General features: G+C 69.8%; 57 protein-coding genes and 1 pseudogene (2 of these 58 running past the window's edge). 30 read left to right on the top strand and 28 right to left on the bottom strand.

Annotation, left to right across the window (positions count from 1 at the left end; all coding sequences use genetic code 11):
* The 6 genes from FED44_RS01380 to FED44_RS01355 all read left to right on the top strand — a co-directional run.
* On the top strand, positions 1 to 243 hold the final stretch of the coding sequence (locus FED44_RS01380; protein ID WP_138459491.1) for an NADH-quinone oxidoreductase subunit J. Its footprint begins 696 nt before the window's first position; the window shows 243 of its 939 coding nt (coding positions 697–939); its start codon lies beyond the left edge, outside the window; the stop codon is at positions 241 to 243.
* Positions 240 to 536 carry an NADH-quinone oxidoreductase subunit NuoK gene (nuoK, locus tag FED44_RS01375; RefSeq protein WP_030506864.1) on the top strand — a complete coding sequence of 99 codons (297 nt, stop codon included), beginning with the start codon at positions 240 to 242 and terminating at the stop codon, positions 534 to 536. Before FED44_RS01380 ends, nuoK begins: the two co-directional genes overlap by 4 nt.
* A gap of 66 nt (positions 537 to 602) precedes the next feature.
* Complete coding sequence (nuoL, locus tag FED44_RS01370) at positions 603 to 2,444, top strand: NADH-quinone oxidoreductase subunit L (protein ID WP_138459887.1); 1,842 nt, start codon at positions 603 to 605, stop codon at positions 2,442 to 2,444.
* Complete coding sequence (locus FED44_RS01365) at positions 2,444 to 3,949, top strand: NADH-quinone oxidoreductase subunit M (RefSeq protein ID WP_111700540.1); 1,506 nt, start codon at positions 2,444 to 2,446, stop codon at positions 3,947 to 3,949. The genes nuoL and FED44_RS01365 overlap by 1 nt, the downstream gene beginning before the upstream one ends.
* Positions 3,946 to 5,496 carry an NADH-quinone oxidoreductase subunit NuoN gene (nuoN, locus tag FED44_RS01360; RefSeq protein WP_111700541.1) on the top strand — a complete coding sequence of 517 codons (1,551 nt, stop codon included), beginning with the start codon at positions 3,946 to 3,948 and terminating at the stop codon, positions 5,494 to 5,496. Before FED44_RS01365 ends, nuoN begins: the two co-directional genes overlap by 4 nt.
* Before the next feature lie 11 nt (positions 5,497 to 5,507).
* Positions 5,508 to 6,503 carry a polyprenyl synthetase family protein gene (locus tag FED44_RS01355; RefSeq protein WP_111700542.1) on the top strand — a complete coding sequence of 332 codons (996 nt, stop codon included), beginning with the start codon at positions 5,508 to 5,510 and terminating at the stop codon, positions 6,501 to 6,503.
* A 99-nt stretch (positions 6,504 to 6,602) separates the two neighbouring features.
* Here FED44_RS01355 and FED44_RS01350 read toward each other — a convergent pair whose 3' ends face one another.
* Positions 6,603 to 7,346: an SDR family oxidoreductase gene (locus tag FED44_RS01350; RefSeq protein WP_138459490.1), complete on the bottom strand. Its 744-nt coding sequence runs from the start codon at positions 7,344 to 7,346 to the stop codon at positions 6,603 to 6,605.
* Between the two features lie 74 nt (positions 7,347 to 7,420).
* On the opposite strand from FED44_RS01350, the gene FED44_RS01345 reads away from it, so the two are divergent.
* Entirely contained in the window at positions 7,421 to 7,894 is a 474-nt protein-coding gene (locus FED44_RS01345) for an RrF2 family transcriptional regulator (protein ID WP_111700544.1), read from the top strand.
* A 19-nt stretch (positions 7,895 to 7,913) separates the two neighbouring features.
* Here the strand turns inward: FED44_RS01345 and FED44_RS01340 are convergent, their stop codons facing one another.
* On the bottom strand, positions 7,914 to 8,741 hold the full coding sequence (locus tag FED44_RS01340; protein WP_138459489.1) for a TIGR03621 family F420-dependent LLM class oxidoreductase: 828 nt from the start codon (positions 8,739 to 8,741) through the stop codon (positions 7,914 to 7,916).
* 75 nt (positions 8,742 to 8,816) lie between these two features.
* Entirely contained in the window at positions 8,817 to 9,722 is a 906-nt protein-coding gene (gene rarD / locus FED44_RS01335; RefSeq protein WP_138459488.1) for an EamA family transporter RarD, read from the bottom strand.
* 135 nt (positions 9,723 to 9,857) lie between these two features.
* Between rarD and msrA the strand changes: the two genes are divergently transcribed.
* Positions 9,858 to 10,520, top strand: coding sequence for a peptide-methionine (S)-S-oxide reductase MsrA (msrA, locus tag FED44_RS01330; RefSeq protein ID WP_111700547.1), 663 nt, complete (start codon positions 9,858 to 9,860; stop codon positions 10,518 to 10,520).
* Between the two features lie 277 nt (positions 10,521 to 10,797).
* Here the strand turns inward: msrA and FED44_RS01325 are convergent, their stop codons facing one another.
* Both FED44_RS01325 and FED44_RS01320 read right to left on the bottom strand, forming a co-directional pair.
* Positions 10,798 to 11,304 (bottom strand): hypothetical protein, encoded by a 507-nt coding sequence (locus FED44_RS01325; protein WP_154956552.1) that lies wholly within the window; start codon positions 11,302 to 11,304, stop codon positions 10,798 to 10,800.
* Positions 11,305 to 11,958: 654 nt separating this feature from the next.
* Positions 11,959 to 12,300 (bottom strand): hypothetical protein, encoded by a 342-nt coding sequence (locus FED44_RS01320; RefSeq protein WP_111700549.1) that lies wholly within the window; start codon positions 12,298 to 12,300, stop codon positions 11,959 to 11,961.
* Between the two features lie 131 nt (positions 12,301 to 12,431).
* Here FED44_RS01320 and FED44_RS01315 point away from each other — a divergent pair, with 131 nt between their 5' ends.
* On the top strand, positions 12,432 to 12,701 hold the full coding sequence (locus FED44_RS01315; RefSeq protein ID WP_138459486.1) for a GntR family transcriptional regulator: 270 nt from the start codon (positions 12,432 to 12,434) through the stop codon (positions 12,699 to 12,701).
* Positions 12,702 to 12,899: 198 nt separating this feature from the next.
* Here the strand turns inward: FED44_RS01315 and FED44_RS01310 are convergent, their stop codons facing one another.
* Positions 12,900 to 14,297 carry a replication initiator gene (locus tag FED44_RS01310; RefSeq protein ID WP_138459485.1) on the bottom strand — a complete coding sequence of 466 codons (1,398 nt, stop codon included), beginning with the start codon at positions 14,295 to 14,297 and terminating at the stop codon, positions 12,900 to 12,902.
* Between the two features lie 682 nt (positions 14,298 to 14,979).
* Positions 14,980 to 15,153 carry a hypothetical protein gene (locus FED44_RS35540; RefSeq protein ID WP_167521354.1) on the bottom strand — a complete coding sequence of 58 codons (174 nt, stop codon included), beginning with the start codon at positions 15,151 to 15,153 and terminating at the stop codon, positions 14,980 to 14,982.
* 198 nt (positions 15,154 to 15,351) lie between these two features.
* Between FED44_RS35540 and FED44_RS01305 the strand changes: the two genes are divergently transcribed.
* From FED44_RS01305 to FED44_RS37000, 5 genes and pseudogenes are all read left to right on the top strand, one after another.
* Positions 15,352 to 15,663 (top strand): hypothetical protein, encoded by a 312-nt coding sequence (locus tag FED44_RS01305; RefSeq protein ID WP_138459484.1) that lies wholly within the window; start codon positions 15,352 to 15,354, stop codon positions 15,661 to 15,663.
* Positions 15,639 to 16,055: a PIN domain-containing protein gene (locus tag FED44_RS01300; RefSeq protein ID WP_138459483.1), complete on the top strand. Its 417-nt coding sequence runs from the start codon at positions 15,639 to 15,641 to the stop codon at positions 16,053 to 16,055. Before FED44_RS01305 ends, FED44_RS01300 begins: the two co-directional genes overlap by 25 nt.
* Before the next feature lie 268 nt (positions 16,056 to 16,323).
* Positions 16,324 to 16,632: a type II toxin-antitoxin system prevent-host-death family antitoxin gene (locus tag FED44_RS01290; RefSeq protein WP_138459482.1), complete on the top strand. Its 309-nt coding sequence runs from the start codon at positions 16,324 to 16,326 to the stop codon at positions 16,630 to 16,632.
* 3 nt (positions 16,633 to 16,635) lie between these two features.
* Positions 16,636 to 17,154 (top strand): type II toxin-antitoxin system RelE family toxin, encoded by a 519-nt coding sequence (locus tag FED44_RS01285; RefSeq protein ID WP_111700553.1) that lies wholly within the window; start codon positions 16,636 to 16,638, stop codon positions 17,152 to 17,154.
* Between the two features lie 22 nt (positions 17,155 to 17,176).
* Positions 17,177 to 17,281: pseudogene (locus FED44_RS37000) on the top strand (peptide-methionine (S)-S-oxide reductase MsrA); the annotation flags it as partial.
* A 127-nt stretch (positions 17,282 to 17,408) separates the two neighbouring features.
* Here FED44_RS37000 and FED44_RS01275 read toward each other — a convergent pair.
* Entirely contained in the window at positions 17,409 to 18,212 is an 804-nt protein-coding gene (locus tag FED44_RS01275) for a helix-turn-helix domain-containing protein (protein WP_111700554.1), read from the bottom strand.
* 116 nt (positions 18,213 to 18,328) lie between these two features.
* On the opposite strand from FED44_RS01275, the gene FED44_RS01270 reads away from it, so the two are divergent.
* The 3 genes from FED44_RS01270 (at position 18,329) to FED44_RS01250 (ending at position 21,700) form a co-directional block, all read left to right on the top strand.
* A complete protein-coding gene (locus FED44_RS01270; RefSeq protein ID WP_138459481.1) occupies positions 18,329 to 18,751 on the top strand; it encodes a hypothetical protein in 423 nt (140 codons plus the stop codon).
* Between the two features lie 5 nt (positions 18,752 to 18,756).
* On the top strand, positions 18,757 to 19,788 hold the full coding sequence (locus tag FED44_RS01265) for a zinc-dependent alcohol dehydrogenase family protein (protein WP_208758785.1): 1,032 nt from the start codon (positions 18,757 to 18,759) through the stop codon (positions 19,786 to 19,788).
* 658 nt (positions 19,789 to 20,446) lie between these two features.
* Positions 20,447 to 21,700 carry a hypothetical protein gene (locus FED44_RS01250; protein WP_138459480.1) on the top strand — a complete coding sequence of 418 codons (1,254 nt, stop codon included), beginning with the start codon at positions 20,447 to 20,449 and terminating at the stop codon, positions 21,698 to 21,700.
* A 406-nt stretch (positions 21,701 to 22,106) separates the two neighbouring features.
* Here FED44_RS01250 and FED44_RS01240 read toward each other — a convergent pair whose 3' ends face one another.
* Entirely contained in the window at positions 22,107 to 22,772 is a 666-nt protein-coding gene (locus FED44_RS01240; RefSeq protein ID WP_138459478.1) for a TetR/AcrR family transcriptional regulator, read from the bottom strand.
* 105 nt (positions 22,773 to 22,877) lie between these two features.
* Between FED44_RS01240 and FED44_RS01235 the strand changes: the two genes are divergently transcribed.
* Complete coding sequence (locus tag FED44_RS01235) at positions 22,878 to 23,825, top strand: SDR family NAD(P)-dependent oxidoreductase (RefSeq protein ID WP_138459477.1); 948 nt, start codon at positions 22,878 to 22,880, stop codon at positions 23,823 to 23,825.
* A 160-nt stretch (positions 23,826 to 23,985) separates the two neighbouring features.
* Here the strand turns inward: FED44_RS01235 and FED44_RS01225 are convergent, their stop codons facing one another.
* Positions 23,986 to 24,726, bottom strand: a complete 741-nt coding sequence (locus tag FED44_RS01225) for a TetR/AcrR family transcriptional regulator (protein WP_111700561.1) — start codon at positions 24,724 to 24,726, stop codon at positions 23,986 to 23,988.
* 100 nt (positions 24,727 to 24,826) lie between these two features.
* Here FED44_RS01225 and FED44_RS01220 point away from each other — a divergent pair, with 100 nt between their 5' ends.
* Both FED44_RS01220 and FED44_RS01215 read left to right on the top strand, forming a co-directional pair.
* On the top strand, positions 24,827 to 25,546 hold the full coding sequence (locus FED44_RS01220) for a DUF2306 domain-containing protein (protein WP_138459476.1): 720 nt from the start codon (positions 24,827 to 24,829) through the stop codon (positions 25,544 to 25,546).
* A 271-nt stretch (positions 25,547 to 25,817) separates the two neighbouring features.
* Entirely contained in the window at positions 25,818 to 26,399 is a 582-nt protein-coding gene (locus FED44_RS01215; protein WP_138459475.1) for a hypothetical protein, read from the top strand.
* On the opposite strand, the gene FED44_RS01210 is transcribed toward FED44_RS01215, so the two are convergent.
* Positions 26,396 to 27,346, bottom strand: a complete 951-nt coding sequence (locus FED44_RS01210; protein WP_111700564.1) for a MerR family transcriptional regulator — start codon at positions 27,344 to 27,346, stop codon at positions 26,396 to 26,398. The two genes, FED44_RS01215 and FED44_RS01210, sit on opposite strands and share 4 nt — an antisense overlap.
* A 161-nt stretch (positions 27,347 to 27,507) precedes the next feature.
* Here FED44_RS01210 and FED44_RS01205 point away from each other — a divergent pair, with 161 nt between their 5' ends.
* Positions 27,508 to 28,380, top strand: coding sequence for a GNAT family N-acetyltransferase (locus tag FED44_RS01205; RefSeq protein ID WP_208758784.1), 873 nt, complete (start codon positions 27,508 to 27,510; stop codon positions 28,378 to 28,380).
* Here FED44_RS01205 and FED44_RS01200 read toward each other — a convergent pair.
* Both FED44_RS01200 and FED44_RS01195 read right to left on the bottom strand, forming a co-directional pair.
* The gene (locus FED44_RS01200; RefSeq protein WP_111700565.1) at positions 28,356 to 29,009 is read right to left on the bottom strand and encodes a response regulator transcription factor; all 654 of its coding nucleotides are present in this window, start codon (positions 29,007 to 29,009) and stop codon (positions 28,356 to 28,358) included. The two genes, FED44_RS01205 and FED44_RS01200, sit on opposite strands and share 25 nt — an antisense overlap.
* Complete coding sequence (locus FED44_RS01195) at positions 28,987 to 30,135, bottom strand: sensor histidine kinase (protein WP_138459473.1); 1,149 nt, start codon at positions 30,133 to 30,135, stop codon at positions 28,987 to 28,989. Before FED44_RS01195 ends, FED44_RS01200 begins: the two co-directional genes overlap by 23 nt.
* A 167-nt stretch (positions 30,136 to 30,302) precedes the next feature.
* Here FED44_RS01195 and FED44_RS01190 point away from each other — a divergent pair, with 167 nt between their 5' ends.
* Entirely contained in the window at positions 30,303 to 32,159 is a 1,857-nt protein-coding gene (locus FED44_RS01190; protein ID WP_138459472.1) for a serine hydrolase domain-containing protein, read from the top strand.
* 80 nt (positions 32,160 to 32,239) lie between these two features.
* Here FED44_RS01190 and FED44_RS01185 read toward each other — a convergent pair whose 3' ends face one another.
* Positions 32,240 to 32,926 carry a hypothetical protein gene (locus FED44_RS01185; protein ID WP_111700568.1) on the bottom strand — a complete coding sequence of 229 codons (687 nt, stop codon included), beginning with the start codon at positions 32,924 to 32,926 and terminating at the stop codon, positions 32,240 to 32,242.
* A 224-nt stretch (positions 32,927 to 33,150) separates the two neighbouring features.
* On the opposite strand from FED44_RS01185, the gene FED44_RS01180 reads away from it, so the two are divergent.
* Complete coding sequence (locus FED44_RS01180) at positions 33,151 to 34,302, top strand: sensor histidine kinase (protein ID WP_165900654.1); 1,152 nt, start codon at positions 33,151 to 33,153, stop codon at positions 34,300 to 34,302.
* The gene (locus FED44_RS01175) at positions 34,299 to 34,955 is read left to right on the top strand and encodes a response regulator (protein WP_111700570.1); all 657 of its coding nucleotides are present in this window, start codon (positions 34,299 to 34,301) and stop codon (positions 34,953 to 34,955) included. Before FED44_RS01180 ends, FED44_RS01175 begins: the two co-directional genes overlap by 4 nt.
* Before the next feature lie 9 nt (positions 34,956 to 34,964).
* Here the strand turns inward: FED44_RS01175 and FED44_RS01170 are convergent, their stop codons facing one another.
* Positions 34,965 to 35,147, bottom strand: coding sequence for a hypothetical protein (locus FED44_RS01170; protein ID WP_111700571.1), 183 nt, complete (start codon positions 35,145 to 35,147; stop codon positions 34,965 to 34,967).
* 28 nt (positions 35,148 to 35,175) lie between these two features.
* Between FED44_RS01170 and FED44_RS01165 the strand changes: the two genes are divergently transcribed.
* A complete protein-coding gene (locus FED44_RS01165) occupies positions 35,176 to 35,592 on the top strand; it encodes a MerR family transcriptional regulator (protein WP_138459471.1) in 417 nt (138 codons plus the stop codon).
* Between the two features lie 148 nt (positions 35,593 to 35,740).
* Here FED44_RS01165 and FED44_RS01160 read toward each other — a convergent pair whose 3' ends face one another.
* The 5 genes from FED44_RS01160 to FED44_RS35535 all read right to left on the bottom strand — a co-directional run bounded on the left by FED44_RS01160 (position 35,741) and on the right by FED44_RS35535 (position 42,384).
* On the bottom strand, positions 35,741 to 38,413 hold the full coding sequence (locus tag FED44_RS01160; protein ID WP_208758783.1) for a helix-turn-helix domain-containing protein: 2,673 nt from the start codon (positions 38,411 to 38,413) through the stop codon (positions 35,741 to 35,743).
* 204 nt (positions 38,414 to 38,617) lie between these two features.
* A complete protein-coding gene (locus FED44_RS01155; protein ID WP_138459470.1) occupies positions 38,618 to 39,886 on the bottom strand; it encodes an MFS transporter in 1,269 nt (422 codons plus the stop codon).
* Positions 39,887 to 39,977: 91 nt separating this feature from the next.
* Positions 39,978 to 41,075, bottom strand: a complete 1,098-nt coding sequence (locus tag FED44_RS01150; RefSeq protein ID WP_111700575.1) for a SagB/ThcOx family dehydrogenase — start codon at positions 41,073 to 41,075, stop codon at positions 39,978 to 39,980.
* Positions 41,072 to 42,130 (bottom strand): MvdC/MvdD family ATP grasp protein, encoded by a 1,059-nt coding sequence (locus tag FED44_RS01145; RefSeq protein ID WP_138459469.1) that lies wholly within the window; start codon positions 42,128 to 42,130, stop codon positions 41,072 to 41,074. The genes FED44_RS01150 and FED44_RS01145 overlap by 4 nt, the downstream gene beginning before the upstream one ends.
* Positions 42,131 to 42,222: 92 nt before the next feature.
* Complete coding sequence (locus tag FED44_RS35535) at positions 42,223 to 42,384, bottom strand: hypothetical protein (RefSeq protein WP_165900655.1); 162 nt, start codon at positions 42,382 to 42,384, stop codon at positions 42,223 to 42,225.
* Positions 42,385 to 42,629: 245 nt separating this feature from the next.
* On the opposite strand from FED44_RS35535, the gene FED44_RS01140 reads away from it, so the two are divergent.
* Positions 42,630 to 43,109 (top strand): SigE family RNA polymerase sigma factor, encoded by a 480-nt coding sequence (locus FED44_RS01140; RefSeq protein WP_138459468.1) that lies wholly within the window; start codon positions 42,630 to 42,632, stop codon positions 43,107 to 43,109.
* Entirely contained in the window at positions 43,106 to 44,293 is a 1,188-nt protein-coding gene (locus tag FED44_RS01135; RefSeq protein WP_138459467.1) for a TolB-like translocation protein, read from the top strand. The genes FED44_RS01140 and FED44_RS01135 overlap by 4 nt, the downstream gene beginning before the upstream one ends.
* A 37-nt stretch (positions 44,294 to 44,330) precedes the next feature.
* On the opposite strand, the gene FED44_RS01130 is transcribed toward FED44_RS01135, so the two are convergent.
* The 3 genes from FED44_RS01130 to FED44_RS01120 form a co-directional block, all read right to left on the bottom strand.
* Positions 44,331 to 44,897, bottom strand: coding sequence for a hypothetical protein (locus FED44_RS01130; protein ID WP_138459466.1), 567 nt, complete (start codon positions 44,895 to 44,897; stop codon positions 44,331 to 44,333).
* Positions 44,898 to 45,068: 171 nt separating this feature from the next.
* Complete coding sequence (locus tag FED44_RS01125; RefSeq protein WP_138459465.1) at positions 45,069 to 45,704, bottom strand: transcriptional regulator; 636 nt, start codon at positions 45,702 to 45,704, stop codon at positions 45,069 to 45,071.
* Positions 45,701 to 46,096 (bottom strand): DNA-binding protein, encoded by a 396-nt coding sequence (locus tag FED44_RS01120; RefSeq protein WP_111700581.1) that lies wholly within the window; start codon positions 46,094 to 46,096, stop codon positions 45,701 to 45,703. The genes FED44_RS01125 and FED44_RS01120 overlap by 4 nt, the downstream gene beginning before the upstream one ends.
* 58 nt (positions 46,097 to 46,154) lie before the next feature.
* Here FED44_RS01120 and FED44_RS01115 point away from each other — a divergent pair, with 58 nt between their 5' ends.
* Both FED44_RS01115 and FED44_RS01110 read left to right on the top strand, forming a co-directional pair.
* Positions 46,155 to 47,402 carry a PEP/pyruvate-binding domain-containing protein gene (locus tag FED44_RS01115; protein WP_138459464.1) on the top strand — a complete coding sequence of 416 codons (1,248 nt, stop codon included), beginning with the start codon at positions 46,155 to 46,157 and terminating at the stop codon, positions 47,400 to 47,402.
* A 38-nt stretch (positions 47,403 to 47,440) separates the two neighbouring features.
* A complete protein-coding gene (locus FED44_RS01110) occupies positions 47,441 to 48,055 on the top strand; it encodes a histidine phosphatase family protein (RefSeq protein WP_138459463.1) in 615 nt (204 codons plus the stop codon).
* A 15-nt stretch (positions 48,056 to 48,070) separates the two neighbouring features.
* Here the strand turns inward: FED44_RS01110 and lgt are convergent, their stop codons facing one another.
* The 3 genes from lgt to FED44_RS01095 form a co-directional block, all read right to left on the bottom strand.
* Entirely contained in the window at positions 48,071 to 48,931 is an 861-nt protein-coding gene (gene lgt / locus FED44_RS01105) for a prolipoprotein diacylglyceryl transferase (RefSeq protein WP_111700583.1), read from the bottom strand.
* Between the two features lie 187 nt (positions 48,932 to 49,118).
* Positions 49,119 to 50,483, bottom strand: a complete 1,365-nt coding sequence (locus FED44_RS36995; RefSeq protein ID WP_138459462.1) for a CE1 family esterase — start codon at positions 50,481 to 50,483, stop codon at positions 49,119 to 49,121.
* A 568-nt stretch (positions 50,484 to 51,051) separates the two neighbouring features.
* Positions 51,052 to 52,260 carry a hypothetical protein gene (locus FED44_RS01095; RefSeq protein ID WP_138459461.1) on the bottom strand — a complete coding sequence of 403 codons (1,209 nt, stop codon included), beginning with the start codon at positions 52,258 to 52,260 and terminating at the stop codon, positions 51,052 to 51,054.
* A 128-nt stretch (positions 52,261 to 52,388) separates the two neighbouring features.
* Here FED44_RS01095 and FED44_RS01090 point away from each other — a divergent pair, with 128 nt between their 5' ends.
* Positions 52,389 to 53,372: a BtrH N-terminal domain-containing protein gene (locus FED44_RS01090; protein ID WP_111700586.1), complete on the top strand. Its 984-nt coding sequence runs from the start codon at positions 52,389 to 52,391 to the stop codon at positions 53,370 to 53,372.
* 9 nt (positions 53,373 to 53,381) lie between these two features.
* Here FED44_RS01090 and FED44_RS01085 read toward each other — a convergent pair whose 3' ends face one another.
* Both FED44_RS01085 and FED44_RS01080 read right to left on the bottom strand, forming a co-directional pair.
* Positions 53,382 to 54,125, bottom strand: coding sequence for an SAM-dependent methyltransferase (locus FED44_RS01085; RefSeq protein ID WP_111700587.1), 744 nt, complete (start codon positions 54,123 to 54,125; stop codon positions 53,382 to 53,384).
* A gap of 165 nt (positions 54,126 to 54,290) precedes the next feature.
* Positions 54,291 to 54,463, bottom strand: the 3' end of a protein-coding gene (locus tag FED44_RS01080) for a C40 family peptidase (RefSeq protein ID WP_167521353.1). 331 nt of this gene lie beyond the right edge of the window; only the last 173 of its 504 coding nucleotides appear in the window; the start codon falls outside the window, past its right edge; the stop codon is at positions 54,291 to 54,293.

The raw sequence follows: 54,463 nt of genomic DNA, 5'->3' as shown, positions 1-54,463 counted from the left end.
TCCAAGGGCATCCTGCCCCCGGAGGTCGCCGACGTGCTGGAGCAGGAGGAGGCCGCGCAGCGGGCCGCCGCCCAGGCCAACGGGCACGGCGGGCACAGCACGCCGACGGTGGCCGAGGAGGCCAGGGACGGCGGTCCCGACACCGAGCCGTTGCCCGAGGGCACCGAGCAGGACACCGTCGTGGCCGGTCGCGTGGTCCGTCCCCGCGGCGAGTCCGCGGCGACCGAGGAGGACGGCAAGTGACCACCCACTATCTGGTGCTCTCCGCGCTGCTGTTCGCCATCGGCGGCGTCGGCGTGCTCGTACGGCGCAACGCCATCGTGGTGTTCATGTGCGTCGAGCTCATGCTCAACGCCTGCAACCTGGCGTTCGTCACCTTCGCCCGGCAGAACGGCAACCTCGACGGCCAGCTCATCGCGTTCTTCGTGATGATCGTGGCCGCCGCCGAGGTGGTCATCGGCCTGGCCATCATCGTGACGATCTTCCGAACCCGCAGGTCCGCGTCGGTCGACGACGTCAGCCTGCTGAAGTACTAAGAGGTGGCCGTGGAACCCGCTGAGATCATCCAGCACTCCGGTGGAGCGATCGGGGCCGCCTGGCTGATGATCGCTCTGCCCCTGGTGGGAGCGGCGATCCTCCTGCTGGGCGGCCGGAGGACCGACAAGATCGGCCACCTGCTCGGGGTGCTCATGGCCGTGGCTTCGTTCGCGGTGGCCGCGCTGTCGTTCGTCCAGCTTCTCGGCTTCGCCCCCGGCGAGCGCCGCCGGGGCATCGAGCTGTACGAATTCGTCCCGGGCCTGGCGAAGGTGGGCCTGCTGGTCGACCCGCTGTCGATCTCGTTCTGCCTGCTGATCACCGGTGTGGGCTCGCTGATCCACATCTACTCGATCGGCTACATGGCGCACGACCCGAACAGGCGGCGGTTCTTCGCCTACCTGAACCTGTTCGTGGCGGCGATGCTCCTGCTGGTGCTGGCCGACAACTACGTCGCGCTGTTCGTCGGCTGGGAGGGCGTCGGCCTCGCGTCGTACCTGCTGATCGGGTTCTGGCAGCACAAGCCCTCGGCGGCGACCGCGGCCAAGAAGGCGTTCATCGTCAACCGCGTCGGCGACTTCGGCCTGCTGATCGGCCTCTTCACGATCTTCGCGACGTTCCACACGCTGGCCTTCAACGACGTCTTCGCGAACGCGGACAAGGCGTCCTCGGGCACGCTCACCGCGATCGGCCTGCTGCTGCTGGTCGGCGCGTGCGGCAAGTCGGCCCAGCTGCCGCTGCAGTCCTGGCTTCTCGACGCGATGGAAGGCCCGACCCCGGTCTCGGCCCTCATCCACGCGGCGACCATGGTCACCGCCGGTGTCTACCTCATCGTCCGGTCCGGCCCGATCTACCAGGGCGCCGAGACGGCGCAGCTCGTCGTGACGATCGTCGGTGTGGCGACCCTGCTCGCCGGTGCGATCATCGGTACCGCCAAGGACGACATCAAGAAGGCGCTGGCCGGTTCGACGATGTCGCAGATCGGCTACATGGTGCTCGCCGCGGGCATCGGCCCGGCCGGTTACGCCTTCGCGATCGCGCACCTGATCACGCACGGCTTCTTCAAGGCCGACATGTTCCTCGGCGCCGGCTCGGTCATGCACGCCATGAACGACGAGGTCGACATGAGGAAGTACGGCGCGCTGCGGAAGGTCATGCCGGTCACGTTCGCGACGTTCGCCATCGGCTACCTCGCGATCATCGGGTTCCCGCTGCTGTCCGGCTACTTCACCAAGGACGGCATCATCGAGACCGTGATGGAGCACAACGCCGTCCTCGGCTGGCTGGCCGTGCTCGGCGCCGGCATCACCGGCTTCTACATGTCGCGCCTGGTGTTCATGACGTTCTTCGGCGCCAAGCGCTGGGAGCCGACGGCCCACCCGCACGAGTCGCCCGCCGTCATGACCTGGCCGCTGATCATCCTGTCGATCGGCGCGATCGGCCTGGGCGCGTTCCTGGTCCTCGGCAACCGGTTCATGACCTTCCTCGCGCCGGCCGTCGGCGCGCCGGAGGAGATGCCGTCCTTCCACCCGTTCAGCCTCACCGGTCTGGCCACGCTCGCGCTCGTCGCGGTGGGCGCGGTGTTCGCCTGGTTCCGGTACGGCGCGGCCGAGGTGCCGGCGGTCGCCCCGCGCGGCTCGTTCCTCACCACCTTCGCCCGTCGTGACCTGTACGGCGACGCCCTGAACGAGGCGCTGTTCATGCGCCCCGGCCAGTGGCTGACCCGCCTGGCCGTGTTCTTCGACAACCGCGGCGTCGACGGCCTGGTGAACGGCCTGGCCGCCGGCATCGGGGGGACCTCCGGGCGGCTGCGCAGGATCCAGACCGGGTTCGTCCGCTCGTACGCGCTGTCGATCTTCCTGGGCGCGGCCGTCCTGGCCGGTGCCTGGCTCGTCGTAGGGAACCTGTGATGCCCTGGCTTTCAACCCTGATGGGCGTGTCCGTACTCGGCGCGCTGGGCGTGACCCTTGTCCGGAACGACAAGCTCGCCAAGCAGTTCACCCTCGTGGTGTCGCTGATCGTGCTGGCGCTGACCGTCGCCATGGCGGTCCAGTTCAGCCCGAACGGCGACAAGTTCCAGTTCGCCGAGACGTACGACTGGATCCCCGCGTTCGGCGTCCACTACGGCGTCGCGGTGGACGGCATCGCCCTGGTGCTGATCCTGCTGTCGGTGATCCTCGTGCCGATCGTGGTGCTCGCCTCGTGGCACGACGCCGAGGCCGGCAAGCGCTCGGTCCGCACGTACTTCTCGCTGCTGCTGGTGCTCGAGGCCATGATGATCGGCGTCTTCGCGGCGACCGACGTCTTCCTCTTCTACGTCTTCTTCGAAGCCATGCTGATCCCGATGTACTTCATGATCGGGTCGTACGGCGGGGCGCAGCGGTCGTACGCGGCCGTGAAGTTCCTGCTGTACTCGCTGTTCGGCGGGCTGCTGATGCTGGTGGCGGTGATCGCGCTCTACTCGATCGCCGGCAAGGGCACGTTCATGTTCACCGACCTGGTCGGGACCATCCAGGACGTGACGACGCAGAAGTGGCTGTTCCTCGGCTTCTTCGTCGCCTTCGCGATCAAGGCGCCGCTGTGGCCGTTCCACACCTGGCTGCCGGACGCCGCCGCCCAGGCCCCGGCCGGCGCGGCCGTGCTGCTCGTGGGCGTGCTCGACAAGGTCGGCACGTACGGCATGCTGCGCTTCTGCCTCGAACTGTTCCCGGACGCCGCGAAGTTCTTCACGCCGCTGGTCATCACGCTGTCGGTGATCGGCATCGTGTACGGCGCGATCGTGGCCATCGGGCAGACCGACATGAAGCGGCTCATCGCGTACACCTCGGTGTCGCACTTCGGCTTCATCGCGATGGGCGTGTTCGCCATGACGACCAACGCGGGCTCGGGTGCGACGCTCTACATGGTCAACCACGGCTTCTCGACCGGCGCGCTGTTCCTCGTGGCGGGCTTCCTCATCTACCGCAGGGGCTCGCAGTTCATCTCCGACTACGGCGGCGTGCAGAAGGTGGCGCCGATCCTCGCCGGGACGTTCCTGGTGGCGGGTCTGTCCAGCCTCTCGCTGCCCGGCCTGAGCACGTTCGTCAGCGAGTTCATGGTCCTCATCGGCACCTACGAGCGGTACCTCGTGCCCGCCGTCATCGCGACGACCGGCGTCATCCTCGCCGCGATCTACATCCTGTGGATGTACCAGCGGACGATGAACGGCCCGACCGCCGAGTCGGTCAAGGCGCTGCCGGACCTCAACGCGCGGGAGAAGTTCGTGGTGGCGCCGCTGATCGCGCTGCTGCTGGTGTTCGGCTTCTATCCCAAGCCGCTGCTCGACGTGATCAATCCCGCCGTGAAGGACACGCTGTCCAGCGTCTCGGTCACGGACCCGAAGCCGGCCGTACCCGTTGCTCAGGAGGGCAAGTGAACGGCACCATTGAGGCGCCCACCATCGAGTACGCCCTGCTGGCGCCGATGCTCGTCGTCTTCGGCGCGGCGATCGCCGGTGTGCTGGTGGAGGCGTTCGCGCCGCGTTACCTGCGCTCGGCGGTCCACCTGCCGCTCACGCTCCTCTCGCTGGCCGGCGCGTTCGCGCTGACCGTGTGGCAGGCGGTCAAGGGCGTGCCGACCAAGCCCGCGGCCATGGGCGCGGTGGCGGTCGACGGCCCGGCGCTGTTCATCTGGGGCACGATCCTCGTGCTCGCCTTCGTGAGCGTGCTGCTCATCAAGGACGAGGAGCACTTCGTCGGCTCCGCGGCGGCCCTGCCCGGGTCGGCCGAGGAGGAGCAGTCGCTGGTGGAGCGCGCCGCGCACACCGAGGTCTACCCGCTGCTGCTGTTCGCGGTGGGCGGCATGCTGCTCTTCCCGGCGTCCAACGACCTGCTGGTGGCGTTCGTCGCCCTGGAGGTCATGTCGCTGCCGCTGTACCTGCTGTGCGGCCTCGCGCGCCGTCGCCGCCTGCTGTCGCAGGAGGCCGCGGTCAAGTACTTCCTGCTCGGCGCCTTCTCCTCGGCGTTCTTCCTGTACGGCACCGCCCTGCTGTACGGCTACGCCGGTTCCGTCGACCTCGCGAAGATCAACCTCGCGCTCGGCTCGGTCGGCGGCCAGGACACGCTGCTCTACATCGGCGCGGCCATGCTCGGCGTCGGCCTGCTGTTCAAGATCGGCGCGGCGCCGTTCCAGGCGTGGAAGCCGGACGTCTACCAGGGCTCGCCCACGCCCATCACGGCGCTGATGGCCTCCGGCACCCTGGTGGCCGCCTTCGGCGCGCTGCTGCGCGTGTTCTGGGTCGGCCTCGGCGGTCTCGACTGGGACTGGCGCCCGGTGTTCTACGGTGTGGCGATTCTCACGATGGTGGTAGGCGCGATCCTCGCGATCACGCAGACCGACATCAAGCGGATGCTCGCCTACTCCTCGATCGCCCACGGCGGCTTCCTGCTCATCGGCGTGATCGCCACCGGCAGCGCCGCGCAGAACACCGCGGCCCTGTCGGGCCTGCTGTTCTACCTGGTGGCGTACGGCTTCACCACGGTCGGCGCGTTCGCGGTCGTCACGATGGTGCGCGACGCGGGCGGCGAGGCGTGGCACCTGTCCCGCTGGGCCGGGCTCGGCAAGCGCTCGCCGCTGCTGGCTGGCACGTTCGCCTTCTTCCTGCTGGCCTTCGCCGGTATCCCGCTGACCAGCGGGTTCTTCGGCAAGTACGCCGTCTTCCAGGCGGCCGTCAGCGGGGGCGCGCTGCCGCTGGTCATCGTCGGCGTGGTGGCCTCGGCCGTCGCCGCGTTCTTCTACGTGCGGGTGATCGTGCTGATGTTCTTCAGCGACCCGGCCGCCGACGGTCCGTCCGTCGTCCTGCCCTCCCGGGGGACCGCGGCTGTGGTAGGTATCGCGGCATTGGCTACGGTAGTTCTCGGGGTGTTCCCTCAGCCCGTGCTTGACCTCGCGCACACGGCTGCGCAGTCCCTGTTCGTCCGATAGGAGATCTCCGTATGGCCGCGCCGCCCGTAGTGGACATTCCTTTCGTCGACGAGCGGTTGGCCGAGGACCTGGCGAACGGTCTCGCGGCAGTGGAGAAGCTGCTGCGCTCGTCGGTCGAGAGCGAGGACGCCTTCGTCACGGAGGCGTCCCGGCATCTCATCGAGGCGGGCGGCAAGCGGTTCCGGGCCACGCTCGTGCTGCTCGCCGCCCAGTTCGGCACCCACGACGCTCCCGGCGTCGTGCCCGGGGCCGTCGTCATCGAGCTGACCCACCTGGCCACGCTCTACCACGACGACGTGATGGACGAGGCCCCGGTGCGCCGGGGCTCCCCGTCCGCCAACGCCCGGTGGGACAACACCGTGGCCATCCTCACCGGCGACTATCTCTTCGCCCAGGCGTCGGAGATCCTGGCCGACCTCGGCAGCGAGCTGATCCGGATCCAGGCGCGCACGTTCTCCCGTCTCGTGCGCGGCCAGATCCGCGAGACGATCGGCCCGGCCGAGGGCCGCGACGCGGTCGCCCACTACATCAGCGTGCTCGCCGACAAGACGGGCTCTCTCATCGCCACCTCGGGCCGCTTCGGCGCCATGCTGGCCGGGGCCCCCGCCGACGTCGTGGACCGCCTCACCGACGCCTGCGAGGCGATCGGCGTGGCCTGGCAGCTCGGCGACGACCTCATCGACGTGGCCGCGCCCACGGCCGACTCGGGCAAGACGCCCGGCACCGACCTGCGCGAGGGCATCCGCACACTTCCCGTGCTGCACGCCCTGGCCTCGGACGACCCCGCCGACGCCCGGCTGCGTACGCTGCTGTCGGGGCCGGTGGCGGAGGAGGACGTCGAGGAGGCGCTCACGCTGCTGCGGGCCAACCACGCGATGACGCAGGCCCGCGCCGAGCTGATCCGCTGGACCGACCGGGCCAAGACCGCCCTCGCCGGCCTGCCCGACATCCCCGCCCGTGCGGCTCTGGTCGCCCTGTGCGACTACGTCGTCGAGCGCACGGGCTGACACCTCGCCGAGGCGGCGTACACCAGAGCCGAGGCGGCGCTCGCCTGACGTCTCCGCGGGCCGGGGCCGCCCCGTCCGGCCGATGGCGGAGCACGAAATCTACTTCTGGTCGGCGAGCCACTCGTCGAAGGTGGTCGGCGCGATGCGGGCGTCCTCTCCGGGAAGGAGCACGTCTCCGGCCATCGACGTGTCGAAGAGTCCCGACCAGGTCGGCACGAGCTTGACCGTACGGCCCCGCGCCGCGAGGGTGCGCCGGGCCATGTCGACGAGGTCCTGCGGCTCGGGACCGGCCACGTCGGCGTAGCGGCCCTGGGGCGCGCCCACGGCGATCTCGGCGAGGACGTCGGCCACGTCCGCGGGCGCGATCGGCTGCACGAGCAGCGGTGCGATCGTGGCGACGCCGTCCTGCTCGGTCCAGCTCACCACCATCTCGGCGAAGTCGTGGAACTGCGCGACCGGGACGATCGTCCACGGCACCGGACCGGCGGAGACCAGGCGCTCCTGCTCCCGCTTGCCGGCGTAGTGGGCGTTGCCCTCCACCCGGTGGATGTCGATGATCGACAGCAGCACGTGGTGACGGACGCCCGCCCGCTCCTCGGTGGCGAGCAGGTTGCGGGTGGTCGTGCCGAAGTACGCCACCGCCTCGTCCCGGTCGGTCGCCTCCGAGCTGATCGCGTCGACCACCGCCTCGACGCCGGCCAGAGCGTCGTCCAGCCCCTCACCGGTCAGCAGGTTCACGCCGAGGGACCGGCTGATGCGTACGACATCGTGCCCGTCCCGTTCGAGGGCGGCGACGGTGAGCGACCCGATGTTCCCGGTGGCGCCGGCGACTGCGATTCGCATGGTCTTCTCCTTCACTCGATGCCATGCTATCTCGGACAAAAAAGGTCCGTAATGTCTGCAATATACTACGGCCTATGAAGTTGCCCGCGAGCACCGAGTGGGTGTTGCACTGCGCCACCACGCTGGCGCAGCTGGAGCCGGGCGCCACCGCGTCGGCGGCACAGCTGGCTGAGTATTACGACGTCCCGGCGCCCTACCTGGCCAAGCAGCTGCAGGCGCTCGTGAAGGCCGGTGTGCTGGCCGCGATGACCGGCCCGCGGGGCGGCTTCCGGCTCGGGCGGGCGGCCTCGGACATCACGTTGCTGCAGATCGTCGAGGCCGTCGACGGCGCGTCTTCGCCGTATGAGTGCCGTGAGATCCGCCAGAGGGGACGCGGGGCGCTGCCTCCCGAGGACTGCCGGAGCATCTGTGTGATCGCGGAGAAGATGGGCGAGGCGCACGCCGCGTGGCGCGGCAGCCTCGCGGGGGTCACGCTCGCCGACATCCTCGCCTCGCTGCCGGAGTCGGCGCCCGCACGCACCCGGTCGCGCATCGGGGCCACGCGCTGACGCCGCCGAGAGGCGCGTGTCAGCGGCCGGTGAGGATCTCGACGACGGGGGCGAACGCGTCGGCGTAGACGCCGTTGACGGTGACGTAGGAGACGCCCAGCTCGTCACGGCGGCGCAGCAGCGTGTCGGCCATCTCCCGGGGCGAACCGCGCAGCACGGCGGCCGCGCCGTCGGGGATGGTGCGGGACCCCTCGGGCAGCCACGGGGCCGGCGCGTCGCCGACCTGGAAGAGGTTCATGCTCAGCTCGATGTCGTCGAACCTCGCCCCGGCCGTCTCCCGCAGGATGCCGACGGGCCCGCGCAGGCCCTCCTCGGGCGTGTGGGCGGGCACCGCGAGCGCGACGATGTCGGCCGCCTCCGCGGCGAGCGCGAGCATGCGGGGACCGGCGCCCGCGACCAGGATGGGCGGCCCCTGAGGGCGCACGCTGAGGCCGCCCGCCGCGAACGCCGTCCGCACCTCGTCGATCACCGACCTGACCTGCGCGACGCGCTCGCCCGCGGTGCCGTACGGCATGCCGAGCGCGTGGGCGTCCCGCTCGGCGGCGGGGCGGCCGGCTCCCAGGCCGACCTCCAGCCGTCCGCCGGACAGGAAGTCGAGCCCGGCCAGCTCGTGTGCCAGCAGCCGGGGATTGCGGTACGGCGCGGCCAGCACGAACGTGCCCACGCGCAGCGTCGTCGTGGCGGTGGCCGCCGCGGTCATGGCGAGCAGCGGAGGGAGCGTCCCCAGCGTGTCGGGGACGAGAAGGGTCGAGTAGCCGAGGTTCTCGGCCCGGCGGGCCGTGGCCGTCCACGCGGCGGCGTCGGGGGCCAGGCCGGCGACGATCCCGAAGCGGAAGTCCTTGCTCATGGGCCGATCCTCGCCGCTGCGGCCGGTCGAGGTCGTCCCCCCGTCGGTGGCGGGAGCCGTACTCCCGGGGGCGTACTACACGGTCTGGAGCTCGGCGGCGCGCTCGCGGCGGGAGACGCGGGCGGCGCGGATGCTGTCCCAGGTGAAGACGCTCAGCGCGAGCCAGACGACGACGAAGCCGGCCCACCGGCTGGCGGGCATGGTCTCGTGGACGATCAGCACGCCGCAGAGGAACTGCAGCACCGGCGCGATGTACTGCAGGAGGCCGATGACCGTGAGGGGGACCAGCAGCGCCGAGGCGGTGAAGAACAGCAACGGCACCGCGGTGATCAGGCCGGCGGCCACCAGCAGCAGGGCGTGGCCGGCGCCGTGGTGGGCGAAGGTGCCCGTGCCGGTCGCCTCCAGGACGAGCAGGTAGGCCAGGGCCGGCACCAGCAGCACGAGGGTCTCGATGGTCAGGCTCTCCGCGCTGCCCACCCCCGCCTTCTTCTTGACCAGGCCGTACGTGCCGAAGCTGAAGGCGAGCACGAGCGCGATCCAGGGCAGGCGCCCGTAGTCGAGCGTCAGGATGAGAACCGCGACCGCGCCCAGGCCGACCGCGGCCCACTGCCACACGCGCAGCCGCTCACGGAAGACCAGCACCCCGAAGAGCACGCTGACCAGGGGGTTGATGAAGTAGCCGAGGGCGCTTTCGACCACGTGGCCGGTGTTGACGGCGTAGATGTAGGTGCCCCAGTTCACCGAGACCGTGACGGCCGCGACGGTGAGGAGGATCAGCTGGCGTCGGGTGATGGTGCGGATCCACGACCAGTGACGTCGTACGGCGAGGACCGCGACCACCACGACGAGCGACCAGACCATCCGGTGCGCGAGGATCTCCACCGCGCCGGACGGCTTGAGCAGGGGCCAGTAGAGAGGGAACAGACCCCACATCGTGTAGGCGGCGACGCCGAACAGGAGGCCACGGCGGGTATCAGGCATGTCGCCTATCTTCGCTGCTTACCTCGATTCAGGACAAATAAGGAGCTCTACGCCTGACGTTTAGAAATCCTTACGGGAGGAACAACGCGGCCGGGTGGGTGGTTGGTGTTGGCAGAACAGAAGGGGAGGTTCACGATGGGCTGGCTGTTCGGCAGGGACAAGACGACGATGGTGGAGCCCACGGACGCGCTGCCGGGCCGGGCCGAGATCATGCCGGTGGCCACCCGCCATCAGGTCCTCGGCGCGCCGCTGGCTCCGCCGTACCCCGAGGGAACGGAGATCGCCGAGTTCGGGCTGGGCTGCTTCTGGGGTGCCGAGCGCAAGTTCTGGCAGACCCCGGGCGTCGTCTCGACCGCGGTGGGCTACGCGGGCGGGTACACGCCCAACCCCACGTACGAGGAGGTCTGCTCCGGCCTCACCGGGCACACCGAGGTCGTCCGGGTGGTCTTCGACCCGGCCCAGGTGTCGTACGAGGAGCTTCTCAAGGTCTTCTGGGAGGCGCACGACCCCACCCAGGGCATGCGCCAGGGCAACGACGTCGGCACGCAGTACCGGTCGGCCGTCTACACCCACGGCCCGGAGCAACTGGAGGCCGCCCTGGCGTCCCAGGAGGCGTACCAGAAGGTGCTGACCGACGCCGGGTACGGCGAGATCACCACCGACATAGCCCCCGCCGGGGAGTTCTACTTCGCCGAGGATTATCACCAGCAGTACCTTTTCCGCAACATTAACGGGTACTGCGGGATCGGAGGCACGGGCGTTGCGTGTCCGATCGGCCTGACCACCGGTGAGGCTTGACCTGCGGTAACTGACTGATCCTGGCCCTTGGTCGCCCGGCAAGCCCGGCGCGGATCGAGGGCCAGAGCCGTCTTCGGCGAGAACCTTCACTACAGGGTCAAGGCGACGGCGCTCCGCGCCGCCGCGCGGCTCTGCGTCCGCTCGGCGGCCGGGCATGCGGCCTGGGGGCCGATCCCGGCCGCCAGCGACTCGGGCCGCGCGCAGCGTACTGAAAAGCCATTCAGTTAACCTTTTTCATCCTGGCGATCGAGCCCAAGTGAGCTGGAGCGTTGGGAGGTCACTTCGCATTGCGCCAGTAGGTGAGCGCGTGACTCGTGCTCTTGACTACTTGGGGGATGGACTCATTATGTGGCCAGATCTGCAGCAGATAACGATCGATGATGGCATCCGTCGAGCAGTCCGATTTTGTGGCCCGGTCCATGTGGACGGCGTGATACCGCAACCGGTACCAGCCCGGGCCTGACGACAAGTCGGGTAGCTTGTGAAATCCCTCGCCTCCCCACTCGATAAGGAAGATCCGTCCTGTTTGGGTGTGGAAGCTGATTTCCACGATGTCCTCGTACTCGTTGACGTCCGGCTCTGGATCGCGGTCCGACACGGTCACCGAGAAGCCGACCGTCCCCGTGTGCAGGCCCGTGACCAGGAGACCTTTACCGTCTTTCACCCGAATGATGCCCACGGGGTGCTCGGGGTGGTCATCGGGGAAGGTTTCCGGAGCCCACATGTCGTCGGCGAGGTCGGCGAGGTAGATCAGACGGTAGCTGACGTGGACATCGAACGACACGGTCCGATTGGTAGTCATGGTCGGGGATTCTACGGTTATAACGATTCGGAATACCGCGCATCTTATGACGCCTGGCTGTTTCTCTAGTTGGGCACCTCCAACCTCTTCCGCCCCCGCTGCTCGATTGTTCGTGGCCCTTGGTCGGTGTCAACGCCGTCTGTGCGGGTTGGGTGTGGGGTTGCGGTGTACGTCGTGGGTGGACGGACACGCGAAGACGGCATTGACACCTCGGTCGGGCCACTGATGTCGGCAGCTATCGGGGGCGGGGGAGGAGTGGCGCGGGTCGTAAACGCGAGTGCGGCCCCGCCGGAGGTGAGCGGGGCCGCGCGAGGGCTGGACTGTCTATCGCATCTCGCCGAGGAGCAGGGCATGCCACACTCTGCGCGCCTCCTCCATGGGCCAGCGGTGCTCTCTTCGATCCCCGGTGTGGGTTCGGTCTGGGTGGTCTTGCGGATGAACGCCTGCCCACCGGCCTGGAGGAGTTCGTAGACGACAGCCCGGCAGTCGCAGGTCCAGGCGAGTGCTCGCGACCGCCGGACCCCCTCGAAGGGCTCATGCCAGACGAGTTTCACGTGATCTTTTTGGCGCATCTCCCAGTGCGGACTCAGGCACTTGTCCAGGGGCGGGATGGAGGCCGCCATCAGTACCGCCGCCTTACCGTGTCCTGCCGTTGGCCCAGCCGGCGATCCAGCGGACGGTGGACTGTGGTTGGTCCACCGTGGATAGCGGAACGACGGTCCCGGACTTCGGTAGCTTGATCAGGAAGCGGCAGGGCTTGTGCTTCTGGTCGATGGTGACCGTCGCGACTTGTCCGCCGAGGCCGTAGATGTCCAGCTCCGAGACTGCCGGGTCCCAGACGGGGAGCCCGGTCATCCGCAGGGTGATGTGGCTGATGAGCCGGGTACGGACCTCCTGGGATCGGAGTAGGTCGCCGAGGGCGGCCAGGATGCCCGCCTGCTGGTCGGCGGTCCGGTTGCGGATCATGTTCTGACGCATGGCTCTCCCATCTGTCTCGCTGACGGGTTGAGCGTACGCCGACCTTCCTAGTCCTACCTAGCCCTTCTCATAGGTACCTCTAGGTACCTGTGGTAACGACATGGAACGCTTTCGTTCCTACTCTTGAGCGCGTGATCGAGTTCCGGCCTGACCAGCTCAAATGGGAAGCCGTCCTCGAAGAGATACGACGGCGTATCCGGACGGGCGAATACCAGGTGGGTCACCCCATCCCTGGTGAACCCCGCATGGCCGAGGAGTTCGGCATCGCCAAGGGCACCGCACGCCGCGTCATCAACGAACTGCTCAAAGCAGGAGACATCTACACCGTGCTCGGCAAGGGAACCTTCGTCGCCGACCCCGAGACCGGCGGCCCGCCCCGGCGCGACACCGAAGACGAGTGAAGGCCCCCGAACGAGTTCGAGGGCCTTCAGCCTTCTATCGGTTGTCAGCGAGACGATGGAAGGCGCACCAAGCGTAGAGCCGATGAGCCGAGGGCAGTAGCGTTCCGCCGTGGCGCCGCCGGCCCAACCGCTTCGCGGCCCTTCGGGTGCCTACGGCATTGCGCCGGCCGCACCACTCGCGCCGCACATCCCGCAAGGTCAGGCCGACTTTCCCCGTTCACGGGCGATCCGGCGAGCGGTGGCGATGCGTTGCCGGATCAGTTCGGCCCACAGGTGTTCGCCGTTCCGGTAGCCGCTCCCGGCGAAGCGCCACTGGCCGACCGTCAACGTCTCCCGCTCATCACGAGCAGGCAGGCCCCGCCGTTCCCGCGCCCGCTCGGCCTGGTGATCGGCCCGTACCTGACGCAGCGCGCCGAGAGTGGTCGAGTAGTGGCGGCTCTTGGTCGAGAAGTGGCCCCGGTAGCCGAGCATGTGCGCCCACTGCCGCAGCGGGATCAGCCGGTAGGCCGGATCGTGGCCGAGCGCGAAGCAGGTGTAGATCATGCGCCGCGCGTGCTCGGTGACATCGAGCCGTGCAACGTCGGCGACCTCCCGGATGGGCCGGTCCACGGTCCCGGCCGACTCGGCCCCCTTCGTCGCGTACTTGGCGATGTAGGCCGCCACCCGCTGATCCGCGATACCCTCCAACTCCGTCGCGACATAGATGGGGTCCACGTCGAGCTGCGTGCCCCACCGGCCGACGAACGACGGGTCATCATCCGGCACAGGGACCGAGACCACAGCCGCGGTTTCCCGAATCGCCTCCTGGAGCACCGGCACGGTCGCCCCGTCCGGCGGACGATCGGACGGACCATCCGGACCGTCGAGACGGATCACCGCGTGGAAGTGGACCAGGCCCCGCGCCTGATACTCGGCCACCTTGGCGTACGACAGCCGCAGCCGTCGCCGAAGCTCGGCCCGCGAGACGCCGAGGTGCCGGGCGAACGTCGCGGGCAGAGCTTGAGTGAAGCGCCGCCACAGCTCACCGGCGTGCGCGTTCCACAGGACCGCGCCCCGGTAGTCGTAGCAGTCCACGCAGATCGGCTGCCCGACCTGGTGGTCATTGTCGGCATGGCGGACCACGCAGCCTTCCGGCCTGCCGTGCGCGCACACCGGGTTGTCCCGCCGGGGACGGCACGGCAGCACCTTGTCCCCCTTCACCCGACGAGCGTGGACCGCGCCGAACGAGGGGGCCGTGAACGTAGCGAACACGCGGGGATGGGCACTCACGTCCTCGGGGACGCCCTTGCCGCCGCGCAGGCCGGACAGGATCAGGTGGTAGGTGTCGTCCCGGTAGACCTCCGAGCAGGCCGGGCACCGGGACGCACGACGGTTGCCGCACGCCGTCAGCAGGTACCCGGTCGGCTCGTCGGCCGTCCGGTAGACGTCCAGCACTTCCAACCCGGCATCGAAGGTGATCCGGTGACCTTGCAGCCGGATCGGCTGGGCGCAGCCACCCGTCGCGCGCACCATCTCCTGCCACCGGGTGAAGTCCGGCATGGCGGCGCGCTGGGCAGCAGCGAGGACATCGGGGGAGAAGGGAGGAAGCTCGCTCACGCGGCATCCCTCCCGCTCTTCTCGTCGGCGGGCTCGGTACGGCCAGGTTCGTCGGCCAGCACGGCACCGAGAACGGTGGCCACCCGGTGCCACTTGTCGGCAGACCAACGAGGAGACTCGGCGGCTTTGCGTCTGCCCCACTCCTGGGCAGACATGAGGGTCTGTGTGGTCAGGTGGGCTCCTTTCCTCGCGGGTGGAGCCACCGCCGCGCATGCGGAACAGACGCCGAGCACCGTGAGCCAGCAGCCGAACGGCCGAACACGGGCACGTCAGCGAGAGAACCTGGGAGTGTGCGACCAGAAAGTGAAAGGGCGTGACGCCTGCCGCTGGGCCGGGTCCCTCCAGCGGTACGGCGTTAGTTGTTTTGTTTGCCGCCCGGATCTCATGCACGCCGGAAAATGGGTCGCGTAGCTTCTCGCCTGTGTCATTCCGTCAGGGAGACGGTGACTTCTTACAGTTCTGTTCTACCCCAGTAGGACGCGTATGCGTACCGGTCAGTTCCGAAGCCGGAATTGGCATGACGTCTTTGACGGCGTCCCAAGGTGTCCGCTGGCGTCCAGCGGCGTCCGTAGACGTCCGGCTGTGGCGGGAGGCTGGTAAGGGGGTTGTCGCCTGGCGGTAAGGCTGGAGGAGCTACCGCCGACCGCGAGACGTCCTGGACGTCTTGGGCGTTCTCGTGTCCTCAGTCCTCACGCCAGACCAGTTCAAGAAGGTCGGGATCGAAGCGCCTGCGCCCCTTGCCGCTCGGGTAGATGATCACGGCGTGCAGCGCCTCCCGGATGTAGGACCGCTTCAGCGAGAGCGGTAGGCCGCCCTCACCCTCCGACAGGAACCACCGCCGCCGTATCTCGGCCACGTCGGTAGCGGAGCGGGCCTGTCGTCGTTGAGCCGTCGCCGCGAAGCTCTGAGCGTCCGTGCGAAGGCGGGATATGCGCTTCTCCAGATCGGGAGCCGCCGAGAAGAACAGCTCGCTGCTAATAGCGGCCTGGCGCTACTCGGAGGTTTCCTGCGTCCGGTGCCGGTGGTTTGCTACTTGTAGTAGTAAACTGCCGCCATGAGTACGCCTGAACAAGCCTTCCCGCCGGGGGAAGGGCCCGCAGCCAAGGTGAGCGTCTCCTTGCGGGCCGGCAACATCCGTGCCATCAAGGAGCGTGTCGGCGCGCGCGGGTTCTCCGCGTACGTCGACGCCGCTGTGGAGCGGCAGATCGAGCGGGACCTACTGGAGGAGGCCCTGCAGGCGAACGAGAACGAGTGCGGTCCCATCCCGCAGCATCTGCGGGACGAGGCCGAGCAGCTGTTCCGTAGCGTGAAGTCCGCCCCGGAGCTACAGGAGGAGCGTGGATGGCACGCGCACGAAGCAAGCTGAGTGCGGGGACGGTCATCCTTGACTCCGAGGGACTCTCGAAGTGGTGCGCGGCCGACCAGCGAGTCACGGCGATCGTCCGAGAGGCACAGAACAACGACTTCCGCGTTGTTATCAGTGCCTTGACACCTATCGAGGCCTTCGACGGCCGGGTGACAAACGACCGGTTGCGCTGGCATCTGTCCCGGCTGCGTGTCGAGCCGGTGACCGAGGAGGTCTCCGTCCACGCGCTGGATCTGCTCCGTGAGAGCGGTCTTCACGGCCACAAGTACGCGATCGATGCCGTCGTGGCCGCCACGGCTCTTCGCTCCACCCGGCCCGTCATCGTCCTCACCTCGGACGAGGACGACATGAGCAAGCTCTGCGGAAAGGCAGTCCGCCTCGTGCGGGCGTAGGCGCAGAATTATTGCCCCAGCGATACGACTACCACCAGCAATACCTTTTTAAGGTGCCGAACGGCTACTGCGGCATCGATGTGAGCTGCCCCGTCGGCCTGACCGCCGGCGAGGCCTGATCAGTCACCTGGCAGGACTGTGAGTCGTTGCCCCTTGGGAAGGTGACGAGGGGCAGCGATGAGATCGGATCCGCGCTGCCGACGGTGATCGCCTTGCGGGAACTGAGCGCCTCCTGCATTTTCTATACAGACTCCTGTACAGTAGTGGTATGACCGTGCTGCATGAAGCTGCCGCGCTGAGTGTCACAGAAGCCGCTCAGCGTGGGGTGGCGCGTCTCGTCGCTGACGCTGAGCGTGGGACCGATCTGGTGGTGACCCGTCGGCATCAGCCGGTGGCGGCGGTTGTCAGCATTCGGCGCCTGGAAGAGTTGGAGGAGGCCGCCGCCGATCTCCGGGACTTGGCGCTCGTGCTCGCACGCTCGGTCACCGACACCGGAGAGCGTGTCCCGCTCGATGACGTGCTCTCCGCTTTCGGGCACACGCGGGAGTCGCTGGCCGCGCTGCCGGACGACGAGTAGCCCGTGTCTGACGTCGTCTTCACGGCTCCGGCGGTCGATGATCTGCGGCGAATCGGTCCGGACGCCGCGCCCAAGGTGCTCAAGAAGATCCTTCTTTTGCTCGACAATCCCGAGGCGGGTTATCCGCTGGGCGGGGAGCTGACCGGCTTTCGCAAGCTCGTGGTCGGGCGCAACACCTGGCGGGTCGTCTATCGGATCACGGACGACAAGTCGATCGAGATCTGTGAAGTATGGGCTGTGGGCGAGAGGGCCGATGGCGAGGTCTACGCCGAGGCCACAGCCAGGGTTCGGGCTGCCGGTGGGGGGCGTCCCGAGGTGGTGCAGCTTGGCCGGGTCATCGAACGCTTGGGCGCGCTGGCCGCTCACATTCGTGTCGAGCAACCGCCCTCCAGGGAGCCGGTGCCGGATTGGCTCGCGGATCGCCTGATCTACACGGTCGGTATGTCTCGCGAGGACGTCGCCGCTCTCGACTTGCAGCAGGCGGTCGACCTCTGGGCTGACTTTCGGTCCAACCCGCGCTAGCTGCGAATTACTGCCTGAATTGGAGTGCTACCACCAGCAATACCTTTTTAAGGTGCCGAACGGCTACTGCGGCATCGGCGGCACCGGTGTGAGCTGCCCGGTCGGCCTGACTGCCGGTGACGCTTGATCTGCGGCAACTGACTGATCCTGGCCCTCGGTCGCCCGGCAAGCCCGGTGCCGATCGAGGGCCAGAGCCGTGCGAGCAGGCGAGATTCCGCCGGCAACATCCGATACGCGGCCTTAGCAGATGGCGTTCACCACGTAACGAGCTCGGTCAGCGCGGTGCTGGTCGTTTCGTCGGCCGGTAGGAATGCTTCCAATCGCAGTTCTGCGATGGTGACGTCGGTGGCGGTACCGAAGTGAGTCAGTGTGGTGATGAGTCGCAGTTCCCGGTTCTCCGGCTCGCTCATGCGGAGGTGGAGCGGTACCGCGAAGCCGAGATGATGCGGCGGCAGTTGGCGTGGACGCGGCGGCGCCATGTCGACGAGTTCCGCGGCGAGCAGCTGGAGCCGATCGCTCGGGTTCCGCGTGCTCTCGGCGTGGATGCGTTCGATGATGTGCCATGCCCACTCGTCGAGGTTGAGGATGCGCGGCGCGAGTCCTTGAGGGTGCAGCAGGACTCGGGGGACGCTCACCGGTGGGGTGAGCAGGTGCGGGTCCACTCCGCGGATGATCACCTGGAAGCCGGCGTTGGCCGAGACGAGGTCGCCGTGCCGGTCGACGATCACGGCCGGGTACGGCAGGTGGCCGTGCAGGACGCGGTCGAGGGCGGTTCGTACCGCTGCCAACTGGGGATCGTCCAGGTCGGTCTGTGGGTACGCGGGCGCGAACCCCGCGGCGAGGAGCAGTTCGTTGCGTTCGCGGATCGGCACCTCGAGTGACTCGGCCAGCCGTATGATCATCGACCGGCCAGGGACCGAGCGTCCGCTCTCGATGAAGCTGACGTGCCGTTGCGTGGTGCCGGCGCGCACCGCCAGTTCGAGTTGACTGACGCGTCGGCGGGTGCGCCACTCACGCAGCGCCCCCGCGAGTCCGCCGCTTGCCGATTCGGTGATCATTCCTCCTGTTTACCGGGCATGGCACCAGTCGGCGATTCCCTTCGAGGAATTGTCGCGGTGCGTCCGGCGCAGCATATTCGAGGTCGCAAACGATCAACCACGACCTGAGGATCGTCATGGCCGACACCGACCTGAAGAATCTCACCGACCGCTATGTCGCGGTGTGGAGTGAACCCGACCCGGAGCGTCGCCGCGCCGCCATTCGCGAGCTGTGGTCCCCCGACGCGGTCCATATCCTGCAGCCGCCTCAGGAGATGCGACAGGCCGCTGAAGGGCTGGGGTTCGATCGTCTCGTACTGGAGGCTCGAGGTTATGACGCACTGGAACTGCGGGTGACGCGCGCGTACGAGGAGTTCGTCGCCCCGGGCGCCTTCGTTTTCCGGTCCCGCGGCGATGCCGAACGGCTCCACGACGTGGTCAAGTTTCGCTGGGAGATGGTGGCTCGCGGCGGTGGCGATGCGGCCGGTATCGGGCTGGAAATCCTCATGCTGGGCGCGGACGGTCGCATCGTCAGCGATTACCAGTTCATCGAGGGATGACCGCGATGACGGCTGCACTGCCATCGTCCGTACGGAGCTACCACGTCAACAGCGGCGACGGCATCGAGGGGCTGTCGCTGCGAACCCGCGAACCGCGCACGCCAGGCCTCGGCGAAGTCGCGGTCATGGTCCACGCCGTCTCGCTCAGCTTCCGCGAGCTGCTGGTGCTGCGCGGGCAGTACGTGTTGCCCGTCAAGCCGGATGTCATCCCGGTGTCCGACGGTGCCGGGCAGGTCATCGCCGTGGGGCCGGGCGTCCAGCGGGTACGACCGGGTGACCGGGTCACCGCCACGCTGTTCCCGCAGTGGCTGGACGGCCCCTTGCAACCGTCGTACCTGCCACAACTGGGAGGTTCCCTCGACGGCATGCTCACCGAACTCGCCGTCCTCCCGGAGCAAGCCCTCGTCCCGATTCCCGACCACCTCTCCTACGCCGAGGCCGCGACGCTGCCGTGTGCCGCGGTGACCGCGTGGAACGCGCTGACCGGGGACGGTCCTGGGATCCAGCCCGGGTACACAGTGCTGACCACCGGCTCGGGCGGCGTGTCACTGTTCGCGGTACAACTGGCCAAACTTCTCGGCGCGAGAGTGATCGCTACGACCGGCCGGACGGAAAGAGACCAGCGCCTCCGCGACCTGGGCGCTGACGAGGTCGTCAACTACCGCGCCGTTCCCGACTGGCACACCGCGGTCCGCGGCATCACCGGCGGGCGCGGGGTGGATCGGGTCGTCCACACCGCCGGACCTCTGGAGCAGTCACTGAAGTCGCTTGCCATCAACGGACACGTCGCGTTCGTCGGGTCCGTTTCGGGTGACTGGCGGCCACTCGACCCTCGCCTGTTGTTCGGTGTCGCCGCGACGGTCCGGGCGTTGGCCGTCGGGAGCCACGCACAGTTCACCCAGATGAACGAGATCATCGCCGCACGGCGGCTTCGGCCCGTCATCGACCGAGTGTTCCCGTTCGAGGAAGCCGGCGCGGCGTTCCGGTACTACGAGTCGACCAGCCCGTTCGGAAAGGTCATCATCGAAATCCGATAGTCGGCGGTCGTGGCAGCGGAGTCCGCCACGCCCGCTCATCGGCTTGAGACGTCGCCGATCGGCGCACCGGTCGGCGGTATGGCGAGCGGCCGGGATCGGGGCATCGGCCGCGGGGCGGATCTCAAGGTTCAGCGGATGGCCGAGCACCGTGCCGCGGAGACCCATGAGGCGGCTCACCTTGCCGTCGGACTCGGTCGGACGGTGCGGAAGATGCGGGAAGCTCGTGGCTGGAGCCAGAGCGAGTAGGCCCGTGCGGCTGAGGATGACACAGTCAGCGGTGCGCGCTTCCAGGCCGAAGGTATCGTCCCGACGTTGCCGGTTCTTGAGCGCCTGGCCAGGGCGCTGAACGCCGGTCTTCAGGTGCGGATCACTCCGCGTGCTCCGGCGGCGTGAGCTGATCTATCGCCTGAAGTGCATCGCTACCACCAGCTCTTCAAGGTGCCGAACGGCTACTGCGGCATCGGTGGCACCGGTGTCTCCCGCCCCTTCGGCCTGATGATCTCCGGTGAGGAGCAGCGCGCTCGTGAGATCTCCGGGCGGCGTCGCGTCACTCAGAGGTTTCATGTTTCTGATGCCGCCGTGGGCCCCGCCTGAGCCGCTCGGCGTGGAGCCCCGAAATCTGCCCTCACGCTGTGTCTTGTCGTGATTTTCTGGGTGGATGTCGAAGGTGCGGGGCATCGTGCTCGCGGTGATCGTGGCAGCGGTCGTGGGCCCGGGCGTGTCTCTGCTCCTCAGGGTGACCGGCGGGCTTGAGTCGGCGGGGGTGCTGACCGGCCTGGTGGCGGGGGGCCTCCTGCGGGGCAAACCAGCCAGGGCCGCGGTCGCGACCCTGTACGGCAGCGCCTCGGCTGTGTTGATCGGCGAGATGCTGAAGGACGCTTTCGGCGGCGGTCCGGATTTCGCCGACGCCATGGCCGTCCGGCCGGGCTGGCCAGGCTGGGTGATCGGGGCCGTGCTCGCCTACGTGATCGCGGCCAGGAGGCTGCCCAGGGCGCAGGCCGATCAGGCGGCCCCCGCGCATCCGGTCACGGTGCCGCATGCCGATCCCGCTGAAGTGACTCGTGCGCACCCGACCGGGATCGGTGGGCTGCCGCACGCCGATCCCGGCGAGGCCGGGCACCCCATGCTCGCGATCGTAATAACGGCTGCCCTCGCCGCCGTGCTCGCCTGCGGCCAGATCGTCGCCGGCAAGGCACTGGGCATGACCTTGTGGGAGGCCTACCACGAGTACGACGGGCCGGGCTGGTACCGCGACCTGACCCACGCCCTCTGGTATCCCGCGGCCTCGGTGGTGCTGGCCTCGCTCGTCGCGTCCCGGATGCCCGCCGGCCGGGGGTGTTTCCTGGTGCCGCCCCTGGCCGCGTGGCTCGGCTGTGCGGTGACGGCCGGGCCGCTGCAGTACCTCCAGGCGCTCGGCGCGTCGTACGACCCCCCGGCCGTGGCGCTCATGGCGTCCCTCGCGGGTGGCGGCGTCGGCGCGGCGGCAGGCGCCGCCGCGCTCCGGCACACCGGGACGCGCCTCGGACTGGTCTGCTTCGTCCTGCTGTTCACCGCCGGCGACGCTACCCACCGGCTGGACGACTTCCCGGCGGGAGTCTTCGTGTCGATCGCGCTGGCCGCCGCAGTGGCCGCGTGGGTTGCGGCACGACAGGACGCGGACGTCGGATCGGGAGTGCTGGCGGGCATGGCGGGGCCGCTGTTCGTCTGGTCGGTGTACGCGACGATCGGTTCCCGTCTTTATGACCACTCCACCCAGGCGCTGCCGTACTGGAACGCCATGCTCGTTGCGCTGCTGGCGCCGGCCGTCGCGTTGCCGGCCGCCGCCCTGGCACGGCTCGCGCGGCTGCGCACAAGGGCGCGACCACATTGTGATACGGCAGCTCGTCCACGGCTTTGGTCCGGCCCAATGTGATACTTGGAAGCGCGTTCCGGAACGATCGTCGGTTTCCAGCCTCCCGCTCCCGGAACTTGGCGCATCTCCCAGTGCGGACTCAGGCACTCGTCCAGGTGCGGGGATGGAGGCCGCCATCAGTACCGCCGCCTTACCGTGTTCCGCCGTTGGCCCAGCCGGCGATCCAGCGGACGGCGGACTGTGGCTGGTCCACCATGGACAGCGGAATGTCGCAAGGTCGTAGCACGACTTGTTGCCTGGAGTGAACCGCTACCGCCAGCAATACCTTTTCAAGGCGCCAGACGGCTACTGCGGCATCGGCGGCACCAAGGTCGAGCTAGGTGACCAATCCGGGTGGGCCGCCTGCCCGACGGGCCTGGTCCCGGCCGTGGATCGAGGCTCCAGGACCTGCCCAGTGCAAGGCAGGTCAGCGGCGGGGTAGCACGCCCAGGAGGGTTGCGGTCAGGGCCAGCTTCAAGGAGTCTTCCAGCTCCAAGTGGAAGCGGGCGAGGTCGGGCTCGGCCTGGTAGGCCTCCTGCAGGCTGGGTGGGGGTGTGCTGTACGCCGACAGCGCGCCGGCCATGACCATGGTTTGCAGGCTGAACAGTGTCGCATTCTCGCCCAGCTCCGGCAGGTAGTTCTGGATCAGGGCGGTCATGGTTGTCAGGCGGTCCAGGGAGGCGCGCTTGTAGCGTGCCACGACCTCGACGGAGACGTTGTGTTCCAGGACGCCGCCCTGTGCGCCGAAGAGGTCGCACAGCACCGTTCGACTGGAGAGCGAGCGGCTGAGGATCTCTGCCACCGCTGCCGCTCGCTCGGCCATGGGTAGATCTTCGTCGACGCCGGCGGCCAGCTCGCCCGCCAGTTCCGTCAGCCACTCCTGCAGGAAGCGGTCCAGCAGTTCCAGCAGCACCGCCTCGCGAGACTCGAAGTAGCGCAGCACGTTCGGCTTCGCCAGGCCTACCCGGCGGCTGAGCTCGTTCAGGGTGACCGCGGCCACGGGCATCTCGTGGAGCATCGCCGACGCCATGTCGAGGATCGCCCGCCGGCGGATCTCCCGCTGCTCTTCGGTTCGCGCCCGCTGGAAAGTCACGGTCGCCAGCTTAATTTAAGTACCTTCGGTACGTTGACAACGTACCGAAGGTACTTTAGCGTTGCGGGAGGAAGATGCCTTCGGTACGTTAGTTGGGGGCCTGGCATGGGTGAGAAGTGGACGACGGCGAACATTCCGGACCAACGTGGGCGGGTGGCCGTGGTGACCGGGGCCAACACCGGACTGGGGTACGAGACCGCCAAGGCGCTCGCCGAGCGCGGGGCGTCCGTGGTCCTCGCCGTGCGTAACGTCGAGAAGGGCGAGCAGGCCGCGGCCGGTATGACCGGCGACGTGACCGTACAGGCGCTGGATCTGACCTCGCTCGACTCCGTCCGGACCGCGGCGGCGGCGCTGCGGTCCCGGCTCGACCGGATTGACCTGCTGATCAACAACGCCGGCGTGATGTACACCCCGAAGCAGACCACCCGGGACGGCTTCGAGATGCAGTTCGGCACCAACCACCTCGGCCACTTCGCGCTCACCGGGCTGCTGCTGGACCTGATGCTGCCGGTGCCCGGCTCACGCGTGGTGACGGTCAGCAGCACCGGCCACCGCATCCGGGCCGCGATCCACTTCGACGACCTGCAGTGGGAGCGGTCGTACAGCCGGGTCGCCGCCTATGGTCAGTCCAAGCTGGCCAACCTGATGTTCACGTACGAGCTGCAGCGCCGGCTCGCCACGCACGGCACCACCGTCGCGGTGGCCGCGCACCCCGGCGTGTCCAGCACCGAGCTCGCCCGCAACACCCCCGCGGCCCTCCGGCTTCCGCTCACCTGGCTCGCGCCGCTGATCACCCAGACGCCGGCGATGGGCGCGTTGCCGACCCTGCGCGCCGCCACCGACCCCGCCGTGCTCGGCGGCCAGTACTACGGTCCCGGCGGACGCTTCGAGGTCATGGGCCACCCCCGGCTGGTCACCTCCAGTTCGGAGTCGTACGAGGTAGCCGTCCAGCAGCGGCTGTGGGCCGTCTCCGAAGACCTCACCGGGGTGAGGTTCCCCGTCGTTCAGCCCAGGCGGAACTCGTTGTTCTTCGGATCGGCCGACACGATCTAGCCCGCGCCGGCAGGAGGCGCCGGCTCGTCGCGGAGCAAGCGGGCGGCGCCGAAACCGACGAGGCGCTCGCACTCCGCTTCGAGGCGCAGGGTCCGGCCGCCTCGGCTGTGCGGGCCGAAGGTCCGCGCCTCCTGGCGCAGCGCCGGCCCGCTGACCCGGCTCAGGCCCCGGCGGCGCGTTCGATCGCCACTCCCACCCCGTCGAGCAGGTGGTCAAGGCCGGCGCGGAAGTCGTCGTCCGGAGCGGCCCCCGCTTGGGGGTCGAACACCCCGGCCTCAACGGCGCGGGCCAGCGCCGGGAACCGGTCGGGGTCGGCGAGCTCGGTGAGCAGGGCGGCGTACGCCCTGTCGGCCCCTTCCTCCGGTTCGGCGGGGATGGACGTGAGGAGCTGGGCGGCGCCGCGCACGTAGTGCAGCACCAGCATGACCACCGAGAACCGGGCCCGCGGGTCCAGCGGCGTGCCGCCGAGGGAGCGCAGCGCGGCGTCGAGCCAGGCGAGCTGGCCGGGGTCCATCGGCGGGGAGTTCGCCAGCTGGGCAATCCACGGATGCCGCAGGTAGACGCCGAACAGCTCGACGGCCCACCGGGTGAGTGAGCCGCGCCAGTCGGCCGGCGCCGTGCCGAACTCCGGCGGTGTGCCGGGCGCGGCGGCCAGCATGAACAGCTGCAGGTCGTCCTTGCCGGTCACGTGCCGGTACAGCGACATGGGCGCGCAGCCGAGCCGTTCGGCGAGCCGGGCCATGGACAGCGCGGCCAGGCCCTCCTCGTCGGCGAGGGTGATGGCCGCCGCCACGATCCGCTCCAGGCTGAGCGCGGGAGTGCGTCCCCGCCCCTTCGGTTTGGCCCGCCCCCACAGCACGTTCAGCGCGTGCGGCAGCTCGTTCCCGATGTCGTCCGGCATTCCAGGGAGCTTACCACTTTGCGTATGGTCTACGCATTGCGTATATGATACGCATTGAGCGTATGGGATACGCATCCTCGACCGTCCTCTTGGAGCCGTCATGCACACGACGATCGACAGTCCTCCGCCGGTATCGGCCCACCGGCGTCCGTGGTGGCGGCGCCGCTGGACGGCGCCGCTCGGCCTGGTCACGGCCGGGTTCCTCGCGTTCTCGCTGCCGCCGTACCTGACCGGGGGTCCGTCGCTGTCCCGGGTGCCGCAGCCACAGGGGTTCGGCCTGCACTACCCGCTGCTCGTCGCGCACGTGCTGTTCGCCTCGGTCGCCATGGTCACCGCGTTCTTCCAGGTGTGGCCGTGGTTCCGGCGGCGGCACCGGGTGTGGCACCGGCGCGCCGGGCGGGTCTACGTGTTCGCCGGGGTGGTGCCCGCCGGGCTGACCGGTCTGGTCATCGGGGCGCGTTCCCCGTTCGGGCTGTTCCTCACGGTCAGCGACGTGCTCCTCGCCCTGCTGTGGCTCGCCTTCACCCTGGCGGGCTGGCGCGCCGCCCGCGCCCGCCGGTACGCCGACCACCGGCGCTGGATGCTGCGCAGCGCCGTGCTGACCTACTCCATCATCACCAACCGGGTGTGGACCGTGATCCTTATCATCGCCCTGTCCCCGCTGCAGGACACCGTCTTCCGCGGCGATCCCGACTTGATGGCGTGGACGATCTCGGGCTTGTCCGGCTGGCTCGGCTGGACGATCCCGCTGCTGGCCGTGGAGTGGTACCTGGAGCGCGAGGTGGCCCGCCGCGGCCGCCGCACCGCCCTCGCGACCTGATCCCTGAGGCCGGTCTCGGCCCGACCCCGGAACGACCGCCCGCCCCGGAACCACCGCCGCGGCCGGCCACAACGCACATGCCGGCGAACCGACGGAGTTCCTCGCCGCCGTCGACGGCATGCTCGCCACTCGCGTTGTGGGCTGAGCCCTTGTCCGGAACGGCACTTGAGTCTCAAGTAACCGGAGACTCCAGGATCGATGCCGTGGGCGGCGCGTTGTTCGTTTCCGCCGTCCGCGACCCATCCGATCCGACTCCGGGAGAGCGCATTCCATGCCGCGATACGTGACGCCGTCCGCTGAGGATGGCAAGCGCCTCATCAACGACTTCATCGACGAGACTTTCGGTGATCTGGACGCCAGCCCGGACTTCGTCGCCATGCTGCGTACGGTGGTGCCCGAGATGCCCGCCGATCCCAGCCCTGAGCAGCTGGGCGCCTGGGCGGAGCTGTCCGAGCTGGTCCGCGACGCCGACTTCAGGGCCAGGGTCCGCAGGATGGCCGAGCATCAGGCGGCCGAGAGGGCGGCCGGGGATCAGACCGGTCTGCATCACGAGGTGACCGAGCTGGTCCGGGAACGGGTGCGGCAGGCGCAGGCGGACGGGGTCGAGCCGGGTTCGCAGGCGGCGCGAAAGGTGCTGGTGGAGTTGATCGCCGGATACACCGCGACATTCGGCCATCCCGACAGTGCCGAATACCGCCGGAAGCTGCTGACTCGGCTGGAGATCGCCAATGATCCCCGTACGGAGCGGTACTTCGCCCTGCTGCACACGATCAACGGTTGGCCGGTGCCGCCGAGCCTGGCGCCGGCGTTCGACTGGTTCACCCAGGCGCTCCGGCACCATCCCGTTCCCTAGAGGCCGGGTACGCGGGGGTCGAGTGCGGCGAGGAACCAGCGGGCCGCAGGGACCGGATCGGGTTTCGGGGGCGTACCGTTGATCACGGCCAGCAGTTGCCAGTATCGGGAGACCCGAGGGTCGGCCCCGATGCGGATCCGCTCGGCGAGCCAGAGCCGGAACCCGGCGTCGTCGGACCGCCGGTGGGCCTGGGCGAAGACGGCGACCAGCTCGTTCACGATGGGCCGGGCCAGGGCGGAGACCGGCGGAATCCCGTCGGCCAGGGCGCGGCCGACGAGGTCCAGCGCGGCCTGCTCGGCCCGCGCCCAGCTCTCGTGGTCGCCGTGCTCGGCGCCGGAGGAACGGTCCGTCGCGTGTCGCTCGAACGCCTCGCGTACGCTCTCCCGGAAGTGGGGGTCGCCGACCAGGTGCGCCAGCTCCAGCCACGCGTCGAACTGCTCGGCCGATGGGTCATCGGGCAGGTCGGGCAGCATCGAGCGCAGGTGCGCGGCGAACGCGGGCTCCATGTCGAGCCCGCGCGTCGCTTCGGCCACGAGATCGGCCACCAGCTGCCGGCGCCGCTCCGCCGGTAGCCGGGCGAGCCGGTTCACGCGGGCGATTCCGGCCGTGCCGGTACGGCGGGTGGTGGCGTAGCGCAACACCGCCTGGCGGACCCGCAAGGTCTGGATCTGGTCCTCCATGGCCGCGATCTGCCCGTCGGCGACCTCGGCCAGAGTCTGCGTGTCGGCGAGCACCCGTGTGATCGTCGCGATCTCGACGCCGAGATCTCGCAGCGTACGGACGAGTTCCAGCCGGTCCAGGGCGTCGTGATCGTAGAGGCGGTAGCCGCCGGCCGACCGACCGGCTGGAGGTACCAGCCCTTCGTCGGAGTAGTACCGGACCGTCGGCACCGGCACCCCGGCGAGCCGCGCCACCTGGCCGATCGTGTAGAGCCCGTCGTCCTTCACACGTCCACCCTGGCTTATCAGCCGCCCTCTCGGGGCGGATCCACGCTCGCGGGCGAATGCCGAACAGCAGCATCGTCCGTCGGCGTGGACGGGCGGCCCGGGCCTTCGTCACCCGATCGCGGCGTGAAAACAGCGCCCGAGTCACAATCCGGCATGATGTGATGATCTACGTGAATGAGGCGAAACCACAGATTCCCGGCGATCCTGATCTGCTGGTCAGGATGGAGCAGAACCTTGCCGAGCATGCATGCCACCTGCACCGTCGCATGGATCGCTCGACCGTCACGGAGACGGACGACCTCCTGATCGCCGACAGCGGGCTTGACGACGACACTTTCAACATCGTCGCGGCGGCGCGTTTCACCGCGGACACCGCCCCCGCGCGGGTGGAGGAGACCGTCCGTGCGCTGGCCGCAACCGGTCGCCCCTTCTCCTGGTGGGTCGGCCCCGCCTCCACACCACCAGACCTCGCCTCGCTCCTGATGGACGCCGGTCTGCGGGCGGCCGAGGCCGAGACGGGCATGTGGAAGGACCTGCATGCCGCCCTGCCGCAGCCGCACGCCGATGACCTGGACATCCGCCTGGTGACGACTCCGGAGCGGCTCGCCGACTACGCGATGGTCCTGGCCGCGAACTGGGACCCGCCGGCCGCGACGGTGCGCCGGTTCTTCACCGACGCCGCCGAGTGGGCCCTTGCGCCCGGCTGCCCCGCCCGGTATCTGGTCGGCTACGTGAGCGGCCGCCCGGTCTGCTCGGCCGAGGTCTTCTTCCACGGGGGAATCGCCGGGATCTACAACATCGCGACCCTCGCGACGGACCGCCGACGCGGCTACGGCGGCGCCATCACCCTGGCCACCTTGCACACCGCGTACGACGAGGGCTGTCGCACCGCGGTCCTGCAGGCTTCTCCGGACGGTGAGCCCGTCTACCGCCGCCTCGGATTCGACACCTGCGGCCGGTTCACCGAGTACGCCGTCGCACGCGGCGCTTCCGCAGGAACAACAGGGGCTCAGTCGACCAGGCCGGCGCGGTAGGCGGCGATGGCCACCTGTACGCGATTCGTGACAGCGAGCTTGTCGAACAGGTGGGAGATGTGGCTCTTGACCGTGGCCTCGCTCATGTTCAGGCGGGCTGCGATCTCGGTGTTGGAGTGGCCGAGCCCGACCTCCGTGAGCACCTCGCGCTCGCGGCCGGTCAGGGTCTCCAGCCGGGCGAGCGCGTCACGGCGGCGCCGGATGGGCTGGTCGGTGGTGAGCCGGTGGATCAGCCGCCGAGTTACCCGCGGGGACAGCATCGAGTCGCCGCCGTGCGCGAGACGGATCGCCCGGATCAGGTCGTGCGGCGAGGTGTCCTTGAGCAGGAACCCGCAGGCTCCCGCCTCCAGGGCGGTGAAGACGTGCTCGTCGCTGTCGAAGGTGGTCAAGATGATCACCGCGGGTGGCCGGGCGAGCCGGCGGATGGCCCCCGTGGCGGCCAGGCCGTCGTAGCGGGGCATCCTGACGTCCATCAGGACGACGTCGGGCCCCAGGCGGCGGACCGCGTCGACGGCCTGGTTGCCGTCCTCGGCCTCGCCCACGACCTCCACGTCGGGCGCGGACTCGATGATGAACCGCAGTCCCGCGCGGATCAGCGACTCGTCGTCAACCAGCAGTGTCCTGATCATGTGATTCCCTTGGGAACGCGTCCGCGGCGTGCCACGGCAGCCGGCCCTCAAGACGCCAGCCTCCCGCATCGTCCGGCCCGCCGCGCACCGTTCCGCCGATCAGCCGGAAACGCTCCGCCAGGCCCTCCAGACCGACCCCGGCGCCGGTCTCCAGACTCGGCTGGGCCGATCGTCCGTTCGTGACCGCGATCGTGACGCCGTCTTCCCTGTTCCCGGTCGCCGTGACCGTGACCGGGGCCCCACGGGCGTGCTTGTGCGCATTTGTCAGCCCCTCCTGGACGAGGCGATGCGCGGCCCTGGCCGTTTCCGGTGGCCACGTGCCGATATCGCCGTGCAGGGTGACGGTCCCGCCGGCCGATACCCAGGAGTCCACCAGCCGCCGCAGGTCGGGGAAGCCGTCGTCATCGTCGGGCCCGGCGCGCAGCACGCCAAGGATCTTGCGCAGCTCTTCGAGCGCCTCCTGCGCGCTGACCCTGATCAGCGCCGCCTCCCGCTCGACGCGCTCCGGCCCCGCGCTCGCGTTCACCTCCAGGCCGCCGGCGTGCAGCGAGATGAGCGTTACCTTGTGCGCGAGCACGTCGTGCATCTCCCGGGCGATCCGGCCGCGCTCAGCGGACCTGGCCTGCTCGTTGCGCAGACGCTGCTCGGTCTCGGCGCGTTCGGCGCGCTCGCGAAGCGATCGGGTCAGCTCGCGGCGGGTGGTGACGTACGCCCCTGCCGTCAGCGTGACCCCGGTGGCGGTCACCGCCGAGATCAGCGCGTCCGTGCCCAACGTGCCGCCGTCCACCCACTGCTGGGCCAGGAACCCCGCCATGCCGATCGCCGCCAGAGCCAGGAAACGCGTGCCCGCGCCGGAGAACAGGCTGATCAGCAGTGGTCCCGGATTGCCCGACAGCACGTACGCGCCCGCCCCGGCGACGGCCACCGCGACCGGCCACCGGCCCCGGAACCACACCGCAGCCGTGCCCGCCAGCCCGGCGGCGGCGATGACGGGTCGTGGCAGCGGCGCCCACGGCGTCTTGACCGCCAGGACGGTGAGGAACAGGGAGAGCGCCACGGAGGCCGCGCCGATCGCGTGTGGCCCGAGCGCGGCCACCCGCCGCAGCGCCGCGCGGTACGACAGCATCGCTTCAGCGTAGCCAGGGCGGCGGCGCGCCACCTCATACCGGCGTCGATGCCGTACGCCGGACGGTCTCCGACTTTCGTCGGAGACGCCTGTGGCCGCGATGGCGATGTGGCCGCACCCTCGCCGGCCGCATCGTGGATGGCCTCGACAAGGTCAGGAGCCGTCCCGTGTATCTCTTCCGTTCGATGCTCGTCGCGGTGTGCGCGGCACTGATGATCCTCGTGCCGCCCTGCGTCGCCTCCACTGCCGCGGCAGTCACCGATCTTCCGGACGGGCGCGCGCTGGCGGACTTCTTCGACGCCGCGATGGCGGACGGGCTGGCGGCCAATCACGTGCCGGGCGCGGTCGTCTCGGTGGTGGGCGGTGGGAAGACGCTCTTCAGCAAGGGATACGGACTGGCCGACGTCGAGAACCGCAGGCCCTTCGACCCGGACACCTCGATGGTCCGGATCGCCTCGATCACCAAGCTGTTCACCTGGACCGCGGTGATGCAGCAGGTGCAGCGGGGCAAGCTGGACCTGAAGGCGGACGTGAACCGCTACCTCACCGCGTTCCGGATCCCCGCGACCTACCCCCGGCCGATCACACTGCAGGACCTGATGGACCACACGGCCGGGTTCGAGGACCGCACGATCGGCGTGGGATCGCGGAGCAAGGACGACGTGCCGCCCCTGGCGGACTATCTCGCCGACAACATGCCCGCGCGGGTGCGCCCGCCCGGCGAGGTGTCGGCGTACTCGAACTATGGGGCGGCGCTGGCCGGATACATCGTGTCGCGGGTGAGCGGGCAGCCGTATGACGAGTACGTGCGCGACCACATCCTCGCCCCGCTCGCGATGCGTCACAGCACGGCCGCCGAGCCCGTCCCCGCCCCCTTGGCCACGGATCTGGCGCGCAGCTACGACTACGAGGGCGGGGCGTATCGGCGCAAGCCGTTCGTCTTCGACAACCTCGCCCCCGACGGGTCGATCAGTGCCACCGCGAACGACATGGCCCACTTCATGATCGCCCACCTGCTGGACGGACGCTTCGGCGGCCGGCGCATCCTCGACGAGCCGACGGCCCGGCTCATGCACCGGCGGACGTTCGCGGCCGATCCGCGCATCGACGGGTACGCCCACGGGTTCAAGGAGCAGACGCTCAACGGGCATCGCGTGATCATGCACGACGGCGGCTGGGAGGGCTTCCAGAGCGCGTTGCTGCTGGTGCCCGACGCCGACCTCGGCCTGTTCGTCTCCACGAACAGTCTGGACGGGGCCGACGCCATGACCAAGATCATTCCTGCCTTCTTCGACCGCTTCCTGCCCGGCAGGCGCGCCGTGCCCGACGGCGGTGCTTCCGTCGCGCCTGTCGAGGGCTTCTACAAGCTCACCCGGTCCGCCGAGTCCAGCATCGAGAAGGTGGTCGCCCTGACCGGTTCCACCCGGCTGCGGGTGGAGGGCGGGAAGCTCACCTTCAGGGGCTCGACGTGGAGCCCGCTGCGGCCCGGGCTGTATCAGCAGGACGGCGGCACGCAGCGGTTGGCGCTGGTGACCGGCGCGAGCGGTGTCGCGTACGTGGCCACGGACGGCCCCGCCTACCAACGCGTCCCCTGGTGGGACACCCCGCCGGTCAACGTCGTCATCGTCCTGCTGTTCGCCGTCACCGCCCTGACCGCCGTGCTCGGCCTGCCGGTGGCCGCTGTGGTCCGCCGGGCCAAGAAGCGTCCCGTTCCGCGTCTCTGGCGTGCCGGGCGTCTCCTGACCGGGCTCGCCGCCGCGGTCGGACTGGTGTTCGTGGTGCTGTTCACGCTGGTCCTGACCGGCGACACGAGCATCCTGTACGGCGTGCCGGCCGACGTCCAGGTCCTCCTGGCATTGCCGCTGCTGGTCCTCGCCCTCACCGTCGCCGCGCTCGCCACCACCGTGAGGGCCTGGCGGGGCGTGGGCGTCCTGGCCCGCGTCCACCAGGTGGTCGTACTGGCGGGGCTGCTCGCCCTCCTCTGGTTCTGCCTGCACTGGAACCTGCTCGGCCGGCACCTGTGATCACCAGTATGCGGAACGGAGCTGTAGCAGGTGGAAACATGAGGAGCCGGCGCCTGGGCGGCGTCGGCTCCTCGTTTCGGTCAAGCGGCCGGGGCCGGCGCGGCCAGTGCCTCGGCCCGGACCACGTCCCTGGCTGAGCGGCGCAGGAGCCGCACCCCCACAAGCACCAGCGGCGCGTAGCAGGCCAGGGCCACCACAGCCCCCACGACCGGGGGTAGCGTCGCGGCTGCCACGAACGGCAGCAGGATCACCGGCACTGTCCACCAGCCGACCACTCCCGCTCGGGCGAGCCCGGCCAGAAGCAGCGGGAGCATGGCGACGCCGCACAGGATTCCGGTGAGTCGCCACACGGCGAGGGTCGGGTCGGCCGTGACGGTGTCGAACACCTTCACCGCGTCGGCGAGAGGCACCACGTTCGGCATGGTGGCGGTGAACCAGTCGGACAGCAGCATGCCGGACATCTGGATGGCGCCGAACATGGACAGTGCCACGCCGGTGGCCGTCAGGTTCCGGCCCCTCGGGCCGCGGAGCAGCGTCAGGGTCGCCGGTACGCCGAGCGCGATGAGCACCCAGGCGTAGTGGAGCAGGTTCGCCGAAAGCAGCGACAGCCCGTGGTCGGCGGCCAACGAGGCCAGATACCCTGCGGAGGAGTCATCCTCCTGCGGCGGTGAGGTGAGCATGCCGCCGAACATCAGGACGGGGGCGAGTACGAGCGCGAGGCCGCCGAGGCGGCGCAGCGGAGCGGAGGCGGCGGACGTGGCGTCCATGGGGTGTCCTTTCGGCTGTCTCTTGAGCTGCCGTAACGCTATGAGCGCGCACCTGCCGGCCGGATCGGCCTAGCGGGCCGTCCCAGATGCGATCCCAGGTCACCCCGTCGGCTGCCGGGTCCTCTCCGGAGACGACCCGCGGCCTTCTGCCGTCCTTCTCACGTCTGATCCGAGGGTCGGCCCCTTTCGTTACCGTCGGTGTGCCGACGACGAGGGGAGCGGGCGTGGGAACACCATGGAGCCGCCGGAGACGGCTGCTCGCGGGCACTGTGGCGGGTGCGTTGTTCGCCGTCCTCGCGTTGGTCGAGGTGTACGGCGACCCGCGCGGCGCCGGTGACCGGCTCACCACCGCCGGGCTCGGCCTGGTGCTGGTGATCTGCTTTCCACTCGCGGCGCGTTATCCGATCACCGCGATGTCCGTGGCGATGCTGTCGTTCCCGTACGCGATCCTGACCGGTGCGGAAGGAGTGGGCGGGGCCCAGCTCATCGCCGAACTGGTGCTCGTGGTTCACGCGGCCTACCGGGCCGAACCTCGTCTTTCCCTCACCGCGTCGGTGTGTGCCGCCATGGTTCCGGCGGTCGCGCTGGTCTGGGGTGGCGAAGGGCCTTGGGAGTTCGTCTTCTTCGGCGCGCTGGTCGGGGCCGCCTGGGTTCTCGGCACGTTGCTGCGGCGGGAGCAGTCGCGCTCTCGCCAGTTGGCCGCGCTCGCCGCGGAGCTGGCCGCCGAGCGGGAGGCGCGGGCGCGGGCGGCGGTGGCCGAGGAACGTGCCCGGATCTCCCGCGAGCTGCACGACGCGGTGGCGCACACGGTCAGCGTGATGACCATGCAGGCAGGGGTGGTACGGCGCCGGTTGGCCGACCGGCCGGTCGAGCACGACGCGCTGTCGCAGGTGGAGGAGCTCGGCCGGCGTTCCGTCACCGAGTTGCGCCGGGTGGTCCACCTCCTGCGTCCCGACGAGGCCGACCGGCTGGCTCCGCCTCCGTCTCTGCGGAGGATCGACGACCTCGTGAAGGAGGTGCGTTCGGCAGGGCTCCAGGCCACGTCCACAGTGTCCGGTACGCCGGCCTCGTTGCCGCTTGGTGTTGACATGTCCGCGTACCGGATCGTTCAGGAGGCGTTGACGAACGTGTTGCGCCACGCGGAGGCGGCGGTCGCGACGGTGACCGTGACATACGAGCCGGCCGGAGTCAGCGTCCGGGTGGTGGACGACGGGCGGGGTGCCACCGCGCTCGGACCGGGGCCCGGCGGCGGGCACGGCCTGGTGGGGATGCGCGAACGGGTGGGCATGTTCGGTGGGGAGTTGCGGGCCGGGCCGCGTGCCGAGGGCGGCTTCGAGGTGTACGCGCGCTTCCCGCTCGCGGAGGGGACACGATGATCCGGGTGCTGCTGGCCGACGACGAGGCGATCATGCGGGCCGGCCTGCGCATGCTGATCTCCGAGGAGCCGGACATGGACGTCGTCGGAGAGGCGGCCGACGGCGACGAGGCGGTGCGGATGGCCGCGACGATCGGACCCGACGTGGTGCTCATGGACGCCCGCATGCCCGGCCTCGACGGGATCGCGGCCGCCCGCGCGATCACTGCGGCGCATCCCGAGATCAAGGTGCTGGTGCTGACCACGCTGGACGAGGAGGCCATCGTGGACGGGGCGCTCCGCGCCGGGGTCGCGGGCTTCCTGCTCAAGGTGTCGCCCCCCGAGCAGTTGCTGGAGGCACTGCGCGAGGTGGCCGCCGGGCGCGGCCTGCTCGATCCGGCGGTGGTTCCGTCGGTGATCGGCGGGTACACGAGGGCACCGGCGCCGCAGCCCCGGCACTCGGCGCTGGACCGGCTCACCGGCCGGGAGGCCGAGGTGTTCGCCCTCGTCGGCCGGGGACTGTCGAACTCGGAGATCGCCGCTCGGCTCTACCTCGGGGAGACCACCGTGAAGACGCATCTGGGCAGGGTGCTGGACAAGCTCGGGCTGCGCGACCGCGCACAGGCCATCGCCTTCGCGTACGAGAGCGGACTCATCCGTCCCGGCGAGGACTGAGGATCCAGATCATCGCGCCCACTCCCAGCGCTCGCCCGTGGGCAGGTCCACCACCGTCAGATCCGTTCCACCCAGGGCGATCGCGTCCGAGGCGGTGCCTGTGGTGCGGAACAACGCCGAGAGCGGATCGCGCCCGTGGGCGTCGCGCACCGGGACCAGCACCTTCGTGACCGCGATCGTTTGCTTGAGCATGCGGCCAACGGTGCTGGTTAATGTACGCATGAAGTCAAGTGGGGAACTGACCATAGGGGAGCTGGCAGAGCGGTTCGGCCTGGCCACGCATGTGCTGCGGCACTGGGAGAGCATGGGCCTGATCGAACCCGCTCGGCGTGCCGGCGGTCAGCGCCGTTACGGGCAGGACGCGCTGGTGCGAGTGGCGCTGATATTGATGGGTAAGGAGGCCGGTCTCGGGCTGCGTGAGCTGAGCGCCGTGCTGTCCGCTCCTGATCCGATGGACCACCGGGACCTGTTGCGCCGCCACGTCGTCGAACTGGAGCAGCGCATGGCGAGGGCGCGTGCGGCCAAGGACCTGATCGAGCACGCCCTCGCCTGCCCGCACAGGTTCGCGGACTGCGCGCACGCCCGCGAGCAGATCGCGGCGCGTATCCCGCCGGCCGGAGCGCCGGCGAGGGCCTGATCCACCGGACTGTGGGCCGCACCCATCGGGGTGTGGCCCGTAGCCGGATTCGTGGCTCCGCTCGGGCCGCCCTCATTGGGACTCCCGCCCCACACCCCCAGGCGGGGGCTCCGCCCCGGCAGTCCCACAGCGGAATCCCCTTCCAGGGTCAGGCCGTCGTGCGGCGGAGCCAGCCGGCCAGTTCCCGGCGGTTCGAGACGCCCAGCTTCGCGTAGACGCGCTGCAGGTGGTTGTCCACGGTCCTGACGGAGATCGTCAGCTTGGCCGCGATGTCCTTGCTCGGCATCCCCTCGGAGGCCAGGATCGCGACCTCCCTTTCCCTGGCGGTGAGCGGTACGGCCGCGTCGGCCGCCTGGAGCATGGGCGTGCGCGCGCCCTCGCACAGGGCCGCGCTGGCGGCCGCCCGCGCGGCCGCGGCGGAGGCCTGCCTGGGGTTGCCGGAACGGCGCCACAGCTCCGCCGCGGCGCTCGCCGCCTCCGCCGCGAGCAGGCTCGCCCCCATCCGGTCCAGGTCTCCAGCCACTGCTGTCAAGCCGCCCTGGTCACCAGTGGCCAGCGCGGTCGCCAGCCGTGCCCGGGCGGCGGTGAAGGGCCCTCCGGTCCTCGCGAGCTCCGCGAGACGGCCCGCCGCCTCCGCCGCGACGCCGAGCCGCGCGAGGTCCGTAAGGAGCACGGTCTCGGAGGAGAACTGCCCCCGCTCGCGGGCCTCGGTCGCCGCCGCCCTGAGCACCGTCCTGGCCGCCTCCTGGTCTCCCCGCGCGACGTGCGTCCACGCCTCGCCGAGCCGTTCCTCGGGCACGTGCACCGGCGCCGCGAGGCCGGCGTGCTCGGCGAGGGCGGCCTCCGCCGCGCGCACGTCACCCTGCAGGGCCGCGGCCGCGGCGAGCCCGGCGAGCGCGAGCGGACGGATGACCACTGCCTGGGGGCGGGTGTCGCGCGCGATTTCCGCGTACCACCGACGCGCCGAGGCGGGACGGCCGGCCATCAAGGCGTTGCGGGCGAGTGGAAAGACCAGGAGCGTACGCTGCCACCCGGTCGGTGCCGCACCCGGATCGGTGTAGGCGCGCTCCGCGGTGACGCGTGCTTCCTCCAGGCGCCCGCTCTCGGTCAGGGCCAGGACGAGGGCGGACCGCGCGGCCGCCTCATGCGGGCTGCGGCTTCTGCCCTCCGCCCCCGCCCTGGCACACAGGGCCACGGCGCGTTCGGCCCACCGCACCGCCTCCTCACTCCGGCCGAGAAAGGACAGCGCGCTGGACCTCGTCGCGGCGGCGGCCGTCCAGGCCGCCACGCCCGCGATGTCTTCCGGCGGTGGTTCCCCGTCAGGCATGCCGTCGAGCAGGCCGAGGCTCTCGGTGTGGTGGCCCAGGCTGGAGAGCATGTTGGCTTCGTTCACCCGCAGCGCCCACAGCCCGGCGGCGCTCGTGACGCGGTCGCGCGCCGCGTCGTTCGCGGCGACGGCCTCCTCGCGGCTCGCACCGCGGCACCAGATGAGATTGTGGGTGCGCGCCAGCGCCACCGCGAGCGCGCGGCTCTCTGTGGCGGCACACTTGTCGGCCCGGCACAGCACCTCCTCGGCCTCCTGCGGCCGGCCCGCTTCCGACAACGTACGGCCGAGCAGGAGCAGCGCCGGGAAGGTGAGGGCCTGCTCGGGAATCGCCCGGAGGAAGACGAGCGCCCGGGCATGGTCGTCGCCGTACGCGGCGAGCCGGGCGGCCTGAAGGAGGAGGGCCGGATCGGCGGTGCCGGTGCCGGCGAGCCGGTAGGAGGCCAGGCGCATGGCGTCCTCCCGGCGGCGCGAGCCGGTCCGCTCCAGCCTGTTCGCCTGCTCGCGCAGGATCTCCCGGCGCCACCCCTCGGTGATGCCCGCGGGCAGCACCTCCGCGTAGAGAGGGTGTGCCAGGCAGGCGTACGTGCGCCGTCCCTCCCGTACGACGGTGACGAGTTCGGCTCGCTCCAGCTCGTCGAGGGCGTGGGTGCCGGGGTCGCTTTCCAGGTCGGCTACGGACACCGGGCCGCACAGCGCGAGGACGTCGAGGAGGCGACGGCCGCACGGCGCCACCGTCGCGAGCCGGTGGCGGATCAGATCGGTGAGGCGGCGGGTGACCGGAAGGAGCTCGGTGGTGGCCAGCTGCCAGATCTCCCCATCGTTCGTCAGCCGGCCTTCGGCCAGCGCACCGCGTACCAGCTCGCTCAGATAGAGCGGATTGCCCCCGCTCGCGGCGTGTAATCGGTCGACGGTCTCGCGGTGGACGTGCCCGGCCAGGGCGCACTGGAGGAGCTCGTGCACCTCCCGCCAGGTCAGCGGTGCGAGGTCGGCGTGATGGACGGCATCGCCCCGCCCGAGCGTCACGACGCTCTCTTCGGACGAGGCGTCGGAGCGCACCGTGCCCACCAGGAAGACGGCGCCGGTCTCCATGAGCTGGCGCAGCAGCAGGGCCGAGGCGGTGTCGAGCAGGTGCAGATCATCGATGAGCAGGACGAGGCGGGCCGTTGCGCTGTAGGCCCGCGACATGAGCCGGACCGCCGTCGCGAAGCCCGCGACGGGATCCGACAGGTCCACGCCGTCCGGCAGCAGATGGGCTATCGCCCCGAGGGGGATCTGGGCCGCCGCGCCGGTCGCGACCGCGCGACCCACGGCGTGTCCCCGGCCGACGGCGACGGCGAGGCATTCCTCCGCCAGCCGTGTCTTGCCGACGCCGGGCTCCCCGAAGAGGAGGAAACCGTTGTAACCGGTTTCATCGAGGACAGTCGTGAACGCCTTCCGCTCCGGTTCACGGCCTACCAAGGACCATCGTCTCGGCACCATCTCAGCCGTCGACACCGCAGCTTTCTCCTTCCGCTGGACAATAGGGCGCGTTGTACGGGAGCCGGCCGCGTCGGCGGGGCCGGCCGGAGACGCCTCCTGATTGTCCGACGGGAGCGGACGGCGGGGGAGGGGAAGGTGCGAAAAACCGCACATCGGTAGTGATGCCGTTTGTGACGACCGCGGGCACACAGCACGGCGGGCCGGGCGGGTTGAGGTTCCCTACAGCGCGGACACCTGGGGTGTGGCGGGCGGAGCCTGCGTCATCCTGTTCGCGGATGCGGGCAGCCGGAGGGCCAGCCGGTGAGCGAGGATCGCGGCCAGGCCGGACATGACGATCGATCCGATGATCAGATGAGCGCCCAGACCGTGCTGGAGCATCAACCCGGCCAGCGCGGGCCCGAGGGTGAATCCGACCGTGAAGGCAAGGGACGTCGCGGCGTTGTAGCGGCCGGACAGGGGCTCGGGGGCGAGATCGTTGATCATAGGCAGAAGGGCCGGGGACAGCATGGTCTCGCCGATTCCGACCATCACGGCCGCGAGGACGCAGGCGGCGATCGTCAAGCCGGTGCCGAGCCGGCCGGTGGCGAGTGTCAGGCACGAGGCGGTGGCCCACCAGCCGCACGCGGCGATGATCACGCTGGTGCGGCGACAGCCGCGGAGCAGCCGGAGCGCGGCCAGCTGGGCGAGGGCCACAGTCAGGGCGTTGGCGACGAAGGCGATGCTCACGACGTGCGGGCCGAGCCCGGCCGACTCGGTGACGTACACCGGGAACACCGAGATCAGGGGAGTGTAGCCGGCCAGGACCAGGAGCACGGTCAAGACCCAGATCCTCCGGAACAGGCGATCCCCCGCCACCTCGCGGTAACCCTCGCCGAGACGCCGGCGTGGTTCCGGGCGGGGCCGGGACGGTTCCGCGGGCGGCGGTACGGCGATGCACGCCACGAGAACGGCGGCAAGGATGTAGGTGCCGGCGTCCAGGCAGTAGAGCAGGAAAAAGGACGCCGGCCGTCCGCCTGAGACGAGGACGGCCGCGAGGAGGCCCCCGGCGGTCACGCCGGCATTGGTGATCGCGTACCGGACCGCGAAAGCCGAGGCACGAGTCCGGGGCGCCAGTCGCGCCAGCAGGGCATCCTGGGCGGGAGACGCCACAGCTCCGCCCACCCCGGCCAGGGCCGCGGCGGCGAAGGCCTGCCACGGTGCCCCCACGACGGCGATGAACGCTGTCCCGGCCGCGGCGACCGACCATCCGCCGATCAGGGCGGCACGCGCGCCGAAACGGTCGATCGCCATACCTCCCGCGAGGTTGGTCATCAGGGCGCCGACGCCCACCGTGGCCGCCGCCAGCCCGGCTGTTCCGATGGCGATCCCGCGCACGTCGTGGAGATAAACGATCAGGAAGGGCATGGTCATGCCGGTGCCCACTGCGGACAAGGCGTGTGAGACGAGCGTCATCCAGGCGGATCGCGGCAGCCTCGGCATCAGGTCCATGCTCGGATTCCCCCGGACCGGCCGGCCCTGCGTACGCGTGGCCGTGCTCCGCGGCTCACCCCGCGCGGCCCTTTCCCGAGGGACCTGCCGGTCACAGAGCCGTGTCGTCGGGGATCGACGGTGTCGAACCGCGGGGATGGCCGAGTGCGGTGACGCCGAGCACTATCTCGGACATATGGTCACAGCCGATGAACTCTTCGAGTTCCTCGTCGCGGACGGCCGTGGCGAAGACGGCGCCCAGGCCCATGGCCGTCGCGGTCAGCAGCACGGTCTGGCTGACGTGACCGAGTCCGAGCGAGATGTCCCGGTAGGCACGAGCGGCCTCGTAGCGCCACTGGCTTCGCTCGATCATCGCCGTGTAGATGAGCAGTACGGGAGCCGCGGCCAGCCAGGCCTGGCCGCCCAGCGCCGACACCAGCCTCTTGGGGGAGGGCGCGTCCCCCATCCGCGTCACCCCGTGGGCCGATGGCGAGAAGTGGTATATCGCCGGTTCGAGACCACCCTCCACGTTGCCCGCGTACAGGTAGATCTCGATGGGGTCACGTGCCCCGGCCGAAGGGCTGGCCTTGAAGACGTTGTGGCCGAACTCCGGATCGTCGCGGAAGGCGATGATGCCGCCGGCGGCCGTCAGGATGCCCGCCAGGTCGTCGAGAGCGACGGGCTTGTCGAGATAGGCCCGTGTCGAGCGCCGTGTCCACAGGGCGTCCATCAGGCGCGGGTGGGGCCAGCCGGCATCACTCGGCCGCTGCTTGCGGAGCGCGATCAGCGGTCGGCCGGCGGTCGGCTTGAACGGCGGCGGGGCGGGAGAGGCGCCGACCTTCTCACGAGTTCTGGCCTTGTCCTCTCCGGCGGTCAGGATCCTGCTGCCGGACCGTGCACGAGTCGCGAAATGGTAGTAAGCGGCCGGTGGCCCCCACACTCCCCATCGGTTTTTGAGCTCGTTCTGCCGCTCATGCCGGTCGGAGCCCTCGGCGATGAGGAGCCCGGCCTCCAGCAGCCGCTCCGCGATCGGGACGAGCGCGGCGTCAAACCGTTCGATGCTGCGCAGCTCGCGCCACTTCCCGAACCACCACAGTACGCGCGAGCTGTCCTCGGTCAGGGCGAACTGCTGCTGATGGAGGTAGTCGTCCCAGACCAACCTCCCGTCGTCCCAGTAGAGCACCGCGTGCTCGGCGACCCGCACCCTCATGACGAGACCTCCTCGAAGGCGTTGATCAGGAAATCGCACACGGCCGACGAGACGGGCCTTCCCTCGACGTGATTTTCCAGCCACAACCAGTCGAACGCGGGATTCACCTCGAGGAACACATATCCCCACGGTGTGTCGAGAAGGTCGAAAGCCGCCAGCTGTAGATTCCACTGCTCGCAGAGCAGGGTGAGCGGCCCGGTCAGCTCGGGCGGCATCGGGACCCGCTCGATCGACACCTCGGAGACGTCCAGCCGTTCGACATCCATGGACCGCTTGTCCAGACGAAAAGCGACGAATTCACCGTCGGCCCAATTGATCCGCAGCTCCCCGCTGGACGGCACGAACTCCTGGACCAACACCGGGGCGGACTCCACCGTCCGGTCGTCCGACAACTCGGCCCGGCTCACTCTCCGGGGGAACAACCCGATCGCATTGCCAGGAGTCTCCTCGATCAGATGCTCGCCCAGGCTTTTCATCACCAGATCACCAGATCCCGGGATCAGATCTGGTGCGAGGCCCGGACACGTGGTGACCACGCTGGCGGGGACCCGCAGTCCCGCTTTCCGCGCCGCCGCGAGTTGCGCTATCCGGCTCGGCTGCCACCGTCCGGTCAGGCGGTTGACCATGACGACGTCCATGGGCGGCTGCATGCTTTCCGCCCACGCGCCCCACTGCTCCCGCACATAGTGAGCGATTCCGTCCGGCGCTGGGGCGTTGATGGAACTCGCCGAGAAGTACCGCGACCAGAAGACCCTGGGCCGGAACCGTTCACCTCCCACGCTCACGATCCCGCGGAAGACGTCCCAGACCAGCTCGGCTCCCGCGCAACGGTCGCTGTCGATTCTCAGCAGGGGTATCCCCGCCGCCGCCAGACGCAGGGAGATGTAGTCGGCCTCGCGGTCGTCGGCACGCGTGGTGATCATGACGCACGGCATGCAGCCGTCGTCATATCGTGCGGGCCGGCCCACGAGCGACTGGAAATCGAGGGACTGCGCGGACAGTTCGGCCTTGAACGTCTGCCTTCTCAACAGGAGGGGAACGCCGGGTTTCGCCATCATCGGCTCCGTTCGCGAAACGCGGGTGGGCCGGCGGGGATCCCGCCGACCCACCCGCCCGGATTCAGGTGGATCTGAATTCCGCTACGACCTCAGCAGTGCGTCTTGGCGCACGGGTGCATGAAGGCGGTGAGGTACCTGCTCGCGTAGGCCGTGAACGTGGCGTTCTCCACGGCGGCCCACTCCTCGAGCAGTTCCCGCCCCTCGCCGTCGGAGATCTCCAGTACCTGCTTGGCCATGTCCTGCACCGTCATCTCGGTGCCTCCTCCCGATCGGGAACCGACTCTTGCGCCCTCAGCATCGGCAATGGGCGCCTGTGCAGGTAGAGCAGGCACTACTCATTCAGCCGATCCGGCACTACTTACGAGGACGCGCCCCCTGCAGGTGCGGCCCGCCTTTCCCGGCGTACGGGCCTGCCCCGCTTGGGCGGATTCCAGATGATGCAACATATCGGGGTTCTGATGCGTCTCAGCCGGGATGGACGAGAGGACTCCCGCCCGTGGATGACGCGCCGGATTTCGCGGACTTCGCCGCCGAGCGGATCGACGCGTTGTTCCGCTACGCCTACATGCTCACCGGCAACCCGCACGACGCCGCCGACCTCGTTCAGGAGGCGATGGTACGGCTGCGCGGCTCATGGCCGCGCGTGCGGCGCAAGCACAACCCGGAGAGCTACGTGAGAACCACGATCACCCGGCTGCACATCTCCGTATGGAGACGGCGCAGGCGTGAACACCTGGCATGGGAGGTGCCCGAACAGCCGCAACCGGTGGCGGAGCCCCCGCTGGACCTCTGGGGCGAACTGGCCAGACTGCCCAAGAGGCAGCGTGCCGTACTGGTCCTGCGCTACTACGAGGACCGGTCGGACGCCGAGATCGCGGAGATCCTCGGCATCTCTCCCGGGACCGTACGGAGCCAGGCGTCCCGCGCCCTCGGCAAGCTGCGTGAGACCGTCACCCCGCTAAGGAGCCTGCGATGAACGACGTCGAAGAGGCGCTGCGCCGTACGTTCGCGCGCGCGGAGGCGCGGATCCCGGCCACGCCGCCGGATCTGCTGCGCCAGGTGACCGAGGGGCGGACCCGGCGCGGACGCCGTGGGCTGGTGCCGGCGACCGCGATGGCCACCTGTCTGGTGATCTGGGCGGCGGCAGCCCTGACATGGCGGGCTCCCCACCCGTCACCCGCCGTCACGGCCACGCCCGCACCGCGCCTGCACGAACCACGGATCCACGAACCGCGGATCGTGGAGAAGATCGCACCGCCGCTGGAACAGGCGCTGCCTTCGGTGGTCGCGGAGGTCCCGCGGGAGGCGCCCAACGGTGAGGCCTTCACGCCGAAGCTGTTCGTCGATCCACGCACCATGCTCGGGTACGTGGCGAAGAAGGGCTACGATCCCGCGCCTGAACTGTGGATTTATCACCTGGAATCGCGGACCTTTCGTCGCCTGACCGTCGTCGGCTATCCCATCGCGCCGGTGGACTCGCCGGCGGCGGGCGATGGATTTATCGTCTGGTTCGAATACGTGGGCCGGAACATTCGCATAATGGCGATTCCGGCGACCGGGGGAACACCCCTCGAAGTGGTGACGTTCCCGGCCGAGCTGGAAGTGGACGAGGCGAACGGGGACACCATCTACGGTGTGGACCTGGCCGTCGGAGACGGCAGGATCTTCTGGTCGTCGACCAGGTCGGGGGGCGTCAACCAGGTTCCGGTGACGGGTGGCAAGCCGTCGCCCGTCCCGGGCACGAAGGGGTTGCGTCTCTTCTCCTGGCCCTGGGCGGGGCGTCCCCTCGACGGTCCGGGGGCCATGGTGAATCTGCTCAACCTGAGCACCGGGGAGCGGCTCGACGACCCAGCGCAGGCGGTGTGCCATGTGACCTGGTGCGTCACCGACAGCCAGGCGATCCGCCGGGACGGCAGCCGGGTTCTGGACCTGCCGGGCGACAACCCCCGGTCGATCGTGGCCGACCGCTTCGTCACCCTGAGCCAGACCGACAAGCAGGGGCGCAAGGCCTCAGTGATCTACGATCTCGCCACGGCACGGGCCGGCAGGCTCTGGATGCGGAACGACCGCAAGGCGTCCACCACCCTCTACGTCAGCACGGAGATGATCTACTTCAAGCGCGGTGACAAGTGGGCGGTCATCCACGACCCGGACCGCTAGCACCGGCCGGGCCGGACGGCCCGGCCGGCTCAGCCGATCAGTAGGCGCACTGCACCACTACGTCGTCGAGATCGATCTCCGCGGCGTGCCAGTACGGCTCCCGCTGCACGACGGCGAAGCGCAGCACGACGTCGGAGCGTTGCGCCGTCCAGCTCACCGTCTGGAGCTCCCAGCCGTGGACCCAGTCCTGGGTGATCGACTTCAGCGCGATGTACGTCCACGTGTCGGGGTCGATCACCTCAAGGTTGAACTGGGCCCACTCGCCCCACAGGTCCGTGTAGACGCCGGCGGTGCATCGTGCCCCGGGATGAACGCTCACCGGCGTGAGGTTGATGGTCCGCCCGAGCGCGCACCAGTCGCCCTTCGTGAAGGCCGACATGGCGGCCATGCCGCTCCCCGTACGCGGCGTGTTCGACGCGCTGCCGAACACCGGCCCGCTGCACCCCCCGTTCGCGGTGAAGGTCCATCGGGACGCCGGATTCGTCGACGGTTCGAACCCGTCGGTGAGCTGCCAGATCCCCGCGGACGCGGGCCCCGTCGGCACGAGAATCGCCGCGGCGGCGATGACCGCCGCCATGAACGCACGCCGAAATGCTGAGTGCATGTGTGAACTCCCACGTCTCGACCCGAAAACCACGGAATATGGTCCACGTCGAGAGGGCGCAACTCGCGACGACACCAGTCATTGTGGCGGCTGCCGTGGAAGTGTCAAGAGTGGAAAAACGGGTGTGAAAGTATTGCAGTTGCCGTCCGCGTATTAAGCCGGGACGGCGGGTCAGGGTTGCGCGTGCCGGTCGAGGCCGAGCGTGGCGATGAGGTCTTCGTGGAGCTCGAACCAGACCCGATGGCAGGAGTCCAGGCCGGTCTGGTCGACCCAGGCGCCGTCCCCCGCCCGGGCACGCGCCAGGGCCGCGGTGAATCGCGTGTCATATCCGCGGAACCGCGTGAGGACGCGACCGAGCCGGTCCGCGAGTGGCGTGAGCGCCCGCTCGACGCAGGCGAGCTCATGGAGCACTCCGGCGTCCCAGGTGGGATCGGAGTGGTCGTTGACGGCGAGCCGATCGCCGGCGGTGGGCCGGAGCTGCCAGTCGGTGCAGGCTTGCAGCAGGAGGGCGTTCAGCGGGAGGAACGTGCGGTAGACGTCGCGGACCTCGTCTGCGGCGCCGGCGCGGGTGAGCTCGGCCGCGAGCTGCCGCTCGTTCTCGGTCCGGCCCGGTTCGGTCAACGACCAGCCTTCGGTGCCGGCGAAGGCGGTGTGCTCGACCCAGCCGCGTGCCTCGGCGTCGCGCAGCACCTGCTCCGTCGTGACGGCGTCGAGCCCGTACCGGCGGGCGATCACGGGAGTGTCGGCGAACCCGGTGACGCGCACGGCGTGCAGGACCAGGAGGCCGGGCGTGGAGTCGCGCGTCACGACTCGGCGTCCTGTCGCGCCGTCAGGCGGGTGTAGTGCTGCTGGCACGCCTGCGGGGAGTTGAACCCCATCACCTGCGCCATCTGCGCCCAGGTCAGTCCCGCGCCGCGGGCGATGAACAGCAGGGCGGATTCGAGTCCTTCGACCTCGGCTCGTGCCGCGGGCAGGAGGGCGAGCGCGCTCAGGACGTCCTCCGGGTCCAGGTCGGCGTTGCGCCAGACGGCGAACTGCACGAGGTCGACCGCCGACGGCGGGGCGGGCGGGGGTCGCCACGGACGGGCGTCGAGCGTGTCCGCGCCCAGGCGCAGAAGATGCTCACGCGCGTCCCGCTCACGCTGGGCCTGTACGTGGTCGGCGTGCGCGCCGTGCGCCATGTCGTCCTTGCGGTGCATGGGTCTCACAATGCACAATCAACAAATTGTTGTCAATGAAACGTTGAAGGGCGGGCGGATGATCGTGCCCCTCGTGAAGGCCGTCGCCGATACCTGCGGGGGGAAGGCCGGCGCGCTCGGTGCGTTGCTCCGCGCGGGTCTGCCGGTGCCCAACGGCTTCGTCGTCCCGTTCGCCGCCTACCTCGCCGCTGTCCGCGACCTGGACCTCGGGCGGCTCGCCGGCGAGCCGGAGGGCGTCGCCGCGGCCCGGCGGACGATCGAGGCCCGCCCCGTCCACGCCGCCGTGATCGACGCGCTGGGACGCGCGCTCGGCGAGATCGGCGATCCGCCCGTGGCGGTGCGGTCGTCGGCGGCGAAGGAGGACACCGGGCAGGCGTCGGCGGCCGGTCAGCACGAGAGCTTCCTCGCCGTGCACGGAGCCGACGAGGTCGCCAAGGCCGTACGTGCCTGCTGGGCCTCGCTGTTCTCCCCGCGTGCCGTCGCCTACCGGGCCGCCTCCGGCCGTGCCGGCCATCCCTCCGACGATCTTCTGATGGCCGTCATCGTCCAACGCCATCTGGACGCCGAGGCGTCCGGGGTCATGTTCACCCCCGCGGACTCCGGCGAGGCGACCCGGATCGAGGCGTCCTGGGGCCTCGGCCCGAGCATCGTCGAGGGCAGGGTCACCCCTGACGCCTACCTCGTCGCCGCGGACGGGTCGGTCACCCGTACCATCGCGGACAAGCGGCAGCGCCTCGACCGGCGCGGCGCGCGGCTCGTGGTCGAGGACGTGCCCGCCGCTGCCCGGAACCGGCCGGCGGTCGGCGACGCGACCGCCACGCGGCTGGCCGCGCTGGGCAGACGGATCGCCGCCGTACTCGGTGGACCGCAGGACATCGAGTGGGCGATCGCCGACGGCCGCGCCTGGGTTCTGCAGGCACGGCCGGTCACCGCCGCACTCCCACCGTCGGCAGCGCGTTCCCGCGTCTCCGGCATCCCGTCCGCCACGCTCACCGGAACGCCGGGCAGTCGCGGGACCGCGACCGGCACCGCGAGGATCGTCCGCGGTCCCGGCGACTTCGCGCGCGTACGCCCGGGCGACATCCTCGTCTGCCCCTTCACCGACCCCGCCTGGACGCCGTTGCTGCGCATCGCCGCCGGCGTCGTCACCGAGACCGGAGGCGTGCTCTCGCACGCCGCGATCGTCGCGCGGGAGCACGCCATCCCCGCCGTCCTCGGCATCCCGGACGCGACGAGCAGGCTCCGCGACGACACCGTCGTCACCGTCGACGGCACCAACGGCACCGTCACGGCGGCGAACGCGTGACCGGGCAGCGCCAAGCCGACCGGAACGCAGGCATCCCGATGCCGATCCGACGCCTCTACCTGGCACGTCACGGCGCGGCCGACGCGTTCGGGAAACTCACCGACATCGGGCGCCGGCAGGCGGGCCTGCTGGGCGAACGGCTCGCGGGCCTGCCGGTCGACGCCGTGTGGCACTCTCCGCTGCCCCGTGCCGTGGCGAGCGCGCACGAGATCGCCCGTCACCTACCGGACGTGCCCGTGGCCGAGGCCGCCGAACTCGTCGACCACGTGCCCTACGTTCCCGGCGCGGCCGAGACGCCTGCCTCCTGGGCGGGCTTCTTCGACGGCTACGACGACACCGAGGCGGCTTCGGGCCGGAGGCTCGCCGAGGCCCTGGTCGCCAGGTTCGCGAAGGTCCCCGATCCGGGCACGAAAGGGACCCGGCCCGACGTGAACGAGGTCCTGGTGACACACGCCTACCCGATCGCGTGGCTGGTGCGGCACGCGATGGACGCGCCGCCGTCCCGGTGGCTCGGGCTGAACAGCGCCAACACCGCGCTGACGGTCATCGAGTACCGGCGCGGCCTGCCGCCCACGATCGTGATGTTCAACGACATGAGCCACCTTTCGCCCGGCCTGCGCTGGACCGGGTTCCCAGCAGGCATCAGGCCGTGAGGCGGCTACAGGGATTCAATCCTGTGCGGGCCGGCCCTGTTGTGCGGCCGGCACCGGGATCTGTTCGCCGTCCTTGTCACGCGTCACCCGGAGATAGACCAGCGCGCCAATGAACAGCACTATCGAGGTCCACTGGTTGATCCGCAGCCCGAGGAGCGTCACCGCGTGGTCCACTCCGCCCACGGGGTCGATCCGCAGCCCCTCGATCCAGAACCGCCCGAACGTGTAGCCGGCGACGTAGAGGGCGAACAGGCGGCCGTGGTGCAGCGTGAACCGCCTGCCGGCCAGGATCAGTGCGAAACCGAGCGCCGCGTCCCACAGCGACTCGTACAGGAACGTCGGGTGGTAGAGCACGCCTGGCTCGCCGCCGTGGGCCTGGTCGATCTCCAGGCCCCACGGCAACGTGGTCGGACCGCCGTACAGCTCCTGGTTGAACCAGTTGCCCCAGCGGGCGATCGCCTGCCCGAACGCGATGGCGGGCGCGACCGTGTCGGCCACGGCGCCCAGGGGCACCCCCCGGCGGCGGCAGGCCAGCCACATGCCCACGCCTCCCAGGGCGACCGCGCCCCAGATGCTGAGCCCGCCTTCCCAGACGAACAGCGCCCGGTAGGGCTCCTTGATCGCGCGCGGGCCGAAGTAGGTCTGCCAGTCGGTGATGACGTGGTAGAGGCGGGCGCCGACCAGCCCGAAGATCACCGCGGGCACCGCGAGGTCGCTGATCACGCCCTTCTCGCCGCCGCGGGCGCGCCAGCGCCGTTCGCTGAGCCAGACGCCGAAGAGGATCGCGAGGACGAAGCACAACGCGTAGGCCCGGATCGGGATGAATCCGAGATGCCAGACCCCTTGGGCAGGGCTGGGGATCGAGGCGAGGGGCATGCGGTGAGGCTAGCCAACGTGAGGCCGCCTGGCCGCCTTCGTGACCTCATCGCAAGGTGTGAAGAGCCCGTGTGGGCTCTCCCTTCCGGCGCCTCGCGCGCCGGACCGCGTCGTCCTCGCGGCCGTACGCACGGACGCGTCCGGGGGTGGCGCCCGGCCGGGCGCCACCCCCGGTGACCCTCGCCGATCAGGCGACGGTGCAGGGGCTTCCGTTCAGGGTGAACGAGGTGGGCTTGCCGGCGTTGCCGGTGTGGGTGGCCTGGAAGCCGACCTCAGTGGTGGCTCCGGGCGCCAGCGTGCCGTTGTAGCTCATGTTCTTCGCGGTGACCTGGCCACTGGTGGGCGAGTAGGTGGCGTTCCACCCGCTGGTGATGGTCTGCCCGCCGGGGAGGGTGAAGACGAGCGACCAGCCGTTGACGGTGGAGGAGCCGGTGTTGGTGATGGCGAGGTTCTCGGTCAGGCCGTTGTTCCACGCGTTGACCGTGGCGGTGACGCGGCAGGCGCCCGGTCCGCTGCTGGGCGACTGGGACGGCGACTGCGACGGCGACTGCGACGGGGACTGGGACGGCGACTGCGAGGGCGACTGCGACGGGGACTGGGACGGCGAAGCCGAGGGCGACTGCGACGGGCCGGACTGGAACTGGGTGAAGAACTTCCACACCTCAGCCGTCGTCCAGGTCCTGGCGCCGCTGGTGGAGGTGGACCCGTCGTTGGGAGAGGGGGTGTGGTCCCCGTCGAACGCAGCCCAGACGACCGGGTATCCGGCCCGGCATCCCGAGTAGGCGGTGATGATGTGCGTCAGGCTGCCCTGCGCGGGTTCCCGCGGGCTCTGGGGCGTGCAGCCGTTGTTCGAGACGAACCTGTCGCGCAGCGCCCGTCCCTGCGAGATGTTGAGCACCGAGTCGTGGGTGCCGTGGATGCCCATGTACGCGACGGGCTGGGTGCCGCCGTTGCACCCGCTGAGCTGCGCGCCGGAGTAGACCGCGACGGCACGGAAGACCGTCGGCCGGGCGCACGCGACCGCGAAGCTCATCGAGCCGCCGTAGCTCCACCCCAGGGCGAAGCGCTGCGTCGTGTCGACGCAGAGGTTGCTCTCGACAAGCTTCAGCATGTCGTCGGTGAAGGTCAGGTCCTCACCGTTGCTGTTGCCCCAGCCGTTGTTGATGCCCTGCGGCGCGATGAAGATCGTGCTGTTGTTGGAGACCTGCTTGAGCCCGTAGTAGGCCCAGACGGCCCCGTCCGAGCCGCCCGAGTCGACGATCTGGGCGGTGCCGTTCAGCCAGTGGTACGCGATGATCAACCGGTAGGGGCGGGTGTTGTCGTAGTTGTCGGGAATCCTCAGGATCCAGCTACGATTCTTGCCGCTGGTGGTGATTGTCTGTGAACCGCTTCTGAGCGTCGGGGTCTTACCGCATCCGGCGGTCGCCGCCGCGACGGCGGTGGCCGAGGACGACTTGGCCGTGCCAAGGCTGTCGCTCAGCGCCGCCTGTCCCGTCGCCAGAACGAGAAGCGCGGCCGCCGCGACAGCGGCGAAAATGGATTTCTGTCTCAATTTCCCGCAACTCCCTTGCCATTCGAAAATGGACGTGTGTCGATAGGGAAGCCATTTGTTTTTTTCGTCCGGTGGGGCGTCCGCGTCCGGCCTGCATGCCGGCCGGGCAGCCTTGCCGGACGGATTCAAACGCCAGGTGAGCCCACCGTCAGTCGACCCGGAGCGGCGCGGTGACCGACCATCGTCGGCGTGTGCGTGCTCGCCCCTTCCCTGCTGCGGAAGAGCAGGGCGAGTTCAGATGTCCGTCAGCGTCGGCATGGCGCATTGCCGTGTGTTTTTGAGGCCACGGTTTGTTAACGCTAACAGTGACGGGGGCGGCCAAGTGCTCCTCTCTAACGGGCGACTGGAAGTGGTGGTGAACCGGAGCAAATAGGAAGTCATGAAGCGTGTCAAGGATCTTGTCTTCTCCTCGACGGCCCTTCGCCCGGGAGCGGCCATTCCTTCGGTTTTGACCAGGGAAAAGGCCGAGGCCGCCGTCGCCGCCTAGATGAAAATTTCATCTCGGAGCTTTGCGCTTCAGGCCCCTCCGGCGCCGAGGCCGGCGGTCATGGCACCGGCGGAATCGGAGTCACCAGTTTTCCTCGACCCAGTCCAGGGCGGATTGCCACCAGGACGTTCTCTGGTTCCGCCTGGGAGGGGGGATCCGCGGCGTCGAGGGCGGCGGTGCGGCCTGGAGCCGCCTGGAGCGCTGGGGCAGGACGAAACCGATGGCGGGGATCGGCGGTATCGGCGACGTGTTCGAGGCCAGGCCGTTCCGCGGGCTCGCGAAGTACTGATCCGACGGCAGGCCTGAAGGGCTTCCGTACGGTGAGAAGGACGCCGAGAACCCCGGCCGAGGCAGAGTCAGCGAGGCCGAGCTCCCCGGGGCCACCCTGTTCTGGCCCGGCAGCTTGTTGTGCTGCGGCAGCCGTACGACGACGGCGTCCGCCGTCACCGACACCGAGATCCAGTCGGCGCGCCTGTTGTGCAGCTCGATCGTCACCCGCTCCTGCGGGCCCGGAGCCGTGACGACCGGAATCACCGGCCCGCCGCGCGTCGTGACCGCCCGCTGCCGAGCACCGTCGTCGCCTGCCGGGTTGACCCGCATGTCGACGCCCGCGCATCTGGTCCACCGGTTGTACTCGGCCCTGACGGCCACCCGGGCGCCGGGCGTCGGCGGACCGCTCGCCGGTACGACGGGATTCCCGGTCCACGCGGGACACTCGCCGTACGCCCTGCAGAGCCTGACCACGTCGGCGTACGAGCTGGTGGGCAGGGTCGCGCCGAACAGCAACTCCTGTTCCAGGATCAGCCGTGCCTGCCCGATGGTCTTGATCACGTCAGGCATGGAGGGCACCCACAACCAGCAGCCCGCGATGGCGGTGTCCGCCAGCGCCTGCCGGGACGCGTCCTTCATGTTCTCTGCGATGCCGAACGCACGGACGAACTCGTGCTGTGCTCGCTCGACGAGCGCGTACCGGTCGTAGGCGGTGCGCCATTGGTCCCGTAGGTCCCGCATATACCGGCGCCCCGCGGCCATGTGCTCGTCGAACTCCCGTACCGGGATCAGTTCGACCTTCCGCCCCACCGCCGCGATCTGCCGCTCCAGCACGTCCAACCGCTGGCCGATCCGCTGAACCCCCGCGTCGGGCCGGTTCCGCACGCCGACCACGGCGTCGATCACCTGGTGCGCGACGATCGCCCAGTTCGCGTCGTCCCACGCGCCCTGCTGGAGCAGCGCGGTGACGGCCGCCTTGGTGGCGATCGCGCCCAGCGCGACGGCGAGCTCGATCGACATGCTCGAAGGCTAAACAGGCCTCTGACGCTCCGCATGAGTACCTCCCTACTCACATCAGGTGCGGCGGGCCGGATGGCCGATCATGGAGGTCTCAGGGTGACCGTCGGCCGGCATGAGGAGAGCGACGCATGACCTTCGTGAAGGACGTCGAGACCCGTGGCATGCGCCACTGCGAGACGACGGCGCTGGGGGTGCTGTTGCGGCACGAGGGGCTCGATCTGTCCGAGCCCATGCTGTTCGGGCTGGGGTCGGGCCTGTCCTTCGTCTACTGGGACAGCAAGGCCATGCCGATCCCCTTCCTCGGCGGCCGGGTCAAGCCGTTCGAACTCACCAGGAACCTGGCCGCCCGGCTGGGACTGACGCTGGCGACCGAGGAGACCACCTCGTCGCGCAAGGCGTGGGAGAACGTGGCCGCCCGCGTCGACGCGGGCCGGCCGGTCGGCCTCCAGCTCGACTGCTACCACCTGGACTACTTCCGCTCCAAGGTGCACTTCGGTGGTCATGTCGTCGCGATGTACGGCTACGACGAGCACGAGGTCTACCTGGTGGACACCGACCAGCAGGGCGGAGCGGTACGCACCGGCCGGGACGGCCTCGCCAGGGCGCGGGCCGAACGCGGCCCGATGACCGCCAGGAACCGGTCCTTCACCCTCACCCTGCCGGCCCGCCCGCTCAACTGGCAGGAACAGATCATCCCCGCCATCCGGGACTGCGCCGACGCCTTCCTCGCCGCTCCCATCGCGAACCTGGGCCACCGCGGCATCGAGAAGGCCGGCAAGCTGGTGCCCGGATGGCTGCTACGCGCCGCCGAGCCGCGGCGGGACCTGCCGCAGGCCGCTCTCCTCATGGAGAAGGGAGGAACCGGCGGCGCCCTGTTCCGCGCCCTCTACCGCGACTTCCTCGACGAGTGCACGCATCTGATCGACGACGGCGGCCTCCGCACCGGTCACCGCCTGTACGCCGAGGCCGCCGGCCTCTGGACGGAGGTGTCCGTCCTGATCGCGAAGGCGGGAGAAAGCGGTGACGCGGGACACCTGGAGCAGGCCGGGGTCATCCTCCGCGATCTTTCACGCGTGGAGGAGGACGCCATGCGGGTGCTCCGTCAGCTGTAGGGGATCGGGTCAGTTCCTCCGCTGGAGGAGGAGCGTGACGAACCCCAGGATGCCCCGGTAACCGCGCAGCCACATGTCGCGGTGCTCCAGAGCCGCCGTGCGAGCGTCGTCGGCGTCCGGGCCGGAATGCTCGTTGGCCCAGCGCAGCAGCGTGCCCGTCCAGGACCACTCGTATTCGTCCCATTCGGCCAGGTCGCTGGTGTACGCGTGGACCACGTCGAAACCGGGGGACTCGGCGGCGGCGACGGTGCCGGGCAGGTCGAGGAACTCCGACTTCGCGGCGCCCAGCCGGGTGAGCGCCTCCGTGGTCGGCTCGCGCTCCCAGAATCCCTCGCCCACCAGTGCCAGCCCGTTCGGCCGCAGGTAACGGCGGACGTGCTCGACGGTCGGGACGAGCCCGCCGAACGCGTGCGTGGCCCCTACGCAGAGCACCAGGTCGTACTGCTCGGCGACCGGGAAGTCGGCGGCCGGCCGCTCGTGGAACCGGATGCGCTCCCAGACGCCCTGGACCTCGGCCGCCTGTTCCGCCGCCTTGAGGCCGAGCGCGGAGATGTCCACACCGTCGGCGGTCGCGTCCTGGTAGAGCGCCAGCGCGCGCAGCGTCCAGGCCGCCTCGCCGCAGCCGAGATCGAGGATCCTCGCCCCCTCGGCCAGCCGGGCCCGGCGCAGCAGCCGGGTCACGTTGGCACCGGAGACCGGCGCGGCGATGGGGTGGTCCCGATGAGCGAGATGGCTGATCAGCTGGCGGTCCATGGCCCAATCCTTCCGCATCCCCGAACCCTTGCGGCAAGCCGAATCCGCCCTTACGGGCGGCGCCGGGACGACCGCCGGCCCGCCGCCGGCCTGGCCGGTCCCCGGCGGAGACGCGGTCACGTGTGACCGGACGTCCCCGCCGGGGTGTCGTCCACGACGCCGGGGTCACACGCCGGGGCGTACGGCGGTGACGAAGTTGCTCCTCCAGTAGCCCTTGAGGCGGTCGACCCTGACCACCGCGCCGGAGTGGGGAGCGTTGATCACTTTCTTGTTCCCTATGTACATGCCCACGTGGCCGCCGCCGCTGGTGAAGATGAGGTCGCCCGGCTTGAGACGCG

Source organism: Microbispora triticiradicis, assembly GCF_005864065.1.
GTDB classification, from domain to species: domain Bacteria; phylum Actinomycetota; class Actinomycetes; order Streptosporangiales; family Streptosporangiaceae; genus Microbispora; species Microbispora triticiradicis.
This window is presented reverse-complemented; position numbering and strand designations above follow the sequence as displayed.

What these genes read in the sequence shown, in the direction of transcription:
- FED44_RS01165 (WP_138459471.1), top strand. Translation starts at nt 35,176, where the DNA reads ATGAAGTCAAGTGGGGAACTGACCATAGGGGAGCTGGCAGAGCGGTTC.
- FED44_RS01145 (WP_138459469.1), bottom strand. Translation starts at nt 42,130, where the DNA reads ATGGCGAAACCCGGCGTTCCCCTCCTGTTGAGAAGGCAGACGTTCAAG.
- FED44_RS01290 (WP_138459482.1), top strand. Translation starts at nt 16,324, where the DNA reads ATGACCGTGCTGCATGAAGCTGCCGCGCTGAGTGTCACAGAAGCCGCT.
- FED44_RS01155 (WP_138459470.1), bottom strand. Translation starts at nt 39,886, where the DNA reads ATGGACCTGATGCCGAGGCTGCCGCGATCCGCCTGGATGACGCTCGTC.
- FED44_RS01090 (WP_111700586.1), top strand. Translation starts at nt 52,389, where the DNA reads ATGACCTTCGTGAAGGACGTCGAGACCCGTGGCATGCGCCACTGCGAG.
- rarD (WP_138459488.1), bottom strand. Translation starts at nt 9,722, where the DNA reads ATGCCTGATACCCGCCGTGGCCTCCTGTTCGGCGTCGCCGCCTACACG.
- FED44_RS01195 (WP_138459473.1), bottom strand. Translation starts at nt 30,135, where the DNA reads ATGCTGTCGTACCGCGCGGCGCTGCGGCGGGTGGCCGCGCTCGGGCCA.
- FED44_RS01300 (WP_138459483.1), top strand. Translation starts at nt 15,639, where the DNA reads ATGGCACGCGCACGAAGCAAGCTGAGTGCGGGGACGGTCATCCTTGAC.
- msrA (WP_111700547.1), top strand. Translation starts at nt 9,858, where the DNA reads ATGGGCTGGCTGTTCGGCAGGGACAAGACGACGATGGTGGAGCCCACG.
- FED44_RS01220 (WP_138459476.1), top strand. Translation starts at nt 24,827, where the DNA reads ATGCACACGACGATCGACAGTCCTCCGCCGGTATCGGCCCACCGGCGT.
- FED44_RS01130 (WP_138459466.1), bottom strand. Translation starts at nt 44,897, where the DNA reads ATGCACTCAGCATTTCGGCGTGCGTTCATGGCGGCGGTCATCGCCGCC.
- FED44_RS01175 (WP_111700570.1), top strand. Translation starts at nt 34,299, where the DNA reads ATGATCCGGGTGCTGCTGGCCGACGACGAGGCGATCATGCGGGCCGGC.
- FED44_RS01265 (WP_208758785.1), top strand. Translation starts at nt 18,757, where the DNA reads ATGACGGCTGCACTGCCATCGTCCGTACGGAGCTACCACGTCAACAGC.
- FED44_RS01305 (WP_138459484.1), top strand. Translation starts at nt 15,352, where the DNA reads ATGAGTACGCCTGAACAAGCCTTCCCGCCGGGGGAAGGGCCCGCAGCC.
- nuoL (WP_138459887.1), top strand. Translation starts at nt 603, where the DNA reads ATGATCGCTCTGCCCCTGGTGGGAGCGGCGATCCTCCTGCTGGGCGGC.
- lgt (WP_111700583.1), bottom strand. Translation starts at nt 48,931, where the DNA reads ATGCCCCTCGCCTCGATCCCCAGCCCTGCCCAAGGGGTCTGGCATCTC.
- FED44_RS01170 (WP_111700571.1), bottom strand. Translation starts at nt 35,147, where the DNA reads ATGCTCAAGCAAACGATCGCGGTCACGAAGGTGCTGGTCCCGGTGCGC.
- FED44_RS01340 (WP_138459489.1), bottom strand. Translation starts at nt 8,741, where the DNA reads ATGAGCAAGGACTTCCGCTTCGGGATCGTCGCCGGCCTGGCCCCCGAC.
- FED44_RS01320 (WP_111700549.1), bottom strand. Translation starts at nt 12,300, where the DNA reads ATGCGTCAGAACATGATCCGCAACCGGACCGCCGACCAGCAGGCGGGC.
- FED44_RS01115 (WP_138459464.1), top strand. Translation starts at nt 46,155, where the DNA reads ATGATCGTGCCCCTCGTGAAGGCCGTCGCCGATACCTGCGGGGGGAAG.
- FED44_RS01215 (WP_138459475.1), top strand. Translation starts at nt 25,818, where the DNA reads ATGCCGCGATACGTGACGCCGTCCGCTGAGGATGGCAAGCGCCTCATC.
- FED44_RS01200 (WP_111700565.1), bottom strand. Translation starts at nt 29,009, where the DNA reads ATGATCAGGACACTGCTGGTTGACGACGAGTCGCTGATCCGCGCGGGA.
- FED44_RS01150 (WP_111700575.1), bottom strand. Translation starts at nt 41,075, where the DNA reads ATGAGGGTGCGGGTCGCCGAGCACGCGGTGCTCTACTGGGACGACGGG.
- FED44_RS01350 (WP_138459490.1), bottom strand. Translation starts at nt 7,346, where the DNA reads ATGCGAATCGCAGTCGCCGGCGCCACCGGGAACATCGGGTCGCTCACC.
- FED44_RS01120 (WP_111700581.1), bottom strand. Translation starts at nt 46,096, where the DNA reads ATGCACCGCAAGGACGACATGGCGCACGGCGCGCACGCCGACCACGTA.
- FED44_RS01250 (WP_138459480.1), top strand. Translation starts at nt 20,447, where the DNA reads ATGTCGAAGGTGCGGGGCATCGTGCTCGCGGTGATCGTGGCAGCGGTC.
- FED44_RS01135 (WP_138459467.1), top strand. Translation starts at nt 43,106, where the DNA reads ATGAACGACGTCGAAGAGGCGCTGCGCCGTACGTTCGCGCGCGCGGAG.
- FED44_RS01225 (WP_111700561.1), bottom strand. Translation starts at nt 24,726, where the DNA reads ATGCCGGACGACATCGGGAACGAGCTGCCGCACGCGCTGAACGTGCTG.
- FED44_RS01345 (WP_111700544.1), top strand. Translation starts at nt 7,421, where the DNA reads ATGAAGTTGCCCGCGAGCACCGAGTGGGTGTTGCACTGCGCCACCACG.
- FED44_RS01270 (WP_138459481.1), top strand. Translation starts at nt 18,329, where the DNA reads ATGGCCGACACCGACCTGAAGAATCTCACCGACCGCTATGTCGCGGTG.
- FED44_RS35535 (WP_165900655.1), bottom strand. Translation starts at nt 42,384, where the DNA reads ATGACGGTGCAGGACATGGCCAAGCAGGTACTGGAGATCTCCGACGGC.
- FED44_RS01085 (WP_111700587.1), bottom strand. Translation starts at nt 54,125, where the DNA reads ATGGACCGCCAGCTGATCAGCCATCTCGCTCATCGGGACCACCCCATC.
- FED44_RS01110 (WP_138459463.1), top strand. Translation starts at nt 47,441, where the DNA reads ATGCCGATCCGACGCCTCTACCTGGCACGTCACGGCGCGGCCGACGCG.
- FED44_RS01095 (WP_138459461.1), bottom strand. Translation starts at nt 52,260, where the DNA reads ATGTCGATCGAGCTCGCCGTCGCGCTGGGCGCGATCGCCACCAAGGCG.
- FED44_RS01185 (WP_111700568.1), bottom strand. Translation starts at nt 32,926, where the DNA reads ATGGACGCCACGTCCGCCGCCTCCGCTCCGCTGCGCCGCCTCGGCGGC.
- FED44_RS01365 (WP_111700540.1), top strand. Translation starts at nt 2,444, where the DNA reads ATGCCCTGGCTTTCAACCCTGATGGGCGTGTCCGTACTCGGCGCGCTG.
- FED44_RS01355 (WP_111700542.1), top strand. Translation starts at nt 5,508, where the DNA reads ATGGCCGCGCCGCCCGTAGTGGACATTCCTTTCGTCGACGAGCGGTTG.
- FED44_RS01275 (WP_111700554.1), bottom strand. Translation starts at nt 18,212, where the DNA reads ATGATCACCGAATCGGCAAGCGGCGGACTCGCGGGGGCGCTGCGTGAG.
- FED44_RS01235 (WP_138459477.1), top strand. Translation starts at nt 22,878, where the DNA reads ATGGGTGAGAAGTGGACGACGGCGAACATTCCGGACCAACGTGGGCGG.
- FED44_RS01205 (WP_208758784.1), top strand. Translation starts at nt 27,508, where the DNA reads ATGATCTACGTGAATGAGGCGAAACCACAGATTCCCGGCGATCCTGAT.